At 59.1% G+C, this 53,399-nt stretch carries 69 protein-coding genes (2 of these 69 running past the window's edge); 23 read left to right on the top strand and 46 right to left on the bottom strand.

The annotated features are described in order from the left end of the window. The 7 genes in view from ACR0BT_RS20080 to ACR0BT_RS20050 are tightly spaced (at most 34 nt apart) and all read right to left on the bottom strand, a layout consistent with a single transcriptional unit that may run on beyond the window. Positions 1 to 854 carry the 5' portion of a lysophospholipid acyltransferase family protein gene (locus tag ACR0BT_RS20080; protein WP_170392592.1) on the bottom strand. It extends 46 nt beyond the left edge of the window, so only the first 854 of its 900 coding nucleotides appear in the window; its start codon is at positions 852 to 854; its stop codon lies off the left edge, out of view. A gap of 34 nt (positions 855 to 888) precedes the next feature. Continuing rightward, a complete protein-coding gene (locus ACR0BT_RS20075) occupies positions 889 to 1,158 on the bottom strand; it encodes an HPr family phosphocarrier protein (RefSeq protein ID WP_170392593.1) in 270 nt (89 codons plus the stop codon). A 16-nt stretch (positions 1,159 to 1,174) separates the two neighbouring features. Continuing rightward, entirely contained in the window at positions 1,175 to 1,567 is a 393-nt protein-coding gene (locus ACR0BT_RS20070; protein WP_170392594.1) for a PTS sugar transporter subunit IIA, read from the bottom strand. After that, positions 1,564 to 2,445: an RNase adapter RapZ gene (rapZ, locus tag ACR0BT_RS20065; protein WP_480763912.1), complete on the bottom strand. Its 882-nt coding sequence runs from the start codon at positions 2,443 to 2,445 to the stop codon at positions 1,564 to 1,566. Before rapZ ends, ACR0BT_RS20070 begins: the two co-directional genes overlap by 4 nt. After that, positions 2,442 to 2,912, bottom strand: coding sequence for an HPr kinase/phosphorylase (locus ACR0BT_RS20060; protein WP_223116927.1), 471 nt, complete (start codon positions 2,910 to 2,912; stop codon positions 2,442 to 2,444). The genes rapZ and ACR0BT_RS20060 overlap by 4 nt, the downstream gene beginning before the upstream one ends. Positions 2,913 to 2,915: 3 nt before the next feature. Further along, positions 2,916 to 4,625 (bottom strand): sensor histidine kinase, encoded by a 1,710-nt coding sequence (locus tag ACR0BT_RS20055; protein WP_170392597.1) that lies wholly within the window; start codon positions 4,623 to 4,625, stop codon positions 2,916 to 2,918. A 32-nt stretch (positions 4,626 to 4,657) separates the two neighbouring features. Beyond that, positions 4,658 to 5,362 (bottom strand): response regulator transcription factor, encoded by a 705-nt coding sequence (locus ACR0BT_RS20050; protein WP_170392598.1) that lies wholly within the window; start codon positions 5,360 to 5,362, stop codon positions 4,658 to 4,660. 344 nt (positions 5,363 to 5,706) lie between these two features. Here ACR0BT_RS20050 and ACR0BT_RS20045 point away from each other — a divergent pair, with 344 nt between their 5' ends. The 3 genes from ACR0BT_RS20045 to ACR0BT_RS20035 all read left to right on the top strand — a co-directional run bounded on the left by ACR0BT_RS20045 (position 5,707) and on the right by ACR0BT_RS20035 (position 8,493). Then, entirely contained in the window at positions 5,707 to 7,305 is a 1,599-nt protein-coding gene (locus ACR0BT_RS20045; RefSeq protein ID WP_170513460.1) for a phosphoenolpyruvate carboxykinase, read from the top strand. 322 nt (positions 7,306 to 7,627) lie between these two features. Then, positions 7,628 to 7,918, top strand: coding sequence for a hypothetical protein (locus tag ACR0BT_RS20040; RefSeq protein WP_170392600.1), 291 nt, complete (start codon positions 7,628 to 7,630; stop codon positions 7,916 to 7,918). 32 nt (positions 7,919 to 7,950) lie between these two features. Further along, entirely contained in the window at positions 7,951 to 8,493 is a 543-nt protein-coding gene (locus ACR0BT_RS20035; RefSeq protein WP_255611805.1) for a hypothetical protein, read from the top strand. Here ACR0BT_RS20035 and ACR0BT_RS20030 read toward each other — a convergent pair. After that, positions 8,490 to 9,254 carry a sulfite exporter TauE/SafE family protein gene (locus ACR0BT_RS20030; RefSeq protein WP_170662871.1) on the bottom strand — a complete coding sequence of 255 codons (765 nt, stop codon included), beginning with the start codon at positions 9,252 to 9,254 and terminating at the stop codon, positions 8,490 to 8,492. The genes ACR0BT_RS20035 and ACR0BT_RS20030 overlap by 4 nt on opposite strands. Before the next feature lie 144 nt (positions 9,255 to 9,398). Between ACR0BT_RS20030 and ACR0BT_RS20025 the strand changes: the two genes are divergently transcribed. The 3 genes from ACR0BT_RS20025 (at position 9,399) to ACR0BT_RS20015 (ending at position 12,255) form a co-directional block, all read left to right on the top strand. Next, on the top strand, positions 9,399 to 11,090 hold the full coding sequence (locus ACR0BT_RS20025) for an acyl-CoA dehydrogenase family protein (RefSeq protein ID WP_170733743.1): 1,692 nt from the start codon (positions 9,399 to 9,401) through the stop codon (positions 11,088 to 11,090). Between the two features lie 217 nt (positions 11,091 to 11,307). Continuing rightward, positions 11,308 to 11,850 (top strand): hypothetical protein, encoded by a 543-nt coding sequence (locus ACR0BT_RS20020; protein WP_170402284.1) that lies wholly within the window; start codon positions 11,308 to 11,310, stop codon positions 11,848 to 11,850. Positions 11,851 to 11,862: 12 nt separating this feature from the next. Beyond that, entirely contained in the window at positions 11,863 to 12,255 is a 393-nt protein-coding gene (locus ACR0BT_RS20015; RefSeq protein ID WP_480752271.1) for an META domain-containing protein, read from the top strand. Here the strand turns inward: ACR0BT_RS20015 and recO are convergent. Next, positions 12,239 to 12,964, bottom strand: coding sequence for a DNA repair protein RecO (recO, locus tag ACR0BT_RS20010; RefSeq protein WP_170662876.1), 726 nt, complete (start codon positions 12,962 to 12,964; stop codon positions 12,239 to 12,241). The two genes, ACR0BT_RS20015 and recO, sit on opposite strands and share 17 nt — an antisense overlap. A gap of 168 nt (positions 12,965 to 13,132) precedes the next feature. On the opposite strand from recO, the gene ACR0BT_RS20005 reads away from it, so the two are divergent. Beyond that, on the top strand, positions 13,133 to 13,522 hold the full coding sequence (locus tag ACR0BT_RS20005) for a VOC family protein (RefSeq protein WP_170402289.1): 390 nt from the start codon (positions 13,133 to 13,135) through the stop codon (positions 13,520 to 13,522). Positions 13,523 to 13,531: 9 nt separating this feature from the next. Here ACR0BT_RS20005 and ACR0BT_RS20000 read toward each other — a convergent pair whose 3' ends face one another. The 15 genes from ACR0BT_RS20000 to folK form a co-directional block, all read right to left on the bottom strand. Continuing rightward, positions 13,532 to 13,855 carry a SemiSWEET transporter gene (locus ACR0BT_RS20000; protein ID WP_170392607.1) on the bottom strand — a complete coding sequence of 108 codons (324 nt, stop codon included), beginning with the start codon at positions 13,853 to 13,855 and terminating at the stop codon, positions 13,532 to 13,534. 110 nt (positions 13,856 to 13,965) lie between these two features. Further along, positions 13,966 to 14,295: a DUF1491 family protein gene (locus ACR0BT_RS19995; RefSeq protein WP_170402292.1), complete on the bottom strand. Its 330-nt coding sequence runs from the start codon at positions 14,293 to 14,295 to the stop codon at positions 13,966 to 13,968. A gap of 55 nt (positions 14,296 to 14,350) precedes the next feature. Next, positions 14,351 to 15,259 carry a GTPase Era gene (era, locus tag ACR0BT_RS19990; RefSeq protein ID WP_170392609.1) on the bottom strand — a complete coding sequence of 303 codons (909 nt, stop codon included), beginning with the start codon at positions 15,257 to 15,259 and terminating at the stop codon, positions 14,351 to 14,353. A gap of 168 nt (positions 15,260 to 15,427) precedes the next feature. Further along, positions 15,428 to 15,940: an N-acetyltransferase family protein gene (locus ACR0BT_RS19985; protein WP_480763911.1), complete on the bottom strand. Its 513-nt coding sequence runs from the start codon at positions 15,938 to 15,940 to the stop codon at positions 15,428 to 15,430. Between the two features lie 19 nt (positions 15,941 to 15,959). Then, positions 15,960 to 16,637: a ribonuclease III gene (gene rnc, locus ACR0BT_RS19980; protein ID WP_170392611.1), complete on the bottom strand. Its 678-nt coding sequence runs from the start codon at positions 16,635 to 16,637 to the stop codon at positions 15,960 to 15,962. After that, a complete protein-coding gene (gene lepB / locus ACR0BT_RS19975; RefSeq protein ID WP_170802262.1) occupies positions 16,634 to 17,473 on the bottom strand; it encodes a signal peptidase I in 840 nt (279 codons plus the stop codon). Before lepB ends, rnc begins: the two co-directional genes overlap by 4 nt. Positions 17,474 to 17,532: 59 nt before the next feature. After that, positions 17,533 to 17,952, bottom strand: coding sequence for a holo-ACP synthase (gene acpS, locus ACR0BT_RS19970; protein ID WP_170392613.1), 420 nt, complete (start codon positions 17,950 to 17,952; stop codon positions 17,533 to 17,535). 1 nt (position 17,953) lies between these two features. Further along, positions 17,954 to 18,931, bottom strand: a complete 978-nt coding sequence (locus ACR0BT_RS19965) for an NADPH:quinone reductase (RefSeq protein ID WP_170402304.1) — start codon at positions 18,929 to 18,931, stop codon at positions 17,954 to 17,956. Positions 18,932 to 18,958: 27 nt separating this feature from the next. Further along, positions 18,959 to 19,285 carry a Dabb family protein gene (locus ACR0BT_RS19960; protein ID WP_480763910.1) on the bottom strand — a complete coding sequence of 109 codons (327 nt, stop codon included), beginning with the start codon at positions 19,283 to 19,285 and terminating at the stop codon, positions 18,959 to 18,961. Between the two features lie 16 nt (positions 19,286 to 19,301). Beyond that, positions 19,302 to 19,925 carry a LysE family translocator gene (locus ACR0BT_RS19955; protein ID WP_170425202.1) on the bottom strand — a complete coding sequence of 208 codons (624 nt, stop codon included), beginning with the start codon at positions 19,923 to 19,925 and terminating at the stop codon, positions 19,302 to 19,304. Further along, positions 19,922 to 20,668, bottom strand: coding sequence for a pyridoxine 5'-phosphate synthase (locus ACR0BT_RS19950; protein ID WP_170392617.1), 747 nt, complete (start codon positions 20,666 to 20,668; stop codon positions 19,922 to 19,924). Before ACR0BT_RS19950 ends, ACR0BT_RS19955 begins: the two co-directional genes overlap by 4 nt. Then, positions 20,661 to 21,359: a DUF2062 domain-containing protein gene (locus ACR0BT_RS19945; protein ID WP_170392618.1), complete on the bottom strand. Its 699-nt coding sequence runs from the start codon at positions 21,357 to 21,359 to the stop codon at positions 20,661 to 20,663. The genes ACR0BT_RS19950 and ACR0BT_RS19945 overlap by 8 nt, the downstream gene beginning before the upstream one ends. Before the next feature lie 16 nt (positions 21,360 to 21,375). Next, a complete protein-coding gene (locus tag ACR0BT_RS19940) occupies positions 21,376 to 23,508 on the bottom strand; it encodes a RelA/SpoT family protein (protein WP_170392619.1) in 2,133 nt (710 codons plus the stop codon). A gap of 25 nt (positions 23,509 to 23,533) precedes the next feature. Further along, on the bottom strand, positions 23,534 to 23,887 hold the full coding sequence (gene rpoZ / locus ACR0BT_RS19935) for a DNA-directed RNA polymerase subunit omega (RefSeq protein WP_010437681.1): 354 nt from the start codon (positions 23,885 to 23,887) through the stop codon (positions 23,534 to 23,536). Between the two features lie 94 nt (positions 23,888 to 23,981). Continuing rightward, positions 23,982 to 24,563 carry a 2-amino-4-hydroxy-6-hydroxymethyldihydropteridine diphosphokinase gene (folK, locus tag ACR0BT_RS19930; protein WP_170818862.1) on the bottom strand — a complete coding sequence of 194 codons (582 nt, stop codon included), beginning with the start codon at positions 24,561 to 24,563 and terminating at the stop codon, positions 23,982 to 23,984. 126 nt (positions 24,564 to 24,689) lie between these two features. On the opposite strand from folK, the gene ACR0BT_RS19925 reads away from it, so the two are divergent. The 7 genes from ACR0BT_RS19925 (at position 24,690) to ACR0BT_RS19895 (ending at position 29,155) form a co-directional block, all read left to right on the top strand. After that, positions 24,690 to 25,265 carry a LabA-like NYN domain-containing protein gene (locus ACR0BT_RS19925; protein WP_039541714.1) on the top strand — a complete coding sequence of 192 codons (576 nt, stop codon included), beginning with the start codon at positions 24,690 to 24,692 and terminating at the stop codon, positions 25,263 to 25,265. A gap of 202 nt (positions 25,266 to 25,467) precedes the next feature. Beyond that, a complete protein-coding gene (gene ispH, locus ACR0BT_RS19920; RefSeq protein ID WP_170392621.1) occupies positions 25,468 to 26,418 on the top strand; it encodes a 4-hydroxy-3-methylbut-2-enyl diphosphate reductase in 951 nt (316 codons plus the stop codon). Continuing rightward, entirely contained in the window at positions 26,415 to 26,867 is a 453-nt protein-coding gene (locus tag ACR0BT_RS19915; protein ID WP_170392622.1) for a DUF3429 domain-containing protein, read from the top strand. The genes ispH and ACR0BT_RS19915 overlap by 4 nt, the downstream gene beginning before the upstream one ends. Next, a complete protein-coding gene (locus tag ACR0BT_RS19910; RefSeq protein ID WP_480763908.1) occupies positions 26,864 to 27,451 on the top strand; it encodes a class I SAM-dependent methyltransferase in 588 nt (195 codons plus the stop codon). Before ACR0BT_RS19915 ends, ACR0BT_RS19910 begins: the two co-directional genes overlap by 4 nt. Then, entirely contained in the window at positions 27,444 to 27,911 is a 468-nt protein-coding gene (rnhA, locus tag ACR0BT_RS19905) for a ribonuclease HI (RefSeq protein WP_170733738.1), read from the top strand. The genes ACR0BT_RS19910 and rnhA overlap by 8 nt, the downstream gene beginning before the upstream one ends. Further along, positions 27,908 to 28,531 carry a trimeric intracellular cation channel family protein gene (locus ACR0BT_RS19900; RefSeq protein WP_170392625.1) on the top strand — a complete coding sequence of 208 codons (624 nt, stop codon included), beginning with the start codon at positions 27,908 to 27,910 and terminating at the stop codon, positions 28,529 to 28,531. The genes rnhA and ACR0BT_RS19900 overlap by 4 nt, the downstream gene beginning before the upstream one ends. A 24-nt stretch (positions 28,532 to 28,555) precedes the next feature. Then, the gene (locus ACR0BT_RS19895; protein ID WP_170392626.1) at positions 28,556 to 29,155 is read left to right on the top strand and encodes a COG3904 family protein; all 600 of its coding nucleotides are present in this window, start codon (positions 28,556 to 28,558) and stop codon (positions 29,153 to 29,155) included. On the opposite strand, the gene speB is transcribed toward ACR0BT_RS19895, so the two are convergent. From speB to def (ACR0BT_RS19865), 6 genes are all read right to left on the bottom strand, one after another. Continuing rightward, on the bottom strand, positions 29,152 to 29,973 hold the full coding sequence (speB, locus tag ACR0BT_RS19890; protein ID WP_480763907.1) for an agmatinase: 822 nt from the start codon (positions 29,971 to 29,973) through the stop codon (positions 29,152 to 29,154). The two genes, ACR0BT_RS19895 and speB, sit on opposite strands and share 4 nt — an antisense overlap. Before the next feature lie 62 nt (positions 29,974 to 30,035). Continuing rightward, positions 30,036 to 30,272: a GlsB/YeaQ/YmgE family stress response membrane protein gene (locus ACR0BT_RS19885; RefSeq protein WP_170392628.1), complete on the bottom strand. Its 237-nt coding sequence runs from the start codon at positions 30,270 to 30,272 to the stop codon at positions 30,036 to 30,038. A 1-nt stretch (position 30,273) separates the two neighbouring features. Beyond that, positions 30,274 to 30,510: a hypothetical protein gene (locus ACR0BT_RS19880; RefSeq protein WP_170392629.1), complete on the bottom strand. Its 237-nt coding sequence runs from the start codon at positions 30,508 to 30,510 to the stop codon at positions 30,274 to 30,276. 6 nt (positions 30,511 to 30,516) lie between these two features. After that, entirely contained in the window at positions 30,517 to 31,431 is a 915-nt protein-coding gene (fmt, locus tag ACR0BT_RS19875) for a methionyl-tRNA formyltransferase (RefSeq protein WP_480763906.1), read from the bottom strand. Positions 31,432 to 31,454: 23 nt separating this feature from the next. Next, positions 31,455 to 31,949 (bottom strand): peptide deformylase, encoded by a 495-nt coding sequence (gene def / locus ACR0BT_RS19870; RefSeq protein WP_170513416.1) that lies wholly within the window; start codon positions 31,947 to 31,949, stop codon positions 31,455 to 31,457. Then, the gene (def, locus tag ACR0BT_RS19865) at positions 31,946 to 32,464 is read right to left on the bottom strand and encodes a peptide deformylase (protein ID WP_170392632.1); all 519 of its coding nucleotides are present in this window, start codon (positions 32,462 to 32,464) and stop codon (positions 31,946 to 31,948) included. Before def (ACR0BT_RS19865) ends, def (ACR0BT_RS19870) begins: the two co-directional genes overlap by 4 nt. A 94-nt stretch (positions 32,465 to 32,558) precedes the next feature. On the opposite strand from def (ACR0BT_RS19865), the gene ACR0BT_RS19860 reads away from it, so the two are divergent. Continuing rightward, complete coding sequence (locus tag ACR0BT_RS19860; RefSeq protein WP_170392633.1) at positions 32,559 to 33,731, top strand: MalY/PatB family protein; 1,173 nt, start codon at positions 32,559 to 32,561, stop codon at positions 33,729 to 33,731. A gap of 30 nt (positions 33,732 to 33,761) precedes the next feature. Beyond that, complete coding sequence (locus ACR0BT_RS19855) at positions 33,762 to 34,460, top strand: fumarylacetoacetate hydrolase family protein (RefSeq protein ID WP_170392634.1); 699 nt, start codon at positions 33,762 to 33,764, stop codon at positions 34,458 to 34,460. Positions 34,461 to 34,551: 91 nt separating this feature from the next. Here ACR0BT_RS19855 and ACR0BT_RS19850 read toward each other — a convergent pair whose 3' ends face one another. Further along, the gene (locus ACR0BT_RS19850) at positions 34,552 to 34,905 is read right to left on the bottom strand and encodes a hypothetical protein (protein WP_170392635.1); all 354 of its coding nucleotides are present in this window, start codon (positions 34,903 to 34,905) and stop codon (positions 34,552 to 34,554) included. A gap of 212 nt (positions 34,906 to 35,117) precedes the next feature. Here ACR0BT_RS19850 and ACR0BT_RS19845 point away from each other — a divergent pair, with 212 nt between their 5' ends. Next, on the top strand, positions 35,118 to 36,107 hold the full coding sequence (locus tag ACR0BT_RS19845; RefSeq protein WP_170597432.1) for a glutathione S-transferase family protein: 990 nt from the start codon (positions 35,118 to 35,120) through the stop codon (positions 36,105 to 36,107). On the opposite strand, the gene ACR0BT_RS19840 is transcribed toward ACR0BT_RS19845, so the two are convergent. After that, a complete protein-coding gene (locus ACR0BT_RS19840; protein WP_008756687.1) occupies positions 36,089 to 36,451 on the bottom strand; it encodes a response regulator transcription factor in 363 nt (120 codons plus the stop codon). The genes ACR0BT_RS19845 and ACR0BT_RS19840 overlap by 19 nt on opposite strands. Before the next feature lie 181 nt (positions 36,452 to 36,632). On the opposite strand from ACR0BT_RS19840, the gene cobD reads away from it, so the two are divergent. From cobD to ACR0BT_RS19825, 3 genes are read left to right on the top strand one after another with little or no spacing between them, the layout of a single operon-like run. Continuing rightward, the gene (gene cobD, locus ACR0BT_RS19835; RefSeq protein ID WP_480763914.1) at positions 36,633 to 37,598 is read left to right on the top strand and encodes a threonine-phosphate decarboxylase CobD; all 966 of its coding nucleotides are present in this window, start codon (positions 36,633 to 36,635) and stop codon (positions 37,596 to 37,598) included. Beyond that, positions 37,595 to 38,515, top strand: coding sequence for an adenosylcobinamide-phosphate synthase CbiB (gene cbiB, locus ACR0BT_RS19830; protein ID WP_480763905.1), 921 nt, complete (start codon positions 37,595 to 37,597; stop codon positions 38,513 to 38,515). Before cobD ends, cbiB begins: the two co-directional genes overlap by 4 nt. Positions 38,516 to 38,527: 12 nt before the next feature. Next, positions 38,528 to 39,691, top strand: a complete 1,164-nt coding sequence (locus tag ACR0BT_RS19825; protein WP_480763904.1) for a lytic murein transglycosylase — start codon at positions 38,528 to 38,530, stop codon at positions 39,689 to 39,691. Between the two features lie 10 nt (positions 39,692 to 39,701). Here ACR0BT_RS19825 and ACR0BT_RS19820 read toward each other — a convergent pair whose 3' ends face one another. The 5 genes from ACR0BT_RS19820 to ACR0BT_RS19800 form a co-directional block, all read right to left on the bottom strand. Then, positions 39,702 to 40,499 carry a class II glutamine amidotransferase gene (locus ACR0BT_RS19820; protein ID WP_170425170.1) on the bottom strand — a complete coding sequence of 266 codons (798 nt, stop codon included), beginning with the start codon at positions 40,497 to 40,499 and terminating at the stop codon, positions 39,702 to 39,704. A 125-nt stretch (positions 40,500 to 40,624) separates the two neighbouring features. Beyond that, positions 40,625 to 40,978 (bottom strand): hypothetical protein, encoded by a 354-nt coding sequence (locus ACR0BT_RS19815; protein WP_170625094.1) that lies wholly within the window; start codon positions 40,976 to 40,978, stop codon positions 40,625 to 40,627. Between the two features lie 53 nt (positions 40,979 to 41,031). Then, the gene (locus ACR0BT_RS19810) at positions 41,032 to 44,487 is read right to left on the bottom strand and encodes a chromosome segregation SMC family protein (RefSeq protein ID WP_480763902.1); all 3,456 of its coding nucleotides are present in this window, start codon (positions 44,485 to 44,487) and stop codon (positions 41,032 to 41,034) included. 141 nt (positions 44,488 to 44,628) lie between these two features. Further along, positions 44,629 to 45,024 (bottom strand): hypothetical protein, encoded by a 396-nt coding sequence (locus ACR0BT_RS19805; protein WP_170625093.1) that lies wholly within the window; start codon positions 45,022 to 45,024, stop codon positions 44,629 to 44,631. A gap of 45 nt (positions 45,025 to 45,069) precedes the next feature. Then, a complete protein-coding gene (locus ACR0BT_RS19800; RefSeq protein ID WP_170625092.1) occupies positions 45,070 to 46,263 on the bottom strand; it encodes an aminotransferase-like domain-containing protein in 1,194 nt (397 codons plus the stop codon). Positions 46,264 to 46,414: 151 nt separating this feature from the next. Between ACR0BT_RS19800 and ACR0BT_RS19795 the strand changes: the two genes are divergently transcribed. Then, positions 46,415 to 47,185, top strand: coding sequence for an FCD domain-containing protein (locus ACR0BT_RS19795; protein ID WP_170565106.1), 771 nt, complete (start codon positions 46,415 to 46,417; stop codon positions 47,183 to 47,185). Between the two features lie 81 nt (positions 47,186 to 47,266). Here the strand turns inward: ACR0BT_RS19795 and ACR0BT_RS19790 are convergent, their stop codons facing one another. From ACR0BT_RS19790 to ACR0BT_RS19770, 5 genes are all read right to left on the bottom strand, one after another. Next, a complete protein-coding gene (locus ACR0BT_RS19790; RefSeq protein ID WP_170392645.1) occupies positions 47,267 to 47,827 on the bottom strand; it encodes a F0F1 ATP synthase subunit B in 561 nt (186 codons plus the stop codon). 5 nt (positions 47,828 to 47,832) lie between these two features. Further along, positions 47,833 to 48,384: a F0F1 ATP synthase subunit B' gene (locus tag ACR0BT_RS19785; RefSeq protein ID WP_170392646.1), complete on the bottom strand. Its 552-nt coding sequence runs from the start codon at positions 48,382 to 48,384 to the stop codon at positions 47,833 to 47,835. A gap of 86 nt (positions 48,385 to 48,470) precedes the next feature. After that, entirely contained in the window at positions 48,471 to 48,695 is a 225-nt protein-coding gene (locus tag ACR0BT_RS19780) for a F0F1 ATP synthase subunit C (protein ID WP_005981269.1), read from the bottom strand. A 48-nt stretch (positions 48,696 to 48,743) separates the two neighbouring features. Then, positions 48,744 to 49,502: a F0F1 ATP synthase subunit A gene (locus tag ACR0BT_RS19775; RefSeq protein WP_170392647.1), complete on the bottom strand. Its 759-nt coding sequence runs from the start codon at positions 49,500 to 49,502 to the stop codon at positions 48,744 to 48,746. A 2-nt stretch (positions 49,503 to 49,504) separates the two neighbouring features. Then, positions 49,505 to 49,837 (bottom strand): AtpZ/AtpI family protein, encoded by a 333-nt coding sequence (locus tag ACR0BT_RS19770; RefSeq protein WP_170392648.1) that lies wholly within the window; start codon positions 49,835 to 49,837, stop codon positions 49,505 to 49,507. A gap of 231 nt (positions 49,838 to 50,068) precedes the next feature. On the opposite strand from ACR0BT_RS19770, the gene ACR0BT_RS19765 reads away from it, so the two are divergent. Then, entirely contained in the window at positions 50,069 to 50,401 is a 333-nt protein-coding gene (locus tag ACR0BT_RS19765; protein WP_170392649.1) for an ArsR/SmtB family transcription factor, read from the top strand. Here ACR0BT_RS19765 and ACR0BT_RS19760 read toward each other — a convergent pair. The 4 genes from ACR0BT_RS19760 to ACR0BT_RS19745 form a co-directional block, all read right to left on the bottom strand. Next, a complete protein-coding gene (locus ACR0BT_RS19760) occupies positions 50,398 to 50,811 on the bottom strand; it encodes a universal stress protein (protein ID WP_170597447.1) in 414 nt (137 codons plus the stop codon). The two genes, ACR0BT_RS19765 and ACR0BT_RS19760, sit on opposite strands and share 4 nt — an antisense overlap. A gap of 81 nt (positions 50,812 to 50,892) precedes the next feature. Beyond that, positions 50,893 to 51,171, bottom strand: coding sequence for a hypothetical protein (locus tag ACR0BT_RS19755; RefSeq protein ID WP_170392651.1), 279 nt, complete (start codon positions 51,169 to 51,171; stop codon positions 50,893 to 50,895). A 57-nt stretch (positions 51,172 to 51,228) separates the two neighbouring features. Then, positions 51,229 to 52,140, bottom strand: a complete 912-nt coding sequence (locus ACR0BT_RS19750) for a DMT family transporter (protein ID WP_170392652.1) — start codon at positions 52,138 to 52,140, stop codon at positions 51,229 to 51,231. Next, positions 52,137 to 53,015, bottom strand: coding sequence for a LysR family transcriptional regulator (locus tag ACR0BT_RS19745; protein WP_170392653.1), 879 nt, complete (start codon positions 53,013 to 53,015; stop codon positions 52,137 to 52,139). The genes ACR0BT_RS19750 and ACR0BT_RS19745 overlap by 4 nt, the downstream gene beginning before the upstream one ends. 120 nt (positions 53,016 to 53,135) lie before the next feature. Between ACR0BT_RS19745 and ACR0BT_RS19740 the strand changes: the two genes are divergently transcribed. Next, positions 53,136 to 53,399, top strand: partial view of an FMN-dependent NADH-azoreductase gene (locus ACR0BT_RS19740; protein ID WP_170392654.1) — the 5' portion only. It continues 318 nt past the right edge of the window; 264 of the gene's 582 nt are visible here — the first part of the coding sequence; it begins with the start codon at positions 53,136 to 53,138; its stop codon lies off the right edge, out of view.

Here is a 53,399-nt window from a genome sequence, read left to right as displayed (position 1 = left end):
CATGCCATGAAACCGCGGGGGTCGCGTTCCAGCAGGTCCATGTCTTTATCCGAAATCGGGTCACCGATCACCGGCGACTGGGGCCTGTTGCAGGATCGGACGATTTCGTGCAGCAGTAGGCCCTGGCGCAGGATAGGCGATATCCGGTTGGCAATTTGATACCAGCGCGAGTTGCTGCCGGGGAAAAAGATCGGCACGACCTTGGCACCCGACCTACGGATCATCTTCGCGGTGAAGACATTCCACTCCCGCTCGATGGCTGGTCCGAACCAATCATCCGAAGACATCACAACACCTGACGGGAATAACGCGACAACGCCCCCATCTGCCAGATGTTTCATCGTCTTGCTGCGCATCTCGAGCATCTTGGCCTGCGCTTCAGGATCATGCGGGAACGGCACCGGGATCATGAATGAGGTCGCAGCTTCATCCAACCCGGTCAGGACTGAGCGGGTCAGGATGCGATAGTCACTGCGGACCCGACCGATGAGTTCAGCGAAGATCATGCCATCAACCATGCCGTGCGGATGGTTCGCGACGACCACTACGGGGCCTTCTTTTGGGATGCGGGCGATCTGTTCGGCTGGGGTTGTCAGCTCGATACCCATGGTCTTGAGCGCACCGCCCCAGAACTTCTGACCTCGATAGCGTTCGTTCTGCTTCTCGAACTTGTTGACCATGCGCAAGATGGTCAGCTTGCCTGTGCACCATTCGATGGCGCGAATGGCCGTAGACGTCCAGGCATCGTCAAACGAGTTGGCGTAGGTCAGGGTTCTGCGGTCGTAGATTTCACCCTGATCGGTGTCGTGATCCACTACAGGACCTGTCTTGGTATCGTGCGTGGTTTCCGCCAATTGCCTTGTCTTTCCGTCCTTGGTGTCGTGGCTGTCAGAACCCTTCGCCGAACTTATCGTTCACCAATGTTTCCAAAGCCTCTGCCAACGCCTCAGCATCCGGGCCGGACGTCTCGACGTCAATAGTGCTTCCGCGCGACGCTGCCAACATCAAAAGACCCATGATACTATCGCCCGAGGCAGAAAGCCCGTCTCGTGACACCTCGGCGCGCGCATCAAAGCCCTCGACCACCTCGACCAGCTTGGCAGAAGCGCGGGCGTGAAGGCCCTTTTCATTGATAATTTTCAAACTCTTGGTCGTCATATGAGTCTATCCGGTGTCAATCCAATGTCACATTTTGCGCATTGATGTACTTTCGTCCAGCTTCCAAAGCCAAACGCACGGCCTCGGCCAGTGGCAAGTGGCGACTTTTGGCCAGTTTGATCAGCATGGGAAGGTTGGCCCCGTAAAGGATTCGCCGGTCTTGTGGCGCACATGCGCGCAGGCTCAGATTCGAGGGGCTGCCGCCAAACAGATCGGTCACCACAACGACGCCATCGCCCATATCGACCTCGTCCGCCGCGCGGCAGATTTCAACTTGTTTCGCTTCGCGATCATGGTCGGCTTCTATCGGGATGGCCACCAGTCCGGGTTGCTTTCCAACCACATGCTGCGTGGCCGCAAGATACTCCTGAGCCAACCCACCATGTGCAACAATAACGATCCCGATCACTCCGGCCTCACATTCATCGCGCGTCGTTCCATTTCGCGATGCCTAATTGCCACCTGCTGCCCCCCTTCTGCAAGGGCCTTTGCAACTGCTTCAGCCACCGCGACCGAGCGGTGCTGCCCTCCGGTGCACCCAAATGCAACTGAAAGGTGCGCTTTGCCTTCCTCACGGAAGGCCGGAAGCAGTTCGATCAGCAGGTCGACCACCCGGTCAAAGAAGACGCCATAGTTTGCATCTGATTGAACATAGGCCGCCACATCCGAGTTTCGACCATCCGCATCCCGCAGTTCAGGCCGCCAGTATGGATTGGCCAGAAACCGGCAATCGAACACCATGTCCAAACCGCGCGGCAAGCCCCGCTTGTACGAGAAGGATTCGATCGACACCGCCAGATGCCGCCCGCCCTTTGGGGCGAACCAGCGTTCGACCTCTTCCCGCAGCTGATGCACATTCAACGCGCTGGTGTCGATCAGCGTGTCGGCAAACTCGCGAATTGGGGCCAATAGTTCCTTCTCCTGACAAATGCCGGTTTCCGGGCTGGCATCAGTCGCAACCGGGTGACGGCGGCGGGTTTCCGAGAAGCGACGCAGCAGCACCTCGTCACTGCAATCCAGATAGAGGATCGTCAGGTCGACATTCTCCATCCGGCCCAGTTTGGCGGCAAGTTCGATAAACCCGGTGGTTGAAAAATCGCGGTTGCGCGCGTCGATACCCAAAGCCATTGGGCGCGCAGGCTCCGAATTGTCGACGAGGCGAGCCAGCAACCCCATCGGCAGGTTGTCAATCGCCTCGAACCCCAGATCTTCAAGCACATGAATTGCGGTCGATCGCCCTGCACCGGAAGGACCTGTTATCAGAACGACGCGCTGTTGTGCTGTCATGTATTCGGCCATTCCGGGGCTACGCGCCCCATTTTCACAAGTTGAATAAGTCCTGCAGCCAAATTGGGCACGCCAGCCCCCCGAAGCAAGGGAACAGTTTGCTTCAACACAAGAATTTCAGCGGGTTCAGGTAATCGCGCGGGCTCGGGTTGGTCCATATCCACAACAAATGCCAATCGGACCGGCCTCGCGGCTTCAGCTCGCAGTAACCCGATGCCGCGCGCTTCAATCAGGCCGCGGATCTGCGGAAGTCCAGCTGCCATCACGTGATCGGCCTGTCCAGTCAATTCGACCCGGTCATCCGCGACAAGCTGCGCCCCAAGCGCCATCATCTGTAGCGCCAAAGAAGATTTGCCCGTACCCGAGGCGCCAATGATCAATAAGCCTTTTTCCTGAACCACAACACAGGTCCCATGAATGCAGGCCGACCCTTGACCTGCTATCTCAGAAAGTGGGGTGGTGCTCATAACCTAGACGGGAAGCCCGACAACAAACCGCGCACCTAGCGGGTCCGAGGTGATATCGGCTTCGGTCGGACGGATGTTTTCTGCCCAGATCACACCACCATGCGCCTCGACGATTTGTTTCGAAATCGCCAATCCAAGGCCCGAATTGTTGCCGAAATGCTCTTCGGGGCGTTCGGAGTAGAAACGCTTGAAGATCTTGGTCAGCGCCTGATCAGGAATGCCGGGACCGGTGTCTTCAACCACTACGAGCACGCGGTTGTCACGACGGCGGACCCAGACCCGGATGGCGTCTTTGTCCTCACAGAACGAAATCGCATTGGTGATCAGGTTGACAAAGACCTGCGCCAGACGCGCCTCGAGCCCATTGACCACGATGGGGTCCGAGGGAAGGTCTGTGATATATTCGATGCCTTTCGAACGGGCATCTTCACCCAGAAACTGGCTTATGTTCCCAAGCAGATTGAGCAGGTCAAAGGGCTGCTCTTCTTCTTTCACCAGTTCCGCGTCCAGCCGCGATGCGTTCGAGATATCGCTGACCAGTCGATCCAATCGCCGCACATCATGCTCAATCACGCCCAATAGCTTTTCGCGCTGATCATCGCGTTTGACCATGCGCATGGTGCCCACGGCGGATTGCAGGCTGGCCAACGGGTTCTTGATCTCATGCGCGACATCGGCCGCAAATTGTTCGTTCGCGTCAATGCGGTTATAAAGCGCCGTGACCATCCCGCGCAAAGCCTGGCTCAGGCGGCCGATTTCATCCGGACGCGCACTGAGATCCGGGATGCGGATACGTCCGGGGTTCACTCCGGCTCCGCGGTCCTTGCCCATCTCGGCAGCGGCGGCCAGATCAGCAAGAGGATTGGCAATCGTTGAGGCCAAAACGAGGCTCAGACCTATCGAGACCAGCAGTGCCACCACAAACATCTGAAGGATCCGCTCTTGCTCCTTGCGGGCCAGCGCATCGATCTCGCCTGCCGGGCCCGCCATAGCAACGGCACCCACAGGCGTATCGTCCAAGAGGATCGGGGCCACCGCGACAATCACCGTCTTGCCTTTATCGTCGTGTACGGCCTGTACTTGCAATCCGCCGTTCAGCGCCTGCGGGATCATTTCCTGCACCCGTTGCGCCAGCGTCGGAGCTTCGCTTTCGGAAGAACCGCTAAAGACCGCAGACACACCGTTCCAGACCGCATTCAATGCGTCGCTGATCAAAGTGCTTCCAGTGGCGCTGTCGGCGTCCTGATGCAAAAGGCTGGGCAATTTGTCGGCCATGGACGCCCCGCGTGTCCAACCGATCAGAGTGCCCGTGCCGTCATAGACAAAAACCTCGCCGCCTTCGGGCAAGCTGAGACCCGCTAGCGTATCACGGACATCCAATGTGCCTGCACCATTGGCAGAGGGTTGACGCAGCTGGGTTTCAAAAACGTTGCTGACAAGTTGCGCATCACCGACCAGGTTCTGCGCGGTCTGTTGAACCCGTTCTTTTCGCGTGTCGTCCAGATACAGCAGCCCTGCAACCAAAATGACAAGGGCAATGAGGTTGAAGGTGATAATCCTGCGCGCCAAGGGCGAATAGCGCATCGAAAACAGGTTTCGTCGCGAACGCTTGGCCTGTAGCTCGGCAGCATCAGGGTCTTGAGGGATGACCCAGTCATCCCCAAGAACGACGTCTGCGTCGTGCACTTGGTTGGCTTGTTCAGTATCGCGCACGAGACCCCTTCGGCTTGATAAAACGGCCGCGCCTATTCTTCGTTATAACGATACCCGATACCGTACAGCGTTTCTATCGCCGAAAACTCGGGATCGGCTGCGCGCATCTTCTTACGCAGTCGCTTGATATGACTGTCAATGGTGCGGTCATCCACGTAGACCTGATCATCATAAGCGACATCCATCAGCTGATCGCGGCTTTTGACAAAGCCCGGACGTTGCGCCAAGGCCTGCAGCAGCAGAAACTCGGTAACTGTCAGCGAGACATCATTGCCTTTCCAGCTGACTGCGTGGCGCAGCGGGTCCATCCGCAGCTCGCCCCGCTCCATCACTTTTGTATCGCCCGAGGCCGCGTTGGTCACATCACCATCGACCGCTTCCTGACGGCGCAACAAGGCGCGAATCCGTTCGACCAGTAGCCGCTGAGAGAACGGTTTTTTGACGTAGTCATCTGCACCCATGCGCAGACCCAGAACCTCGTCAATCTCGTCATCTTTGGAGGTCAGAAAAATCACGGGCATCTGGGTTTTCTGCCGCAGCCTTTGCAGAAGATCCATGCCGTCCATCCGCGGCATCTTGATATCCAGTACGGCCATGTCTGGCAGCTTTTTGTTGAAAGCGTCCAGCGCAGCCTGACCATCGTTGTATGTTTCGACCTCAAACCCTTCGGCTTCGAGTGTCATGGACACGGACGTCAGGATATTTCTGTCGTCGTCCACCAGTGCAATCTTTGACATCGGGTTCACCCCTATTCCTGCTCACTCGCGCAATAATACGCTTTTTTGTAAGGCATTGTTGGCGGTTTTGAGCCACCGAATCAACTCGTAACCTCGAATCGTGCCATTCTTGCGGCAGGTATGCGGCAAATTTGCCTTGCTGCGCCCAAATAGCTGCCTTGATTTACGGCAGACAAATCGTGATGGCGCTAAACCTCAACTTGGTTGCGCTAACTACCCCCAACCCTCCTGTTCATGTCCCAAAATACCGTGATAAGAGGCGCTTGACCGCCGGCTCTTTCCGGTATCCGCCCCAATGGTGCACCCGGCCCAAGGCCCTCGCGCCGCCACAGGAGAAGACACACATGACATCTGGACGGGTTAACCCGCAATTCCGCCTCGAAGATCAGGGCATCGAGGGTCTGGGCAATGTCTATTACAACTTCATGGAACCGGCGCTGATCGAAGAAGCGCTGAAGCGCGGCGAAGGCACCCTTGGCAATGGCGGCGCCTTTCTGGTCACCACCGGCAAATTCACTGGCCGCTCGCCCAAGGACAAGCATGTCGTCAAGACAGACAGTGTTGCCGACAGCATCTGGTGGGAAAACAACGCCGCCATGAGCCCTGAAGGTTTTGACGCGCTCTATGAAGATATGCTGACCCATATGAAAGGCCGCGACTACTTCGTGCAGGACCTCGTGGGCGGGGCTGATCCCAGCTACTCGATCAATGTGCGCATGGTAACCGAGCTGGCGTGGCACAACCTGTTCATCCGCCACCTGCTGCGCCGCCCGGATCGTGAGGATCTGGATGATTTCACGGCTGACTTTACTATCATCAACTGTCCCAGCTTCCAGGCGGACCCCAAAAAGCATGGCTGCCGCAGCGAAACGGTGATTGCACTGAACTTTGATCGCAAGCTGATCCTGATCGGCGGCACCGAATACGCCGGCGAGAACAAGAAGTCCGTCTTCACCCTGCTGAACTACATGCTGCCCGAAAAAGGCGTGATGCCGATGCACTGCTCGGCTAACCACGCGGTAGGCAACCCGGTCGACACTGCCGTATTCTTCGGCCTTTCCGGCACCGGCAAGACCACCCTGTCCGCCGACCCGTCGCGCACCCTGATCGGTGATGACGAACACGGTTGGTCGGATCGAGGCACCTTCAACTTTGAAGGTGGTTGCTATGCCAAGACCATCAACCTGAACGCCGAGGCCGAACCAGAAATCTACGCCACCACCTCGAAATTTGGCACCGTGATCGAGAACATGGTTTTTGATCCCGAGACCAAAGAGCTGGATTTCAACGACGACTCTCTGACTGCGAATATGCGCTGCGCCTACCCGTTGGAATACATCTCCAACGCGTCGAAAACTGCATTGGGCGGGCATCCTAAGAACATCATCATGTTGACCTGCGATGCGTTCGGCGTTTTGCCTCCGATCGCTCGGTTGACGCCTGCGCAGGCGATGTATCACTTCCTTTCCGGCTTTACCTCGAAGGTCGCCGGGACCGAACGTGGCGTGACCGAACCGCAGCCCACCTTCTCGACCTGCTTTGGCGCGCCCTTTATGCCACGCCGCCCCGAGGCTTATGGCAACCTTCTACGCGATAAGATTGCTCAGCATGGTGCGACCTGCTGGTTGGTCAACACCGGCTGGACTGGAGGTGCCTACGGCGTGGGCAGCCGCATGCCAATCAAGGCCACCCGCGCGCTGCTGACGGCTGCGCTGGAAGGATCACTGACTGATGCGGAATTCCGCAAGGACGCCAATTTCGGCTTCGATGTGCCGGTCTCTGTCCCTGGTGTGCCCGAGGTCTTGCTGGATCCGCGCCGCACCTGGGACGATCAGGAAGCGTTCGACAAACAGGCGGAAAAGCTGGTGCACATGTTCGCGGAAAACTTCGAGCAGTACCTGCCCTTCATCGACGAAGACATCAAAGCTGTCGCGATCGGTTGATCGAATTCAGGGGCCATCATGGCCCCTGACCCACCAGAGCTTACGCTTCGGCACCTTGTGTGCACACAGACAAGTTCATTGCGATAACGTGCAACATGCGCTATCGCAATTTACCCAAGACGCTTCGAAGCCCGGCGTCCTTTGGCAGCGGCTTCTGTTAAATTTGAACATCGGGCGATCCGGGCTAACTTACTCACATCATGTCTCGGGCCGTTCAACAAGGTAATGATTATTTCTACACGGGGATGGGTGTCGGCGTGATGTGTTCAAAAGGTCAGCCTTTCGAACTGCCTCGGTCCGTCACGGAAACTATAGGCAAGTAATGACTGAAATCTCAAAACTCACCGAACTGCGCAAATTGATGCAAAGCATGGAGCGCACTCTTGGGCTGGAAGAACTCTCACCGGTCGAGCGCGACATCTACTATGCCGCCGAAGAACTGTCGAAAGATGATCGCGAAGTACGCACCTTTGGTCTGATCGAACACACGCTGGTCAAAAGCGTATCTCGCCCGACATTTTTCCGCGCGCTGAAGTCTCTGGTTCAAAAGGGTTATCTGTCGCAAAGCGGCAGCGCCAATCGCGGACGGTATCTGGTTCATGCGCCCAGGTGATCGCCACCCCAGATCTGTAATCGGCTGACCCCGTGCGCAGATGGGCCTCTGAAACATTCTATGCCTCTTTGGCCTATGTCGCTGCATCGTTCCTAACATTCCAGGTGCTGATGCCGCTTCAGAACGTGTTTTTTCCCGCATACCCCAGCTATGCCAGCTTATTGTTCCTGCCGCACGGCGTGCGGGTTCTGTCGGCTTGGTTGTTGGGATGGAGGGCGATATTCGCACTGTTGCCCGGCGTTGCCATCGTCTTTGCCCTTGTGGGCGGTTGGGATGTTCTTCTGCCCAGCAGATTGCTGGCGATCACTATCGCGGTCACCACAGTTCCAGCGGTTTTTTATGTCTGCAAGGCGTTGGGCTGGGATTTGTTTCCGCGCGTCGATCGGAAGCCATGCTGGCTGTGCGTGATGGGCGTTGGAATCATCACATCGGTATTGGTGTCCGTTCTCACCAACATGGCCTTCGGCAGCGCAACGGCCGAGTATATCGCCTATCTGATCGGTGATATCTCAGGTCTTTTCTTCCTAATGTTGGGCCTCTATTTCGCCTTTCGGTTTGCTGAAAGACGCAATTAACCCAAAAGACCCCTGCGCAGCAGGTTCAGCCCTGCAATCAGCAGTACAAGCAGAGTGAGTTTGCGGAACTGTGCCTGATCGATACGATCCTGCAGAAACTGACCGCCGCGCATTCCCAGCAAGGCAGGGATAATCAGCAGCGCTGAGAACACCGCTGTGTCAGTCCTTAGAATACCCGAACCCAGATGCGCCACAATAAGCGCCACAGCGCCCAGACCGTATATCACGCCCTGCACCCGCATCTGATCCTTCTTCGGTGTATTCAAGGCTGTCAGATAGGCCACGGTTGGTGGTCCCCACACGCCCGAGATGCCGCCGACAGCACCGGCCACCGCACCCACCATAGCCTCAACCCGCATTGAGGGCGCTTGCAGCGTCAGTTTCAGCCCCAGTAGTTGCATCAGAGCAAAGAACGAAACTGGTGCGCCTAAGATCAACAGAAATGCCTTGGGCGACAAGATGTTGATCAGTTGCGCGCTGGCCAATAGACAGACCAGTCCAACGCTCAGAAATACCTTGAACTTTCGAACTGACGCCACCGCCGCGGGTAAACCTTCCCGCAAGGCCTGCACCCCATTGGTCACCAGCGTGGGCAAGATTAGACCTGCCAGCGCCAGCTCAGGCGGCAGCATCATGCTAAGACCAGAAACAAGCACCATTGGCATGGCAAAACCGACCATGCCCTTGACCCAGCCCGCGACGAAGGCAACGACCAAAGCCAGACAGAAATCCTGCGGCGACATAAGTGAAAACAGTCCCATCGACCCTTCATACCAGTCCAAAAAATTTCTGCACTGCAAAAGTCACTAAGCAATTTTTGAACTTTTTATGGATGTTTTGCGTATTTTTGTTGCGCTGCATGTGCAGCATGATATGACCAGACAACCCAGCAGAGGACGTGATTCATGGCCCATGACGGACAGGATGTGACGAACATGACGCAGCCAGCGGTTTTGCCCGATCTTCTATCACTCAGCGCAGCAGCCCTGCCCGGCGTTCAAGCGGTATTCGATAAGGCGGTCGAATCGGTTCGCGCGCAGGTGACAAGCGAAGGTCGCATATCGGGCGCACTGATCGAGGCCAATCAGACAGCCGCACATGGGCTGGCTTGGCTGGCCACATACCACCAGTCGCTGCAGCAGATGCAGCGCTGGGCCGAGGCACTTCAGGCCGAGGGAAAATTCGGCGAGATGGAGCAGCTGTTGCATCAGATCGCCTTTGGGGAATACTTGCATCAGATCGCCGGTGGTATTCCGATGAACCAGGGCGAGGTTGTACGTTTGCAGGATCTTGGCCTTGGCTGGGATGCTCTGTCGGGATTCCAATGCAGCGAAGTGCAGACACTAATGGCGCAAGCCAACTCTCAGGCCGCGCGCACGCGTCTGGTTGAGTTGATGCAGGACCAGTCCGGTGCCACCATGTTTGGTGCGTCTGGTCTGGACGAAGAACTGGAGATGATCCGAGACCAGTTTCGCCGCTATGCCGTTGAAAAGGTTGAGCCTAATGCCCATGAATGGCACCTGAAGGACGAACTGATCCCAATCGAGATTATCGAGGAACTGGCCGAGATGGGCGTGTTCGGTCTGACCATCCCCGAAGAATTCGGCGGGTTCGGCCTATCCAAAGCCTCAATGTGTGTGGTCTCGGAAGAGCTTTCGCGCGGGTACATCGGCGTGGGTTCTCTGGGCACACGGTCCGAAATCGCCGCAGAACTGATCATCGCGGGCGGTACGGATGAACAAAAGGCCAACTGGCTGCCAAAACTGGCCAGCGCCGAGATCCTGCCAACCGCTGTTTTCACTGAACCCAATACCGGATCGGATTTGGGCAGCCTGCGTACGCGGGCCGTCAAGAGTGAAGATGGTAACTACAAAATAACAGGAAATAAAACATGGATCACACACGCGGCGCGCACCCATGTGATGACCTTGTTGGCGCGGACTAATCCCGACAGTACCGATCACCGTGGGCTGTCCATGTTCCTGGCTGAGAAGACACCTGGAACCGACGAGAACCCCTTCCCCACGCCCGGCATGACTGGTGGTGAGATTGAGGTGTTGGGTTATCGTGGCATGAAGGAATACGAGCTGGGATTTGACGGCTTCGAAGTGAAGGGCGAAAACCTGCTGGGCGGCGAAGAAGGCAAAGGTTTCAAGCAGTTAATGGAAACCTTCGAGTCTGCCCGCATCCAAACGGCTGCCCGCGCCATCGGCGTAGCGCAGAGTGCTTTGGACATTGCCATGCAATATGCACAAGACCGCAAGCAGTTCGGCAAATCTCTGATCAATTTCCCTCGCGTCTCGGGCAAGCTGGCGATGATGGCGGTCGAGATCATGATCGCGCGACAGCTAACTTATTATTCTGCTTGGGAAAAAGATCACGGTCAACGTTGCGACCTTGAGGCCGGAATGGCCAAGCTGCTGGGCGCTCGAGTTGCTTGGGCTGCGGCGGATAACGGGCTGCAGATTCATGGCGGCAACGGTTTCGCTCTGGAATACAAAATTAGCCGCGTGCTTTGTGACGCGCGCATCCTAAATATCTTTGAAGGCGCCGCAGAAATACAGGCGCAAGTCATCGCGCGTCGATTGCTGGGCTGACGCCCGAAGCGACGCGGTTTCCCCAACTGAACCCGGCCTTGCGCCGGGTTTTCTTTTTTCTTCCGTGTTGTACGGATCTTAAGGCCTATTTCTTCCGAGTTGTACAACTCGGTTTCAGGGCTTAATGGGCGAAACTTCCCCCTCGGATCGAGCGCAGAAATCGGGTAAAGGGCGTCAACCAAACCCAGCGCCCAAGCTGGCCAGAGGAGAATCGAGCGTGAAGATCATCATCGCAGTTTTGGCCACCTGCATGGCCCTTGCCGGATGCGCCATGGCACCAAACACCGGGCCCGATGATGTGGACCAGTTGGCACAAGCGATCCAGCAGCTTGACCCCAAGGTTGACCCTGCCGAGGCGCGGCGTGCAGCCGAGATATCTTATGCCTATTCCAATCAACTGAAACAGGACTGGAACGTGACCGATCCAGCCATCATCCACAACGCAAAGGTCATCAACGGATTTCGCGAAAAAGGTCTGTGCAATGATTGGGCGCAGGCCATGACCACGCGTTTGAAGCAAGAGAACTTTCGCACGCTGGACCTGCACTGGGCCACGTCGCCTCCAACTGCGTTCCGGATCATCCACCATTCGGCTCTGATCAGCGCTAAGGGAGATTCAATGTATGAAGGCATCATCCTTGACCCGTGGCGCAACAGCGGGGTGCTTTACTGGGATCAGGTGCGCGAGGACACCAAATACAACTGGCGCCCCCGCCTTGAAGTGCGCGAAGAGTTAATCAGCGGTGTGAACCCCTACTGACAGGATATTGCGATGTTACGTCTGGCCTTGTTCCTGCCCCTTTTGACCCTGTTCCAATGCGACAAGGATGAGACTGTCGCCGCCTATGGCGCAGCGGATCAGACATGGGCTTTGCAAGAGATCGACGGGCAGCCTTTTGAGGCCAGCGCCCTTTTGCGATTCCCCGAAGAGGGTCGGATTGAGGGCAATGCCCCGTGCAACACCTATTCAGGTACACTGAATGCACCCTACCCGTGGTTTGAGATCACCGATCTTGCCGCCACCCGCGCGGCTTGCGCCGGGCTTGAAGCCGAGGGGTTTTATTTCGCCGCACTGATGGCGATGACCCAGTCCGAGGTGTCCGGCGATGTGCTGATCCTGCGCAATGAAGACGGGCACGAGATGGTGTTCAAAGCCGCCGAGTAAACTGCGCCACAAATCGCGCGCGTGCGTCCGGCAAAGGCGTATGACCCAGCGACGGAGCCAGATGGTTTTCCAGAAAATACCCGGTCGTGCGCAAGGCTTCAGCAATCTCGGTATCCGGAGCCGCGCCTTCGCCGCGCAGGCAGGGGGGCAAAGGCAGCAGCTTATCGGCCCAGTCCCCTGCCCCCGCCGCACTGACCGCGCGGCCGGTTTTCGGAGAGACATAGACCAACCCCTCGGTCGCCCCTGTCACTGCGCAGGCCGAAAGATCCAAGCCAAAGCCCAGCTCTTCCAGCAGCGCCAGTTCCCAGCGCAGATAGGCCAGTGGCCAGACCTCATCCTGACCCAGCAGGTCCATCAACTGTTCTGTTTGCTGATAGATCTCCGGATGAGGCTCGCGTTCGGGCAGGCAAAAGGACAGCAGCGCCACCACCGCATTTAATCCGGCGAGCGCCAGCCGCCCAGAAAACGCCGCTGCAGCGCGCGAACGCAGGGGTTCGACCTGAAAGGTGCCAAGATGTTCTTCGAGCCGCGCGCGCCAAAGCACGTCCAGTTGCGCGCCGGGTTGCAGGATCGGGGCGATCTTGCGGCTGGTGCCACCGCGCACAATTCCGGCGTGACGACCATGGGCTTCGGTAAAGACCTCGATGATCGCCGCTGTCTCACCATGACGGCGAGAAGTCAGAAGAATGCCGTGATCACGCCAGTCCAAGTTTGGCCTCGTCAGGTCACCAGATATATACGCAGGAAATCTTATGGCCGTTGCAGGTTCAAGATGGAAACGCGTTAGGTTGACCCTGTGGAACACCAAAAACACGTTGCGTGACATCTGTTCACGCAATAGTGTTCACTTTATGTTCTGCACGGAGGAATTTAAGAAATGTCACTTAACTATGTCATGATCGGTTCAAATGATGTCGTCAAAGCGCGAAGCTTTTACGATGCGGTTGTGCCCAAAATCGGCGGCAAGGTTATTGCTGAATATATGCCCCACGCTGTTTGTTACGAGCTGCGGGGCGGTGGGTCCATGTGGGTCGCGACGCCCTTTGACAAAGAGGCCGCGACGGTTGGAAACGGCAACATGGTTGGCTTGCTTTGCGAAAGTGAAGCGGAAGTTCGCGAGGTGCATGCCGAGGCTCTTGCCAATGGCGGAACAAATGAAGGTGACCCCGGAGATCGACCTCAATATGGCCCGAACTTCTACGGCGCTTATGCGCGCGATCCTGATGGCAACAAGATGAGCTTTGTCTATTTTAGCGATGCAGGCTGATCGCGCGCCCTAGAACGTCATACCTGCGTGAATCAGAATGCCGATAACCATCAGCAGGTTCAGCACCATTGAGATACCGTTGCCCACATAGATGGGCAACTTGCCCACCACCAGCCCATAGGCGAACCACAAAAACGACAGCCCAGCATACAGAGACCAGGACAGCAGCGACTGTCCGGTCGCGTGTTCGGAGTGGGTGAAATAAAGCTTAATCAGTTGTGGAAGCGTGGCGAAGGGGCCAACGACGCCGATGAAGACCATGAACCCCTCGAACCGCTGCATCCAGTGACCGAGATTTGAGTTTTCCAGTTTCTGGGCAAGCGTTTCAGCCACTCAACCCCCTCCTGTTCCTGCGGCCCCCGGAAGATTGGGCCGTTTCGTTCAGCCGGTTGCAAAGCAAAATAGTCGCTTTGCGCCGTACGTCCAAGATCATTTGGCGCGGGTTAGTCCAGACCTTCTTCACCCAGCAGGTGCCTGCCTTGGCGGTCTTCCACCTCGATCACCCAAAGGTCGGGGTCAAAACTGCGTTGGCGGGTGATGGCGGCATCTACGTCTGCCTCTTCGCCGGATGAGAGCTCCACCCATTTGCGCTCGCCGCTCATCAGATCAAAACTGCGCTGAAAGGCTGCGGCCCGCCCGTTGAGTGTGTTGAGTTTGATAAGCACCGCCCCAGCGGTGTCATCCCCATGCGCCACAACAAAAGCCGGTATTTCCTGAAACCGCAGCCGCGCCAGATAGGCATGCACCCAGAATTCAGCTGTCAGCCGGGTCATGGTTCTGACCTTTCCGTAGGGGTTGAGAATTTTCGACGAAAATTCTTGGCCCGGGTCATGCGTTGCCGTCTTTGAAATCCAGACCCATTTCCGAGTAGCGCTCGGACTCCTCCAGCCAGTTTGGCCGGACTTTCACCTGCAAGAACAGGTGAATCTTGCGGTCCAAAAACTCTTCCAGCTCGGCACGCGCCGCCTGACTGACGGCCTTTATGGTCTCACCACGTTTGCCCAGCACGATCCCTTTGTGGCCATCACGCATGACATAGATGACCTGATCGATCTTGGCCGAGCCGTCCTTGCGCTCTTCCCAGTTCTCGGTTTCGACGGTCAGCTGGTAAGGCAATTCCTGATGCAGGCGCAGGGTCAGTTTCTCGCGCGTCATCTCAGCCGCGATCATGCGCAGAGGCAGATCCGCAATCTGGTCTTCTGGATAGAGCCACGGGCCTTCGGGCAGTTCCGAGGCCAGCCATTTGCGCAAATCGTCGACACCGTGGCCTTTTTCGGCCGAGATCATGAAGGTCTCGGCAAAGGGATAACGCGCATTCAGGTCACTGGTCAGCGCCAGCAGCTTTTCCGAGGGCACCTTGTCGATCTTGTTGATCGCAAGTGCGATGGTGCGGCCCTGCCCGATCTCTTCCAGGCCTTCGAGGATGCGCTCGACACCTTCGGTGATACCGCGATGCGCCTCGATCATCAGCACGACCACATCCGCATCCGCAGCCCCGCCCCAAGCGGCGGCGACCATGGCACGGTCCAGACGGCGGCGTGGTTTGAAGAGGCCCGGCGTGTCGACAAAGACCAGTTGCGCATCGCCCTCCATCGCCACGCCACGGATGCGAGCACGGGTGGTTTGCACCTTATGCGTCACGATCGAGACCTTGGCCCCGACCATGCGGTTCAGAAGGGTGGATTTGCCTGCGTTGGGCTCTCCGATCAGGGCGATAAATCCGGCGCGTGTGCTCATGTGTCCTGCGATCCTGTTTGCAAGTGCGCACCCCTATAGCAGAATGCGCGGACGGGCCAGAGGGATTTGTCGCATTGCGGATATCAGTGAGCGAAGGCCAGTCTGCGGCCCATAGGGCGACGCTGCCCGGTCGGCCGGTGCCGGCATTGGCCGGGCTTGATCGCGCGATCAGGTTGTAGTGTTCAACGCCAGAACTTGGTTCGGATAGGCTTGGTCCCCGATCCGAAAATCTGTGACTCCGACCTGCCGGAACCCTTTGGCTAGATAGAAGTCGATTGCGGGCGTGTTCTCGGAATTGGTTGTCAGCCAAATCGACGGGCGCCCTTTTTCACGCATGTAGTCAATCGCGATGTCGAGCAGCGCTGAGCCGATGCCTTTACCTTGATGGCGGTGCTGGACATAGAACGTCACGATTTCTAGGTCAGAAAGCCCGTCCACGGGTGCGATGCGATTTTCTGCAAGCCGAATATAGCCGTCGATCCCCTCTTCGTTTTCAGAGACCATCAAAAGGTCTTGGCCGTCCTCCAATATGGCTTCGAACCGGGCGGTCGTGAACTCGGACAGAGCGAACTCGGCAAAGAAGGCGTTCACACCACGCTTTAGATATGTTCCGATCCAGACCTCAATCGACAGGGCCGCGAGGCTGGCGGCGTCGGTTTTTTGGGCGGGTCTGATTTTCATGATCTGGCTGCGCAGAGGATCAAGACAACTGTTCCAACAACGCCTTTGCCGCTGCCTGTTCGGCCTGTCGCTTGGAGCCTGCGGTGGCCTGAGCTTCGGTACCATTCTGCAGACGAGCGGCGATCGTGAAGATCGGGGCATGGTCAGGGCCGGTGCGTTTGACCTCGACATAGCTGGGCGGTTTCTGGCCGCGGGCCTGTGCCCATTCCTGCAGGGCGGTTTTTGCATCGCGGGCGTCGGCCTCGACCTTGTGGATGCGATCGCCCCAGAGGGCGAGGATCACGTCTCGGGCAGCCTCGAACCCTGCGTCGCGGTAGATGGCCGCGATGACCGCCTCCATCGCGTCGCCCAGCAAGGCCTGCTTGCGACGACCTCCGGACAGCATCTCGGACCGGCCCAGTTTCAGCACCGCACCCAGATCAATCTGGCGGGCCACATCGGCGCAGGCTTCCTTGCGCACCAGCGCGTTGAAACGGGGGGCCAGTTGGCCTTCGGAAGCTTTCTTGTCGGCCTCAAGCAAAGCAGTGGCCATGACGAGGCCCAGGACGCGGTCGCCCAGAAATTCAAGACGCTGATTGTCGGGGCGCGTGGCAGAAGACACCGAGCCGTGGGTCAGCGCGCGCACCAGCAGTTCAGGGTCGGAAAACTCATACCCCAAGCGCTGCTGGAACGCCTTTATCTCAGCCGATAGCTTCAATTGACCGCCTTGAAGAAACGATCACCGCGCCATGTCCAGAAGAACAGCATGGACCGGCCAGCGGAGGAGAACATAATCCGGTCGGCGCGACCGATCAGGTTTTCGTACGGCACAAAGCCAACGCCTCCGGCGGATTGCGGCAGACGGCTGTCGGCCGAGTTGTCGCGGTTGTCGCCCATGAAGAAATAGTGGCCCTCGGGTACAGTATAGACCCCGGTATTGTCCGATCCCTGATTGCCGATGTTCAGCACGTCGTAGGACACGCCATTTGGCAGGGTCTCGATCAGGCGGTTCTTTTCGCAAACACCGCCGATCCCGACGGGACCGTTGGAACAACGCGGGCGCAGGCCTTGTGGACCCTGCGGTTCAGCAACTTCGGTGAACACACCGTCGGGTTGCTGCGGCACAGGAGTGTCGTTGAGGATGATTTGACCTTCACGAATCTGGATACGATCACCCGGCAGACCGATCAGTCGCTTGATATAGTCGCGCCCTGTCACCGGATGGCGGAAGACGATGACATCGCCGCGCTCGGGATCGCCACCCAGCAGACGGGAGTTGTCATCACCCTGCATCCAACCGCACACATCCTCGGCATCGATGTTCAGGCCGACGCTGGGGATGATCAGGCTAGGGCAGGACGCGTAGGAATAGCCATAGGCCATCTTATTGACGAAGAGGAAATCACCGATCAGCAGCGTCTGCTTCATGGAGCCTGAGGGAATCCAGAACGGCTGAAAGAAAAGCGTGCGGAAAACGCCCGCGATCAGCAGGGCGTAGACGATAGTTTTGATCGTCTCCCAGACGGCGTTTCCGGATTTGGCTTCCTCGGCCATACTGCTCTCTCCAGTCTATGCGTGGTTGGGGTGCTACATGCGTGTCGGGTGGAGGCAAGTCAAGGCTGCGCGGGCGCTTCTTGAAGCGGGCGGGCCTCGATCACCACAAAGGCCTGCGCCCAGGGATGATCATCGGTCAGGGTGACGTGGATGATCGCCTCGTGGCCTTCGGGAGTCATTTCTTTCAGACGCTCTGCGGCCCAGCCGGTGACATGCATAACGGGCTGACCCGTGCGCAGGTTGGTCACCGCCATATCTTTCCAAGCGATCCCCATCCGCAGGCCGGTGCCTAACGCCTTCGAGCACGCCTCTTTCGCGGCCCAGCGTTTGGCGTAGGTGCCCGCAGTATCGGCGCGACGCTCAGCCTTGCGTTGTTCGGTTTCAGTGAAGACACGGTTACGGAAGCGGTCGCCGAACCGGTCGAGCGTGCCCTGAATGCGGTCAATATTAGCGAGGTCGGTGCCGATGCCGAGGATCATGTCAGACCTCCAACACAACGGTCCCGAGCTTTTGCCCCGCCTCGACCATTGCGTGTGCATTTGCCGCATCCATCAGCCCTCCGCCGGGGACGACGGCGTGCGACAGTGCGCCTTGTTCCAGCCACTGGCCCAACTGCGCCTCGCCACGACGGCGGGCCGCGGCGTCGAGTTGGTAGACGATCAGCATATGCAGGCGGATGTTCTTGAACATGAAGCCATAGAAATCCAGTTCGGGCTTCATTTGCGAAGCCGAGGCATAGCTGGCGATGGTGCCACCGGGGCGGATCATAGAAAGGGAAGCGGGTTGGTTGGCGGCGAAATCAACCTCGACAATGCGGTCTATGCCTGCGCCGTTGGTCATGTCCATCGCCGCCTCGGCCACGTCTTGCGTGCGGTAGTTGATCCATTCGGACGCGCCGGAATGGGCGGCTTTTTCATCTGAACTGACCGTTGTGATAACGCGTGCGCCGCCCAGTGCGGCCATCTGGCAGGCGTAGCGTCCGACCGTGCCTGCGCCGCCGGTCACAAGCACGGTCTGGTCAGTGATCGGTCCGTCACAATAGAGCGCGTACCATGCAGTCAAGGCGGGGATACCAAAACACGCGCCCTCGGCGAAGCCGGTCGTATCTGGAAGGAATACGGCCTGTTCGGAGGGGAGCGCGATGTATTCGGCCCCAGTGCCAAAAGCGCGTTGCCATTGGCCGTTCCAGATCCAGACACGTTCGCCGACGCGCGCGGGATCGACCCCTTCGCCTACGGCCTCAATCACTCCGGCCCCGTCCGAGTGGGGAACAACCATCGGGTATTGCATCACAGCGCCAGGGCGCGCGCCGCCGCGCAGCTTGACGTCTGAGGGGTTGATGCCGCTGGCATGGACCCGGACAAGAACGTCGCCTGGGCCGGGGTTGGGCGTGGGCAGGTCGACCAACTCAAGGACATCCGCCGCCGCACCAAATCCGCGATAGGTGATTGCTTTCATGACAGTCCCTCGTCTCCTATTGGTCAGCTATTGGTCAGCCGCGTCGGGCGTTTCCAGATCGAACACCAAGACGCCCTCGGCCCCATCCACGCACAGCGCGACAAGCCGTGCGCCAAGTTGCTGGTGGGTTTCGTCACTGGCATAGCGCTGTAGGTCGGCCTGAGCCGCGAAATCCAGTGTGAAGCCGTAGGGATAGCTTGGGGATTTTGCCTCAAAGTCGCGGTTGGGGCCGTGGATGAAGCCACCGCAGCCCGACAAACGGTCTGCGACCGCGCCCAGCCCATCCATCACAGCTGCAAGCTTTGCGGTGTCGTGATCGGGCTCGAGTCGCAGCATCACGCAATGTCGGATCATCCTTGCACCTCAGAGGTCATGACAGGCGCACCGTGAGGATCTTGTAGCTGGCCACGCCAAAGAAACCCGCGAAGGCAAAATCAAACCAGCGGCGGGCGCGGCGATAGGCGTTGACCATGCGCGCAGACGAAAACAGGAAGGCGTAGCCGATGAAGATCAGCAGTGAACCCGCATAGAGCATGGCGAAATAACCCAGCAGCATAGCAAGGCTGGCGTCATTTGGCGCAACGATGGCGTAGATCGAGCCCCAGCTGAGGATCGCCTTGGGGTTGGTCAGGTGGATCGCTGCACCCTTGGCAAATATCGTGCCCAATGAGCCGGTGACCGGATTGCCCAGCGCGACCTCATCCGAAGTCAGCGCGCGACGTAGCGCCTTGAGCGCCAGCCAGCCCAGATAAGCGACGCCGATATAGCGGATCACCTCGAACACCCAGACATTGGCCAGCATGATCGCCGACAGCCCCAGTGCGGCGGCGATGCCCCACGCGGCGGACCCGGCGCAGATGCCCAGCGCAAAGGCCAGACCGGCGGTGCGGCCTTCGTTCATCGCGGTTCCGGCGATGCCCATGGTGGCAGGGCCCGGAGAGCCCCCGGCCATGAGCCATGCAAACCAGATCGCCACAAAGCCGGGTGTGATCATGCTCGCGCCTCGTCCATCAGGCGGCGCATTTCGTGAACCGCAGGGGTGAGGCCGCGAAAGATGGCCTCGCCGATCAGGAAGTGGCCGATATTCAGCTCTCGCACTTCAGGGAAGGCCGCCACCGGTTGCACGGTGTCGTAAGTCAGCCCGTGACCCGCATGAACTTCAAGACCCAGCGAATGGGCATAGGCGGACATCTCGCGCAGGGCTTCCAGTTCGCGCGCGGCGTCGTCCAGTTTGCCTTCGGCGTGGAAATCGCAATAGGCACCGGTGTGCAGTTCGATCACCTCGGCCCCGATGCGGTGGGCGGCGTCGATCTGGCGCTGGTCGGCGGCGATAAAGATGGACACGCGGCAGCCCACATCGCGCAAGGGCGCAATGAAATGGGCCAGCTTATTTTCCTCGCGCGCGACTTCTAACCCGCCCTCGGTTGTGCGTTCCTCGCGCTTTTCGGGAACGATGCAGACAGCGTGCGGCTTGTGGCGCAGGGCGATTTTCTGCATCTCGTCCGTTGCGGCCATCTCGAAGTTCAGCGGCACCGACAGGATCTCCATCAACCCGTCGATATCGGCGTCCGAGATGTGGCGGCGATCTTCGCGCAGATGTGCTGTGATGCCGTCGGCCCCGGCCTCTTCCGCGATCCGGGCGGCGCGCAGTGGGTCGGGATAGGCCCCGCCGCGCGCATTCCGCACGGTAGCTACGTGGTCGATATTCACGCCCAGACGCAAACGGTTGTCAGACATCTTTCGAATCCTTCATTGTCCCTGAGGTCGAGCCTAGTGGTTTTGTCGGGGGAACGTCAGCCTCTGCCTGAGCAAGGCGTTTGATTTGTTCAAACTTCGCTTTGATTCTGGCGCGGCGGCGTTGCTGATAAGTACGGATAAGCGGCAGGCTAAGATAGGCGCAGATCACTCCGGCCACGATGCCTGGAATGACCCCGCCGATCATATAAGGAAAGAACACATCGTCATAGAACCGGCTAAGCCCGTGCCAGTCCGCCTCGCGATGGGTGAACATGGCGATGCAATTGTCCTTGAGATCGCCCATCGCATCCGCAAATTTCCCCATCAACCCATCGGTATCGTCTTTGCGGAACTTGGTCCCCAGCAGGAAATGCCCGGTTTGCAGGCTGATGACCGCGATCGGCACGTAGGTCAGGGGATTGCCAAAGAACGTGCCGCTGAGCGCGGCAAGAATGTTGCCGTTCAGCAGGCGCGCCAGCACAGCGGCGACCAGGAAATGCAAGCCATAAAAAGGCGTGAACGAGGCAAACACCCCTGCCCCGATGCCACGCGCGATGCGTTCCGGGCTGTCAGGCAGGCGCCGAACCCGATGTTTGACATAGTGAAAGGCACGGGTCCATCCGCCGCGCGGATAGACGAACTCTGACGCGACTTGGACAGGCGAGCGGCGATCTCGGCGCTTGAAAACCACTCGTGATCACCCCTTCTCAGCCAGCCGCAACGGCGGGTTTCGCACTTTCCCGGTACCGTTCGACCGCAGCAACGTCGCTTTCAGCCTCGAGCATCAGCATCAGCGAATGCAGCTGTTCAAGATCGCGAAGTTCGACATTGATCATCAGCCGATAAAAATCCGGTTTGCGGTCGACAAATTCGAGGTTCGAGATATTGGCCTTTTTCTCGCCGATCAATGTGCAAATACGCCCCAGCACCCCGGCATCATTGCCGATGGTCAAATCCAGCGTCGCGCCATAGACGGCGGGGTGGGTGCCCGAATGCCAGTGCAGATCAACCCAGCGCTCGGGTTCATTTTCAAACTCGGTCAGGCGATCGCAGTCGATGGCGTGCACGACAACACCCTTGCCGCGATATGTAATTCCGACGATGCGCTCGCCTGGCAGTGGCTGGCAACAGGGGGCACGATCGAATTTCTGGCCCGGTTCAAGCCCGATCACAGCACGACGGGGCGAGATCGCGTCGCCATCATCCTTGGTGAGTTCGGGATATACCGCTTCGACCACCTCATGGGCGGTCAACTCGGCACTGCCCAGACGGGCCAGCAACTCGTCCCGATCTTTTAAACGCAGGTGTTTTGCAGCGGTTTCCAGCGCCTTGTCGGTGGCTTTGCGGCCCAGGTTTTCGAACCCGGCGCGGGCCAGTTCCTTACCCAGCTTGATGAAGCGTTCCCGGTCGACCTCGCGCAAGGCGCGGCGGATCGAGGTGCGGGCTTTGCCGGTGACTGCGATCTCAAGCCAAGTGACCTGCGGGCTCTGGCCATCGGCGGTGATGATGTCCACCGACTGCCCGTTCTTGAGCCGGGTCCAAAGCGGCACACGAATGCCATCAACCTTGGCCCCCACGCAGGCATGACCAATGCGGGTATGGATTGCGTAAGCAAAATCAATCGGCGTCGCCCCACGCGGCAGTTTCACCACATCGCCCTTGGGGGTGAAGCAGAACACCTGGTCCGAATACATCTCGAGCTTCACAGCTTCGAGGAAATCCTCATGATCATCCTCACTGTCGAATTGCTCGGTCAGGTTTGCGATCCACTTTGCCGGGTCGACCGCAAAGGGGTTTTCGGACCGCACACCGTCGCGATAGGACCAGTGCGCTGCAACACCGGTTTCGGCCACGTCATGCATCTGGCGGGTGCGGATCTGAACCTCGACCCGTTTGCCGTCACGCCCCGAAACCGTTGTGTGGATCGAGCGATAACCGTTCGATTTCGGCTGGCTGATATAGTCCTTGAATCTCCCTGGCACCGCGCGCCAGCGCTGGTGGATGGCACCGAGTGTGCGATAGCAGTCTTCTTCGGTCTGGGTGATGATGCGGAACCCGTAGATGTCGGACAGACGTGAGAAACCCTGATCCTTTTCCTGCATCTTGCGCCAGATCGAATAGGGTTTCTTGGCGCGACCAAAGACTTCGGCTTCAATGCCCGCCTTTTCCAATTCGTGCCGCATGTCGCCGGTAATGCGATGGATCACGTCGCCGGTTTCGCGTTGCAGAGTGATAAAGCGGCGGATGATCGACTGGCGGCCTTCGGGGTTCAGGACGCGGAAGGCAAGGTCTTCAAGTTCCTCGCGCATCCATTGCATCCCCATCCGGCCCGCAAGCGGCGCGTAAATATCCATTGTCTCACGCGCTTTTTGCACCTGCTTTTCAGGGCGCATCGCCTTGATCGTGCGCATGTTGTGCAGGCGGTCGGCGAGTTTGACCAGAATAACCCGAAGGTCCTTGGACATGGCCATGAACAGCTTGCGGAAATTCTCGGCCTGTTTGGTCTCACGGCTGGACAGCTGCAGGTTGGTCAGCTTGGTGACGCCATCGACCAGCTTGGCGACCTCATCCCCGAACAGTTCGGTAACCTTGCCATAACTGGCTTTGGTGTCTTCGATCGTGTCGTGCAACAGGGCCGTTATAATGGTCGCATCATCCAGACGCTGTTCGGTCAGGATGGCGGCAACGGCAACGGGGTGCGAGAAATAGGGCTCGCCGGAATGGCGGAACTGGCCTTCATGCATCTGTTGGCCAAATTCATAGGCCCTTTCGATGCGGTCGGCATTTGTCTTGGGATTGTAATTGCGGACCAGCGCAATCAGGTCTTCTTCTGAAATCATCCGGTCCGCACCTTTGTCGCTTGGGTTACCCCTGGCCCTGGGCCTCCATCAGAGCGCGCAGGAGCTTTTCTTCCGACATGTCGTCATCCGCAGGCTTGTCAGATTCCGCACCCATCAGCAGGGCCATCTGATCTTCTTCGGGCTCATCAACCTCGATCTGGGTCTGGTTGGCTTCGATCAGACGCTCGCGCAGCTCATCAGCGCTTTGGGTTTCGTCGGCGATTTCGCGTAGCGAGACGACAGGGTTCTTGTCGTTATCGCGGTCAACGGTGATCGGGCCACCAGCAGAAATCTCGCGCGCCCGGTGGGCTGCAAGCATCACCAGTTCGAACCGGTTCGGGACCTTGTCTACACAATCTTCGACCGTAACGCGGGCCATGGGGCGCTCTCCGTAAATGAATCCGTGGCAGGAAGGGGTTTATCTAAGCGCGAATCCCCGCCTTGACAAGCAAGAAATGCCGCAAATGCGAGGATCACAGAGGCTTGACCTCTGCCACCTCATCGGGTGGCAAGGCTGCAACCATCTGCGTCACTGTCCGGTCCAGAACGGGATGGCGCCAATCGGGGGCGACATCCATCATGGGAACAAGCACAAAAGCGCGGTCCTGCAAGCGCGGATGGGGCAGGATTAGGTGTTCCGGCGCAGATTTGGTCTGATCTTCGGGGGGAAGGGTCAGCCAGCGCTGGTATTCGGCGTCATCCGGCAGCACAAGTTCATCCCAACAGACCAGATCGAGGTCCAGAGTGCGCATGCCCCAACGCTGTTCACGGGCGCGCTCAAAATCATGTTCGATGCGGTGCAGCAGGTCCAGAACACCCTGTGGCGTGAGGTCCGATTCGATCAAAACCGCTGCGTTGACATAGTCCGGCCCTGCCCCTGCCGGAAAGCATGGGGTGGCAAAAAACCGGCTTGTCTTGCGAATCACCAAGCCCGCCTCGGCCATCGCGATCAGCGACCGCTCAAGTGTCACCTTGGGCCCACAACCTCTCAGACTGAGATTTGCCCCTAGGGCAATGACCGCTTTTGACAAGGTTTTGTCCACTTCAGACCCCATATTCGGACCAGAGAATACTTGCGATAAAGCCTAAAACACCTATTTTAAGGACACCATTGCACTGACCTATTACTTTATCACTCACGGAGCTCACGGTGCGGTGGCTTATACCGGAAGGACCATTTTATGTTTTACAAGGACGAACGGCTAGCGCTGTTCATCGACGGCTCGAATCTTTATGCAGCCGCCAAAGCACTGGGGTTTGACATCGACTACAAGTTGCTGCGTCAGGAATTTATGCGCAGAGGCAAACTGCTTAGAGCTTTCTACTACACAGCGCTACTGGAAAATGACGAGTATTCCCCGATCCGGCCTCTGGTGGACTGGCTGCACTATAATGGCTTCACCATGGTCACCAAACCGGCCAAGGAATACACCGACAGCATGGGGCGTCGGAAGGTCAAGGGAAACATGGATATCGAGCTTACCGTCGATGCCATGGAACTGGCACCACGCGTTGATCATATCGTACTGTTTTCGGGCGATGGGGATTTCCGCCCGCTGATCGCAAGCCTGCAACGGCAGGGCGTACGTGTTTCCGTTGTTTCGACCATCCGTAGTCAGCCGCCGATGATTTCGGACGAACTGCGCCGCCAGGCCGATAACTTCATTGAGCTGGAAGACCTGCGCGACGTGATCGGCCGCCCTCCGCGCGAGATGCCGACTGAACCCCGCAGCGTCGCAGCTGCAGGCGGGCACTGACCCCACCAAACCCCACCACTCACCAATGGGGGTTGGCAAGAATATGCGCGGCCAGGGCCAGAAGCCCTGGCCGCGCGACTTTAAAGGTATAGGTGCTGAAAACACCCTTGTGCTAACAGCGATTCATGTCAGTGAAATGACGCAGTGCTGTCTGGACCATGGCAATGAAAAGACCTAGGTGTTCGGTCCAGGAGATCGCCGAATGACAAAGCCGCCGCTGACATTATATCTGGCCGCCCCGCGCGGGTTCTGCGCCGGAGTGGACCGTGCCATCAAGATTGTGGAAATGGCCCTTCAAAAATGGGGGGCGCCTGTCTATGTGCGCCATGAGATCGTTCACAACAAATTCGTCGTCGACGGTCTGCGCGCCAAGGGTGCCGTGTTTGTCGAGGAGCTGGACGAATGCCCTGATGATCGCCCCGTGATCTTCTCGGCCCACGGTGTGCCAAAATCGGTGCCCGCCACAGCAGCCCAGCGCGAGATGATATATGTCGACGCCACCTGCCCGCTTGTATCCAAGGTACATGTCGAGGCGCAGCGCCATGCGGATGCCGGGCTGCAGATGATCATGATCGGCCACAAGGGCCACCCCGAAACCATCGGCACCATGGGACAGCTGCCCGATGGCGAGGTGCTGCTGGTTGAAACGGTAGAAGATGTGGCGCAGGTCGCTGTGCGTAACCCCGAAAAGCTGGCCTTTGTCACCCAGACAACCCTATCGGTGGATGACACCAAGGACATTATTGCCGCGCTTGAGGCCCGCTTCCCCGCCATCGTCGGGCCGCACAAGGAAGACATTTGTTATGCCACCACCAACCGGCAGGAAGCGGTGAAAGCCGTCGCTCCGAAAGCCGATGCCTTGCTGGTGGTGGGTGCGCCGAACTCATCGAATTCACGTCGTCTGGTCGAGGTCGCCTCGCGCGCCGGATGCAGTTATGCGCAGCTGGTGCAGCGCGCGACCGAGATCGACTGGCGTGCGCTGGAAGGAATTTCCAGCATTGCGGTTAGCGCCGGGGCATCCGCGCCCGAGGTGCTGGTGAACGAGGTGATCGATGCATTCCGCGACCACTACGATGTCACCGTCGAGCTGGTCGAAACCGCTGTCGAGAATGTCGAGTTCAAAGTTCCCCGCGTATTGCGGGAACCAGCATGAGCGGCATCCCCCGCGCGCCGTTATTCCTTGGTTTGGCTGGGCTGATCCCGTTTGTCTGGGGCGCGCTGACTTATCTGAACGGTGATTTGAACGATTGGGGTCGGCAGACGCTGGGGTCGCGCTTCGTGGGGCCGTATATTCAGCTATTCTATGGCTCGGTGATCCTGAGTTTCATGTCGGGCGTGTTGTGGGGCTTCGCCACCAAAACCTCAGGCAGCAAAGCTGCGGCCTGTTACACCTTGTCGGTGTTGCCTGCACTTTGGGCATTTTTCACGACCGGCGGCGGTCCGGTGAATGCGGGCACCAACCTGATGTATGGGTTTGCGGGCTTGCTTTTGCTGGACGCCATGTTCTCATATTGGCGGTTGACCCCGGTCTGGTGGATGCGGCTGCGCGTCCTGCTAACCGCTGTCGTGCTGACCTGTCTTGCTGTGGGAGTTTACCTGTGAGTGATGAACGGACCATCAAGGCCTACACGGATCGCGTTGCGGATTACCTAAGGATCCCCCTGCCCGCCGAGCAGCTAGAGGCGCGTCAGGCTTTTGTAGATGCGGTCCGCGAGGGTGGATATGTGCTGGATCTGGGCTCGGGTCCCGGATCAGACAGCGCGTTTCTGATGCGGCAAGGGCTGAAGGTACGGGCGCTGGATGCAACCCCTGCCTTTGTTGAACATGCGCGGAGCAACGGTGTTGACGCCCACCTTGGCACCTTCGATGACGTCACAGAGGTAGCAGAGTATGACGGCGTCTATGCCAGTTTCTGCCTGCTGCACGCCCCGCGCGCCGATTTCCTGCGTCATCTGAACGCGATCCACACCGCACTGAAGCCGGGCGGGCAGCTGTTCCTGGGAATGAAGCTGGGCACGGGCGAGCATCGCGATGATTTGGACCGTTACTATACCTATTATTCAGAGGCCCAGATCAAGGACGCCCTGACCTCGGCAGGTTTCACCATTGATCGTTCCGTGCAGGGAATGGGGAAAGGTTTGGCCGGGTCTTACGACGGGTTCATTCTGGTATTCGCTCATGCCTGATCTCTTTGCCTATACCGATGGTGCCTGTTCCGGAAATCCCGGCCCCGGCGGCTGGGGCGTACTGCTGCGCGCGATGGATGGCGAGACCATCCTGAAAGAACGCGAGCTGAGCGGAGGCGAAGCCGAGACAACCAACAACCGGATGGAACTGCTGGCTGCAATCAGTGCTTTGGAGACGCTGGAGCGGCCCTCGAAACTGACTATCGTCACCGACAGCGCTTATGTGAAGAACGGCGTTACGGGATGGATTTTCGGGTGGAAGCGGAACGGCTGGAAGACGTCGAACAAGAAGCCGGTCAAAAATGTCGATCTGTGGCAGCGGCTGGATGAGGCGCAAGAGCGGCATCAGGTGACATGGGAATGGGTCAAGGGCCATGCGGGCCACCCGGAGAATGAAAAGGCCGACGAACTGGCGCGCGCCGGCATGGCCCCATTCAAACCTAAGAAGGCGCAGGCGTGAGCGGGCTTGCCCTGCTGGATTACGCCTCGGTTTTGGTCTTTGCGCTGACCGGTGCGCTGGTGGCCAGCCGAGCGCAGCTTGATCTGGTCGGGTTTGCCTTCATCGCCTGTCTGACGGCAGTGGGCGGTGGTACCGTACGCGACTTGCTGCTGGACCGACATCCGATCTTCTGGGTCGGTCAGCCCGCTTATATCCTGATCGCTTGCGGCGCTGCGGTGCTGGTATTTTTTACCGCTCATCTGGTCGAAAGCCGGTATAATTGGCTGGTCTGGTTGGACAGTTTCGCCCTGTCCATCGCGGTCGCTGCTGGCACGGGTGCGGCGTTGTCACTGGATCAATCCGGTATAATCGTAGTGCTGATGGGGGTGACCACGGGCTGTTTGGGCGGCTTGATGCGTGACGTGGTGTGCAACGAGGTGCCGCTGGTACTGAAACAGGGTGAGCTTTACGTATCCTGCGCCTTTATCGGAGCTTTGACCGCTGTGTTTGCCACTCGCCTCGGGCTGGAGGGCCTGCTGGCATTGGGCTTATGTGCATTGATTTGCTGGGCGTTGCGCGCCGGATCTCTGTTGTTCGGTTGGCAGTTGCCGGTTTACAAGGCCCGACCGCCTCGGCAATAGGATATAAACGGACAAGAGATCGCGATGACCTACAGACTTTCGTTTCTGGCCACGGCACTGCTGCTAACGGCATGTGCAGAGCAATACGCCCCGGTCAGTTTCACGGCAGTGGGCAATCAGATCGTCGCATCTGGAACGATCGACCACACAACGCTCAGCGCGTTTGAAGAAGTGATGGACGAAAACCCCGAGATCAAGACACTGGTGCTGCAAAATATCGAAGGTTCGGTCGATGATGACTCGAATGTTGTCTTCAGTCGCGTAGTGCGTGAGGAAGGTTTCGACACAGTGGTTCCGTCAAACGGGCTGGTGGCCTCGGGCGGCACCGATTTGTTTCTAGCGGGTAACCGACGCGTGCTGGAACCCGGCGCCTGCGTGGGGGTCCACAGCTGGGGCGGCGGCGGCTATGTCGCTGCGGAGCTACCCGAAGATCACCCCGAGCATGACCGGTATTTGAACTATTTCGAAGATATCGGCGTCGATCCCGACTTCTACTGGTTCACGCTGGATGCAGCATCCGAGGAAGAGATGCACTGGATGACGGCGTCCGAGGCGAACCGGTTCGACATGACTACACGGTCCGCCCCTCGCCTTGGCACTGCCGCAATCTGCGACGAACGTTAGCGACTGAGCAGCCGCGCGCCGATTTCCTTGACGAATTTCGCCGCCACCATGGCAGTCATGCCATAGGGATCGCGGTGCGGGTTCAACTCGACAATATCCGCGCCGACCAGCTGCCCTTTGAAGCGATGGATCAGGTCGATCACCTCGCGCGTGCTGAGACCGCCGGGTTCGTGATGTGAAACGCCGGGAGCAAAGGCTGGATCCAGCGCATCGAGGTCCAGCGACAGATAGACCGGGCCGTCAAAGCTGATCTCCAGATCGGGGCGCCAGTTGCGCATGTCGATCACCTCGACCCCGAACTTGTCGGCCTGTTCCTGTTGGTGCTTGTTCATGGTGCGGATCCCGACCTGCACCAGACGGTTGATCTTGCCTGTCTCCATCACGCGGGCAAACGGGCAGCCATGGCCCAGCGGGCCGATCTGCTGACTGTCATAGAGGTCGGGGTGGCTGTCGATATGCAAGACATTCAGCCCCTCATACCGGTCCGCGTAGGCCTTGATCAGCGGATAGGCGACCGAGTGATCGCCCCCCAACGACAATAATCGTGCACCGGCTTCGATCCGGGCGGCGGCCTCTGCCTCGATCCGGTCGATGGGTTCCTGCCCCATCATCTCGAACACATCCAGATCGCCGGTGTCTTTGAAGCGGTCGGTTGCGCCCAGATCAGTGCCATCCTCGGCGGTCAGGTTGGCCGCGCCGGAATGCAACGCCTCGCGGATGCGACCCGGCGCAAAGGCGGGGCCTTGCAGGAACGAGGAATGCAGGTCCAACGGCACACCCATCAGGGCGACGTCTCCGGCGGTCAGATCATGCGACATGAGAGGCCTTTCAACAAAGAATTGACGGGACATTGGTCGCAGATCACGGTCGGGTCAAGCGATCAGCGGCGGATATATGTCTGCCAGATCCAGATCACCAAGAGCGCCCCCAGAACGGCGCCGATAAACCCTGAGAGCCAGCCCATCACAGTGATGAGCGTGCGCAGTACCAAACCGCCCACCAAAGCGCCGACAATGCCGATCAGCATGGTGGTTGGAATATCGGCCTCGATCCGCATTAGGCGGGTGGCGAGGAAACCTGCAGCGGCTCCGACGATGATCAGGGCGATGATCGGCATATCATTTCCTCCAATGCGTGGGCACGATGATCAGCGCACCGATCGAGGACAGCACCGCGTCCAACCCCGGCGGGCCAAAGCTGATGCCGAACATGATGCGCACGAAATAGAACAGGAAAGCACCACCCACGCAGATGATGATCGACTGCAGATAGCCGTTATGGGTAAAGCCAGTCTGTTCAGACAGATAGCCTACGATCCCGGCAATCACGACCGTGCCCATCATGATCATGATCATGTACGCCTACTCCGATGACAGGCGGGTCCCGGCCGGCATGGGCCATCCCCGCATAAAAGTTTCCCTATCCTGCGCGCCCTTGCCTGCCCGTTGCAAGCGCAGCAACTCAACTGCGCCTTCGCCGCAAGCCACGCGCAGGTGGTCGTCCAGCACCTCGCCCGGAGTGCCCCGTCCTTCGGCCAGCCGCGAAGCCAGCAGTTTGATCCGGTGACCCTCGACCTCGGTCCATGCGCCGGGGAACGGGGAGAGACCGCGGATTTTTCTATCGACTTCGGACGCGGGGGCCGACCAATCGATCCGCGCCTCGGCTTTGTCGATCTTGGCGGCGTAGGTCACGCCCTCATCGGGCTGCGGGTCAGGTGTAAGGCTGTGCAGTTTGGCCAGAGCCTCAACGATCAGAGCCGCGCCCATATCCGACAGGCGGTCATGGAGTTGCGCCGTGGTTTCCTCAATCCCGATCTCGGTGGCTTCGCGCAGCAGAACGGGACCGGTATCCAGCCCGGCCTCCATTTGCATGATACAAATACCGGTTTGCGCATCGCCTGCCATGATCGCGCGGTGTATAGGCGCGGCCCCACGCCAGCGTGGCAGCAGGCTGGCGTGAATGTTCAGGCAGCCATGGGTTGGCGCGTCCAGAATAGGTTGTGGCAGGATCAGGCCATAGGCGACGACCACCGCGATATCGGCATTCAGCGCTGCAAAGCTGGCCTGTTCTTCGGGTGATTTCAGCGAGGTCGGATGGCGAACGTCTAAGCCCAGCGCCAAGGCACGCGCGTGCACCGAGGTTGGACGGTCTTTTTTACCGCGACCGGCGGGGCGTGGCGGTTGGCAATAGACGGCGGCGATTTCGTGCCCGTCACGGACCAGCGCATCCAGCACCGGCACCGAGAAATCTGGCGTTCCCATGAAGATGATACGCATCCGTCCCTCCGTAGGATGGGGTTTCACCCCATCTTCTGTGCTTTGCGCAGCAGCATGTCGCGTTTGACCTTGCTGAGGCGGTCAAAATACATCCGCCCGTTCAGGTGGTCGATCTGATGCTGCACGCTGGTGGCCTCGATGCCGACAAAATCACGGCGGTCGATCTGGCCCTGTTCGTTGAGAAATTTCACGGTCACTGCGCGCGGTCGCTTCACCTTGGCAGACACGCCGGGCAAGTTCGGGCTGGCCTCGTCATGTTCACGCAGCTCAACCGAGCTGTGCAGAATCTCGGGGTTAGCCAGTCGCACAGCTTTGCCCCGCTGGGTCGAGCCATCCACGACGGCCAGCCGCAGCATCACTCCGATCTGCGGCGCAGCGAGGCCAACGCCCGGCATCGCCTCCATCGTATCGATCATGTCATCCCAGATGGTGCGGATGTCGTCGGTGATCTCGGGGACGTCCTCGGCCTTGGTGCGCAGGCGCTTGTCGGGCCACGGCAGGCAGGTCCGCACCGTCATGTACGGGCCTTTTCGCGCTTGAGCTTCTGCATTTTGCGCGTGATCATCTGACGCTTGAGCGGTTTGAGATAGTCGATGAAGAGCTTACCGTTCAGATGGTCGATCTCATGCTGCACACAAGTCGCCCAGAGATCATCAAAGGTTTCCTGCTGCAGATTACCGTCACGGTCCAGCCAGGTGACATCAACCGTCTTCGGGCGCGTAACTTCGGCATATTGCTCAGGGATCGACAGGCAGCCTTCTTCGTAAACGTTGGTCTCGTCCGAGGAGGCGATGACCTCGGGGTTGAACATCACCAGTGGGCGTGGGGCCTCACCTTCTTCTTTGACGCAGTCCACCACGATCAGCCGGTCGAGCACACCGATCTGCGGCGCAGCAAGGCCAATGCCGGGCGCGTCATACATCGTCTCCAGCATGTCATCGGCCAGTTTGCGCAGATCGTCGGTGATGTCGGCCACCGGCGCGCAGACCTTTTTCAGGCGGGGATCGGGATGGATCAGGATATTGCGTTTCATGGGGCTGATTTAGGCCATCGCGCCCGCCTCCGCAACGGCCCCCTTGCACCTTATGGATTTGTGGTTAGCTTTCGCCTCGACAGATGGAGATGACATGACTTTCAACGACCTGATCGACCGCCGGGGCACCAACTCTTCAAAATGGGATAAGATGGAGCAGCTTTACGGTGTCGCCCCCGAGGATGGGCTGGCCATGTGGACGGCTGATTCCGACTATGCCACGGCCCCTTGCGTGATCGAGGCGGTGCGGGAAGCGGCCGATCATGGCGCGTTTGGATATTCATGGATGCACCCGGATTATCTGAATGCAATCCAGTGGTGGATGAAGACACGCCACAACTGGGAGATCGATACCGATTGGATTCTGACCTCGCAAGGGTTGGGCAATGCGATTGCCCTGTGTCTGGATGTTTGGAGTGAACCGGGAGATGGCGTCGTGATCTTCACGCCCGTCTACCATGAGTTTGCCCATAAGGTGAACAAATCCGGCCGTCGCGTGGTGGAATGCCCGCTGATACGCGATGGCGACAGCTATGGGCTTGATCTGGACGATGCGCAGTCGCGGTTGGACGGATCAGAAAAGCTGCTGCTGTGGTGCTCGCCGCAGAACCCGTCAGGTCGGGTCTGGACGCCGGATGAACTGCGCGCTGTAGCGGCGTTTGCGGAGCGCAACGGGCTGATCCTTGTGTCGGACGAGATTCACCATGATCTGGTTTATTCGGGCAATACCTTCGTACCGATGGATACGGCCGCCCCCGACGCGCGCCCGTGGACGGTGACACTGACCGCGGCGTCGAAAACATTCAACATCGCCGGTCAGCGTACCGGCAACATGATCATTCCCGACGCCAAGCTGCGGGCCGAGATGCGGCACCGGATCACCACGCTGGACTATGACCCCAGTGCGTTGGGTGTGGCGATGATCACTGCCGCCTATTCGCCGGAAGGTGCAAAATGGGTCGATGAACAAATTGCCCACCTGGACGCGAACCGGAAGCTGTTTGATGCTGCCATCGCCGAGATACCGGGCCTGTGGTCGATGCCTCTGCAGGCGACCTATCTGGCATGGGTCGATTTTTCGGGCACGGGTATGAGCCACGATGAGTTTGTCCGCCGCCTACGCGAAGATGCGCGGATCGCGACATCCTCAGGCCCCGGTTTTGGCACCGGTGGAGAAACCTTCGAGCGCTTCAATCTGGCCACCCAACGCGAGCGGGTCGAAGAGGCCTGTGCGCGATTGAAGGCAGCCTTTGGCGATTTACAATGAACCCCGTTCAAAAAAAAACGGAGGCACGTCATGCCCAACCACCTTTTTACGCTTCCGGACATCCCAAGCATCCCGGTGCAGGGGGAACAGGCGACCTATCCGATCGGGCGGATTTTTTGCGTGGGCCGCAACTATGCCGCCCACGCTGCCGAGATGGGGCATGAGGTGGATCGTCAGGCGCCGTTTTACTTCACCAAATCCGCGCCCAACGCGGTTTTGACCGGAGCGCATGTGCCGTATCCGGCAGGCACCGAGGATTATCATCACGAAATGGAACTGGCCGTTGCAATCGGCAAACCGGTTTTTCGGGCCACAGCCACTGAGGCCCGCAACGCGATTTTTGGCTATGGCTGTGCGCTGGACATGACGCGCCGCGACCTGCAGATCCGCGAGCGCAACAAGCAGCGCCCCTGGGATCTGGGCAAGGATGTGGAAAACGGCGCGGTCTTCGCTCCGCTGACCCGCGCCGATGACTGGAGCCCATCTGATGACAAGCGCATCTATCTGAGCATCAATGAGCGGGTCGTACAAGACGCCACATTGTCTGAGCTGGTCTGGAAGATCGATGAACTGATCTCCCATCTATCGGGTTTCTACCATTTGCGCCCCGGCGATCTGATCCTGACCGGCACACCCGCCGGGGTCGGGCCTGTGGTCGCCGGAGACCGAATTGAAGGCGGCATCGATGGTTTGGCTCCTGTGCACCTGACCCTGGCGGCCTCCGACTAAACCGTCCGGCCTGATCCCTGAGAATCTTGAGGCCCCATTACCGCCCGAGCGCCGGTGGTGCGTCGGTGCCAAAGATCAAACGGTGCGCGCGTCAGTCGCGGTTTTCAAGCAATGCGATCGGTGCATCCGGGGCGCGGTAGAAATCCAGTGGAGCCTTGTCCGTCGCCACAGTGTTACGCTTGAACTCATAGCGCATTTCACCCACCGCTTCTTCGTCTGCGATTATCAGGCACTGATACATGTGGTTGGCACCGTCATAGATATCGACGAGCCCACGCAGGCGCGGCGTGGTTTCGGCCTCGACGGTGAAACCATCCTTCCACAATGTCAAAATTTTGAAGCTATTGTCGCCAACCTCCACCCGCAAACGGCTGGATTTCTTGAGGGTAGCGATTCGGGCCGCATCCAATTCGGCGCGAATTTCCTTGGAAACATAGGTACTCATAATAAACTTCCCCCCTTAACACTCATTAGTCTGACGCGATTCCTGTAAAAATCCAGTGAACGGCGTCACATAAGTTTTGGCATTGCGGTTCTGGTGCCCAGACACCGCATCCCACCTGTGCGCGCATGCAGGCCTGATGCGCGCCCGGTGAAATAGGATCGGGGCGCAAGACGGCCTATGTTTGACCCAATCGCAATGCGAAAGGAATAACGATGGGCCTGCTTGTCGACGGCGAATGGCATGACACCTGGTATGACACCAAATCCACAGGCGGGGCGTTCAAACGCTCGGCCGCACAGTTTCGCAACTGGATCACCGCCGATGGCGCGCCCGGCCCCTCGGGGCGCGGCGGGTTCGAGGCGGAATCGGGGCGCTATCACCTTTATGTCTCGCACGCCTGCCCTTGGGCGCACCGCACACTGATCTTTCGTGAGTTGAAAGGGCTGAGCGACCACATCTCGGTCTCGGTCGTGCATCCAGATATGCTGGATAAAGGTTGGACCTTTGAGACCGACGACCATGGCGCGACCGGCGACAAACTGTTCGGATCAGAATTTGCCCATCAAATCTACACCCGTGCCGACCCTCACTATTCGGGCCGCGTTACGGTTCCGATCCTGTGGGACAAAGTTGAGAAAACGATCGTGTCGAACGAAAGCTCGGAAATCATCCGCATGTTCAACTCGGCTTTCAACGGGATCACCGGCAACACAGACGACTACTGGCCCGAGGCAATGCGGGACGAGATCGAAGAGGTCAACGCGCGCATCTATTCCGATGTCAATAACGGGGTCTACAAATCCGGCTTTGCCACCTCGCAAGAAGCTTATGACGCCGCGGTTGGCCCTCTGTTCGACACGCTGGACTGGCTTGAGGATCGTCTGGCCCGGAACCGCTATCTTATGGGTGACCGCGTGACTGAGGCCGACTGGCGCCTGTTCACCACATTGATCCGGTTCGACCCGGTTTATCATTTACATTTCAAGTGCAACAAGCGTCGGTTGGTGGACTACCCGAACCTCTGGGCCTTTACGCGGGAGCTATATCAATGGCCCGGCGTGGCGCAGACAGTGAACATGAACCACATCGTGCGCCACTATCACTTCAGCCATGACAGCATCAATCCGCACCGAATTATTCCAGTGAATCCAACGTTGGACTATTCAGAACCTCATGGACGAGATCAGCGCCCGGCGGCGTAGTGTTCGACCATGGCCGCCAGATCCTCGGGCGGGGTCGAGCTTTGGACATAGGCGCAGGCATTGGCGCTATGGGCAAAGATTGATCCGTCCGAGAAGAATGTGGTGTTGGTGACGAAGATCACTCGCGCCTCGGGCCTGCGATAGCTTGCGAAATCGGCAACCGCCAAGGCGCTGCCGGTTTCCAGAACCAGATCCAGCACGATGATATCGAATGCGGTACCATACAGTGCCAGGATCGCGGCCTCTTGCGTTTCGACCAGCGTGACTTCGGCCTCCTGCCTTTGCAGATGCCGCTGCCAGACCCGACCTAGATCGGGGTTACTCTCAACAATCAGTACTTTCATTTGCAACAACCTCGGCACGTGATATGGGTGAGTGGTGCCGACCCCTGTTGTCCGTGATCACGCGATTTCCTTAACAAAGTGTTAACAAGGCCCGCACAGCGCCGTGATCGGGCGGATTCGCTTGTAAGAACGGCAAAAATCCGCTTGAAGCATGAGAAATAGGCGATTCCGGCTGGGGCAGATGGTTGGACAGGATGACAGATTGAACCCTCGGGCTGCGCGCGATCATGGCGGAGGGCTGGATGGCGCGATGACGCGGTTTGGGGGCACGCGCGCAGACTGGATCGATCTGTCCACGGGAATCAATCCGCATGCTTATAAAGTCTCGGGCCTGCAGCCTCCGGACTGGATGGAATTGCCGGATCATGGCGCGTTCGAACGCCTCTCGGACGCGGCGCGGGTGTTTTGGAACGTGCCTGATGGGGCCGAGATTCTGCCATCGCCTGGTGCCTCTGCGGTGATTGCCCGCGTGCCCGCGCTGACCAAAGCCGGCCGCGTGCAGATCACGATGCCCACCTATAACGAACATGCCGCTGCATTCACCGCTCAGGGTTGGAAGGTGCACGAGAGCGGCCCGGCTCAGGCACGTGTCATCGTACACCCCAACAATCCCGATGGGCGCATCTGGCAGGACGCGGATGTCGACGCGTCGCTGACGGTGATCGATGAAAGCTTCTGCGACGTAACGCCCGAAGCCTCGCTGATTCATCTGGCCCAGCGGCCCGGCATCGTGGTGCTGAAGAGCTTTGGCAAATTTTGGGGGTTGGCCGGGTTGCGACTGGGTTTTGCAATCGGCCATCCCGATCTTATTGCGCGGTTGAATGACCTGACGGGACCATGGGCCGTATCCGGCCCGGCGCTGCGGATCGGCGCGCAAGCGTTGCACGATGTAAAATGGGCTGATCAAACACGCATGCGTCTGGCAAATGAAGCAACACGGTTGGATCAGCTTTTAACGTCCAAAGGTGCGCGGCTGATTGGCGGCACCAGCCTGTTCCGCCTCTACGACGTTGATGACGCGACCGCCTGGCAAGACCGATTGGCGCGGGCGCATATCTGGAGCCGTATTTTCCCCTATTCCCGGACCTACCTGCGCCTTGGATTACCGCCAGCAGATGGTTGGGCCCGGTTGGAAGCAGCGCTGTGAGCACCGCGTTCCTATTGGTCTGCGCCATGTGTCTGGACGCAGCATTGGGTGAGCCGGATTGGCTGTGGTCACGTATTCGCCACCCTGCCGTACTGATGGGCAACGCGATTGGCTGGCTGGACAACCGGCTGAACCATGGGGCGTATCGCCGCCTCAAAGGGGTTGCGACGGTACTCATCCTGGTTGCGGTGGCACTCATCCTTGGCCGGTTGCTGGCGCTGCTTGGTCCGATCGTCGAGATCGTGGTCTGCGCCATCCTTCTGGCCCAGAAATCCCTGATCACCCATGTTCGCGCAGTAGGTGAAGGCCTGTTGACCTCGCTTGCCGAAGGGCGCGCGCAAGTCGCCATGATTGTCTCGCGCGATACGCGAGATATGACCGAGGCGCAGGTGGCGCGGTCCGCCATCGAAAGTGCCGCCGAAAACTTGAGCGACGGGGTGATTGCCCCAGCCTTCTGGTTTCTGGTCGCAGGTCTGCCGGGGCTTCTGGTTTACAAGGTCGTCAACACCGCCGACAGTATGATCGGTTATCGCAACGACAAATACCGCGCCTTCGGCTGGGCAGCGGCGCGGCTGGATGATGTGCTGAACCTTGTCCCGGCGCGCCTGACCTTCGTAATGATCGTCGCGCTGTCCAGCCAATGGTCGCGCTGGGGAGAGATGGTTGAGGATGCACGCCGCCATATCTCACCCAACGCAGGCTGGCCCGAGGCCGCGATGGCACGTGCGCTTGATATCGCACTGGCCGGACCGCGCAGCTATGATGGCCAGATGCGGTATCTCGCCTGGGTGAACGGGAATGCCCGGCAAGAAATCGACGCGGCGGAGGTTTTTCGCGCATCAGACATGCTCTGGCAGGTATGGGGGCTTGCGCTTGGGCTCGTGTCGGTGTGGGTTGGGTTCAACTTCATATTCTGACGGATCAGTCTTATGCGTTTCCTTTCCGGCCTTATTGCCGCCGCCCTCTTCGCCTCGCCTGCACTCGCCCAATGCGGCGGTGGGTTCAATGCCTTCGTCAAAGGGCTGAAAGCCGAAGCCATTCAGCAGGGTTACGACAAATCCACCGTCAACAGCTTTTTCAAGGGCGTTCAGCAGGACGGAGCCGTTCTGAAAGCCGACCGCGCGCAGGGCGTATTCCAGAAACCATTCATCGACTTCTCGCGGCGCCTGATTTCACAGAACCGGATCGACCGGGGCAAGGCCATGTCGGGCAAATACGACGCGGTGTTTGACCGGATTGAGCAGGAATACGGCATTTCGCGCGGTGTGCTACTGGCATTTTGGGCGTTCGAGACCGACTACGGGTCCTTTCAGGGCGATTTCAACACCCGCAACGCGCTGGTGACGCTGGCCCACGACTGCCGCCGCCCCGAGTTGTTTCGCCCGCAGATTTTCGCCGCGATCGAGCTGTACAGCCAGGGCAATTTTGACCCCGCCCGCACCACCGGGGCTTGGGCCGGTGAAATCGGCATGGTCCAGATGCTGCCCCGCGACATTCTGGAAAACGGCGTGGATGGGGACGGAGACGGCAAGGTTTCGCTAAAAACCTCGGCGCCGGATGCACTGATGTCCGGGGCCAAGATGCTGTCGCATCTGGGTTGGCAACCAGGTCAGCCATGGCTGCAGGAGGTCACAGTGCCCGCGCAGATGGACTGGTCACTATCAGGCCCCGGCAAGCCCCGCTCGGTGTCCGAATGGCAGGCGATGGGCGTGCAGGCGCGCAGTGGGTCGTTGGCAAATCTGCCTGCCTCGCTGATCCTGCCACAAGGGCATAAAGGCCCCGCCTTTCTGGCTTACCCGAATTTCGACGTATATTTCGAATGGAACCAGAGCTTCGTTTACGTCCTGACCGCCGCTTATTTCGGCACACGGCTGGAAGGCGCGCAGATTTACGATGCAGGTAATCCAGCGCCGGGGCTGACGGGCGCGCAAATGAAACAGTTGCAGAGCAAACTGCAGGCGCGCGGGCACGACGTAGGCAAGATCGACGGCATCCTTGGGGCCGGAACGCGTGCGGCTGTGCAGGCTGAACAACTGCGTATGGGTTTGCCAGCGGATGCGTGGCCAACGACACAGCTGCTGAAGCAGCTATAAGGGTCAGCGCCTAGGCAACCTTTGCAGGTTCACGTTTCACTGACGGATCAAACGCATGGATAGATACCAGCGAGCCTTCTGTGACGATGGCGGTATTGGGCTGTATTTCAACCCAGCCGTCACTGTCTGCATCAAGCGGCTCGGAAGATATCACTATCCCGTCTTCAGAGGCCCGGTAATGCAAACTGGGTGCATAACGATCAGACGCATAGCGCGCCGCAAATACACGGCTGCCATCTGACCAGCACGCAGCGAACCGCATATAAGGCGACGATCCGCATTGTCGGGACAGCGCTTCCACCCGCCCCACGGCCCGTGCCATTGCGTCGATCGGATTTGAATCCAGACCTTCGCCATGAGCAATCAAAAAGATCGCTTCACTTTCTGTCGCACCCATTCGGTGCCCGTATAAATGTGCCGGGATCATAGCATCGAGCTGCTGCCGGATTTGGTCATGCCCTCCAGCCTGGCCATTGTGCATGAAGCTCCATTTGCCAAATCCAAATGGGTGACAGTTGTTGCGCGAGGTCGCAGTGCCTGTCGACGCTCTTACATGGGCCAAAAACAGTCGTGATCGTGTGTGATGAGCCAGTTGTTTGAGATTTGCATCGGACCATGCGGGATGAGTGTCCTTGTAGAAACAAGGCGTTTCGCGATCAGAATACCAGGCCAGTCCAAACCCATCGGCATTGATTGGTGTCTTCCCGATCAACGCGTTGCGGCTTTGGATGACAAGCGATTGCTCTTGCTCCTGGATCAATTCATCCAGATATCGCTGCTCCCCAACCCAAGCCAAAAAACGGCACATTTGGCATCCCCATCAGTTTTTCGATCCAGGGCATTCTACAACTTGATTTGACGATGATTATCCCGTTTTCTTCCGTTTTTACTCAAAGGTTCTATCAAATTTACCAACTGATCGGGAAAAACAGATCAATTACTCGCTCTGACCGGATAGCGATCGCCTTTCTCGTCGATCAGGATCAACCGCTCACCACTGCGGACATATAGGTCGCATCGGCTGAACCCATTGCGATACGCGATGCAAACACTGCCGTCCCCGGCGATGGAATAGGTGCCAAAGGCGGATTCTCCGCTGGCATAGGTATAAGAATAGGCCCCTCCAGCCGAGTATTTGGACTGGCCGTCATCATAGAATGTCAGAGTCTGGCCTGCCAAAGCCTCAAGCTCCTGCGGAGAAAGCGGCTGGTCTCCGGGTTTGGTGGCCCATTCGGCGGCCGCAAGTGGGGTGGCGCATAGCAGAAAAAAGATCAGTGATCGGGTCATACGCTACCCTAACCCGGCAAGCCGGGAATGGGTCATAACGTTGCGGTGATCGCTCAGGCGACCATCTGCTCGGCCTTTTTCAGATCGACCGAAACCAGTTGGCTGACACCCTGTTCCTGCATCGTCACACCGAACAGCCGATCCATCCGCGCCATGGTCACCGCGTGGTGGGTGATGATCAGGAAACGCGTATCAGTCTGGCGGCACATCTCGTCCAGCAAGTCGCAGAAGCGGGTGACGTTGGCATCGTCCAGCGGGGCGTCGACCTCATCAAGCACACAGATCGGGGCGGGGTTGGCAAGGAACACGCCAAAGATCAACGCCGTCGCGGTCAGGGTCTGTTCGCCGCCCGAAAGCAGGCTGAGAGTCGAGAGCTTTTTGCCCGGCGGCTGGCACATGATCTCAAGGCCCGCATCCAGCGGATCGTCGCTTTCGACCATGACCAGATTGGCCTCGCCGCCACCAAACAGATGCTTGAACAGCATGGCGAAGTTGGAATTCACCTGCTCGAACGCGGTCAGCAGGCGTTCGCGACCCTCGCGGTTGAGGCTGGCGATGCCGCTGCGCAGGGCCTTGATCGCCTCTTCCAGATCGGCCTTTTCGCCGTTCAGCGTGTCGAATTCTTCCTGAACTTCTTTGCTGTCCTCTTCAGCCCGTAGGTTCACTGCGCCCATGGCGTCGCGCTGACGCTTGTGGCGGTTCACTTCGGCTTCAAGTGCGTCGGCGGCGGGCATCTGATCAGGGTTCACGTCCAGTTGGTTCAGCAGCTGGTTCGGCGTCAGTTGCTGATCCTCGGCAATGCGTTCTGCTGCGGCGACTACGCTTTCCTTGGCGGCGTCGCAACGCGCTTCAGCCGCCGCGCGGCTTTCGCGCGCCTCCGAGGCCAGACGTTCGGCTTCGCGCTCGGCAAGAACCACCTCGCGCTGCTGGGTCTCGGCCTCGGCCAACTTGTCGGCGGCTTCGGCGCGCCGAGCCTCAGCGGTTTCGATCAGCTCGTTCAGTTCTTCCCGTGCCTCGGCGATTTCGCTGGGGGCCGCCATCGCCTCCGTCAGTTCTTCTTCCGAGCTTTCCTTGCGTTCGGCCAGTTCCGATATCCGCTTTTCCGCCGTTTCCAGACGATGCCGCCAACCGCTGAGGTCCTTAGTCACCTCCTGCGTGCGCCGGGTGCGCGCCTCGCCCTCGCGGCGCAATTCATCATGCGTCGAGCGGTGGGTCAGCATGGTGATCCGCGACGCCTCGACCGTCTGCTTGATGTCCTCGACCTGCGCGCGGGCGCTGTCGAGATCGCCCAGGCCAGTCAACGCGCCTTCAGCCTCACGCAGTTGTGCGCGGGCGGACATGGCGTCTTCCTTGTGACGGTCGACCGCGAGGGTCAGTGTTTCCAGCTTGCCCTGCGCCAGATTTCGATCCGCCTCAGCCCGGCTGAGCATCCGCGCGGTTTCCGCCATGCGCTGATCTGCGGCACGGCGGGCCTCGCGGGCGCGGCGGTCAGCCTCGGTTACATTGGCCAGTTGCTGTGACAGCGCTTCATGCGCGGCGCGGGCACCTTCGGCCTGCGCCTCGGTGCGGGTCAGTTCCTGTTTCAGCGCCTCAAGCTTGTTGAGCTGTTCCAAACGCAGGGCGGCAGCGCTTGGTGCATCCTCGGCCCAGGCGCGGAATCCGTCCCAGCGCCACAAATCTCCCGAGCGTGAGACCAAGCGTTGACCCGGTTTCAACGACGCCTGCAGGCGCGCGCCCTGATCCGCATCGACCAGACCGATCTGCGCAATACGGCGACTTAGGCGGTCAGGGCCGGACACATGCAACGCCAGCGGCTCGGCCCCGTCGGGCAAGGGCTGGTCGCTGTCATAGCCCGCTACCTGCACCCAACCTGAAGGTCCGTCGCCCTCGACCAACGGTGCACGCAGGTCATCCGCCAGCGCAGCCCCCAATGCCTTTTCAAAGCCCGTTGCCACCCGCAGCATGTCGAGCACTTGCCCACCCTCAGCCGTGTCGCGTTCGACCAGCTTGGCCAGCGCGGTGGTCTCGGCCCTTATCGCGCCCAGTTCACCCTCGGCCTCGGAGCGTTTGGCGCGGGCCTCGGCCTCACGCGCCTGTGTATCGTTGCGCAGCTCGTCGGCGGCGGCCAGTGCTTCTTCCGCTGCCTCAGCAGCTTCGCGAGCTTCTTCCTCACCCTCTTGCGCGGTCTCGAACGCCTCGCTGGCACGGGAAAGGGCATTGCGCGCCTCGTCCACGGCGGCGCGGGCCTTTTCTTCCTCGCCCTCGGAACGAGCCAGTGTCTTGCGGCTGTCTTCAACCAGTCGTTGCGCCGATTGGTGGCGAGCCACCAGACGGGCCATGTCTTCGGTTTCCTGCGACAGGTGATCTTCGCGATCCTGCAACACCGACGCGGCCTCGCGCGCAACTTCAGCAGCTTCAGCGACCTTTTCGTCATAGCCATCGGCGGCTTTTGCAAGCTCGCGGGCCTCCCATTCGAGCCGTTCGATCATCTCACCCGCGTCCCGGTTCAGACCGGATTCGCGTTCGATGTCGTTGCCCAATTGCTGGATACGGTTGGTCAGAGTCTCGATCGTCTGGCGTGCGCGGGTTTCCTGATCCGACAGCTGATCGCGCTGCACCTGCTGGCGCTGCAGGACGGCTGCGGCGATGGCCTCTTCCTCACGCAAGGGCGGCAGGGTTTCCTCGATCTCAGCGCGTTTGGCGGCGGATTCACGCGCGGATGCCTCGGCGCGAGAGGCTTCGGTGATCCGGTCGCGTAGCTTTTCCTCGGCCGCCTGACGGGCCATGTCGGCCTCTTTCCAGCGGCGATAGAGCAGCATCCCTTCGGCCTGACGCAACAACTCGCCGATCTCGCGATACCGCGCCGCCTGACGGGCCTGACGGGCGAGTTGCGCCAACTGCCCGCCCAACTGCTCCAAAACGTCATCCACACGGGTCAGGTTGGCCTCGGTACCTTTCAGTTTCAGTTCAGCCTCGTGGCGGCGCTGGTAAAGCCCGGAGATGCCGGCGGCCTCTTCCAGAATGCGACGTCGTGCGCGGGGTTTGGCGTTGATCAGTTCGGCAATGCGGTTTTGCCCCACCAGCGCAGGCGAATGCGCACCGGTCGAGGCGTCCGCGAACAGCATTTGAACGTCGCGGGCGCGCACGTCCTTGCCGTTGGTCTTGTAGGCACTGCCCACATCGCGGGTGATGCGGCGGACAATTTCCAACTGGTCGCTGTCGTTGAAGCCGGATGGCGCCAAACGTTCCGAGTTGTCCATGGTCAGGACCACCTCGGCAAAGTTGCGCGCAGGCCGAGTGGCAGCGCCCGCAAAGATCACATCTTCCATCGCGCCACCGCGCATGGATTTGGGACGGTTTTCACCCATCACCCAGCGCAACGCTTCCAGCAGATTGGACTTGCCGCAGCCGTTCGGACCAACCACTCCGGTCAGCCCGTCCGCGATGATCAGATCGGTCGGGTCCACGAAGCTTTTGAAGCCGGTCAGTTTGAGTTTGCTAAAGCGCAATGGCTGCTCTTGGTATGATTCCTATGGGTAAGAAGTCTGCGCAACGGATGGGGGAGGTGTCAACGTGATTGCGCAGGATATGGGAGATTGGACCAAGTTATCCACAACATCTTGGCAAAACTACGCGGAGTCTCGCGTATCTCAGTAAGGCGAGCATTCAAAGACCTGATATCCGTAGTCTTCGTAATATCCGTAATCAACGCATTCATAGGGACGGCGAAGGAGTGCGCCGAAAATCAGTTTTTTCCCCAGTTCCTGGTCGCAGCCCAGCACGCCCACAGTGACGGCCGCATCGCCAAGAACGTCCAGAAGCGGACAGCCCGAGACCTGCGCCATGGCCAGCGCGGCCCGGTCACGGATCGGACCCAGACGCGGCGCGTATTGCGGGTTCACGCGGACGGCCTCGGCCAGTTCATTGCGGACGCGGACGTCGAAGATACTGCCATTCACCGCGACGCGCGTTGCGGGCAAGTCGCGAAAATAGGGTGTACCACCCGAGCAGGCGGCGAGGCACAGGAAAGCGAGCACGCGGATCATGCTGCTTTATTAGCGACAATATGGTTAATGAAACCTTTCCCCGGTTCAGGCGCGCAACACTTCTCCTAACCGGCGTATACCCTCGCGGATCGTGTCCTCATCCGAGTTGGAAAAACTCAGTCGAATGGTATTCGACCCGGTGTCGTCGGGATAGAAAGCCTGACCGGGTACAAAGGCCAACTTGACCGTTTCCAGCGCCCTCGCCAGCAGGTCGGCGCCGTTCATTTCCTTGGGCAGAGTGACCCAAATGAACATGCCACCCTCGGGTCGGGTCCAGTCGACGCCATTGGGCATGTGCTGGTTGAGCGCCTCAAGCATCGCATCGCGGCGCGCGGCATAGGTCTGGCGTAGCATGGGGACATGAGTGTCGAAGCGATCCCGTGCCACCTGATACACCGCCATCTGGTTGATCGTAGAAGAATGCAGATCAGCCGCCTGTTTCAGCAGCACCAGTTGCGAGATCACCGGTTTTGCTGCAACCACCCAACCCAGCCGCAACCCCGGTGAAAGAGTTTTCGAGAAGCTGCCGCAATAGATCGTCCGGCAGTTCTCGATCGATCCCTTGCGCGCCTGTTCTAACGCGAGGATCGGAGGGATCGGATCGCCGTCATAGCGCAGCGCCTGATAGGCTCCGTCCTCGATCACTGCGCAATCCAATTCATCTGCCAGATCTAGCAGCGCCTCCCTGCCCCGCAGATCGACCGTCTCACCAGTCGGATTTGCAAAATCGGCGGAGAGATAAGCGAATTTGATCGGGCTGTTGCCGGCGGCGGCCTGGTATTCGGCAGCCCCACGATTGCCATTGATGCTAAGCTGGTCAAAGCGCGGCTCATAAGCGTCAAACGCATTGAGCGCGCCCAGATATGTGGGCCACCCAACCAACGCAGTATCACCCGGTGACAAGAACAACTTACCCAAGTAATCCAGCGCTTGCTGCGAGCCCGAGGTGATCAGGATGTTGTCGATGCCGCACGTAACGCCGATCCCACGCATATGGTCGGCCAGCCATTCACGCAGCGGGGCATAGCCCTCGCTGACCGAATATTGCAGCGCCTGCGCCTGTTGATCTGGGCCAAGCGCATTTTGAAACGCTTCGGCGAAAGCCTCTGCTGGAAACAAAGCGGGGTCGGGAATACCGCCTGCGAAGGAAATGATACCGGGCTCGCCCAGCAGTTTCAGCAATTCGCGGATTTCGGAAGCCTTCATCCGTGCGGTTCGGGTGGCGTAGAGCTGATCCATCTTAGGGGGCCTCCTCCGCCCTTGGGACGCAGATTAGGCAATGCGCCTCTTATGTCAATAATTCTGACCTAATGTTTCAACCTCTGTGAGCGACTTGAACGCCCCTTACAAACGTGGTCAAGTGACTTGACCAATTCCAAGTGGTAGCCAGATGCCTTTTCAAAAAGTTCAAACCGAAAAACTGTCACTGGCTGTTGTGCGCCAGATCGAACTGCTGATCCTGCGCGGCATTCTGCGCCCCGGAGAACGCCTGCCCTCGGAACGGGAGCTGGCCGAGCGCATGGGCGTGTCGCGCCCGTCGCTGCGCGAGGCAATCTCGGACCTCCAGGAACAGGGATTGCTAACTGCCAAGGCCGGATCGGGCATCTATGTGGCCGAGGTTCTGGGCTCGGCCTTCGCGCCAGCTTTGATCCGGTTGTTCGGCAATCACGACGAGGCAGTGTTCGACTATCTCTCATTCCGGCGTGACATGGAGGGTCTAGCGGCTGAGCGTGCCGCCCGCATGGGCTCGGGCAGCGATCTGAAGGTGGTGCAGACCATACTGGACAAGATGGAAGACGCCCACGCCCGCAATGCAGCCGAAGAAGAGGCGCATCTGGACGCCCAGTTCCATATGGCGATCATCGAGGCCAGTCATAACGTGGTGATGCTGCATATGATGCGGTCGATGTTCGATCTGCTGCGGCAGGGCGTATTCTACAACCGACAGATCATGTTCCAGCAACGCACCACCCGCGACGCAATTCTGGACCAGCACCGAGCCATCAACTCAGCCCTGCAGGACCGCGACCCGAAAGGGGCACGGAAGGCGGTCGAGGATCATCTGAACTTTGTCAAAAGCTGCATGGCCGATCAGCAGAAGGCCCTGCGCAATGAAGAGATCGCGCAACAGCGTTTGAAGCACGAGACTGGAGAGGTCTGATCCTTCAAACTGGAAGCCACGAAAAGAAAAAACCCGAGAGCCTGAAGCCCTCGGGTTTTTAAAATAATATGATCCGGGCGATCAGTGTAGCTTTTCACCCACATCCGCGATGGATGCATCGATCAGCTTGTTCGCCTGCGTTGCGGTCATCTGTTTGGCCAGCACGGCGTTGGCTGCCGAAACCGCTACGGTGATGGCCTGATCGCGGACTTCCTTGACGGCAGATGCCTCAGCCGATGCGATCTGATCCTGCGCTGCCGCGAGACGGCGCGCGATGGATTTTTCCAGATCCACCTTAGCTTGTTCAGCCGCCAGAACCGCGTCTTCCTTGGCCGCGGCAACGATAGCTTCGGCCTGACCCTGAACTTCGCGCTGCTTGCGCTCATACGAGGCCAGCAGACTGCGTGCTTCTTCATGCAGGGCGCGGGCTTCGTCCAGCTCGGCTTGAATACCTTCGGCGCGATTGTCCAGCGCACCACCGATCATACCGGGGACCTTGAAGTAGAACAGGACCGCGATAAAGACGATGAAGCCCAGAGTGACGACAAAGTCAGTGTTGGCAAGCGAGAAGAACGGGCCGCTTGCGGCCAGCGCGGGGCTGGCGGCACCAACGGTCAGGATAAGGGCAAGAGTGTTCCGCATGTCACTTATCCTTTCGTCTGCGCATCTACTGCACTGTTGATGGCTTTGGCATCCGCCTCGCCGCCCAGTGCTGTGACCAGTTCAGCCGCCGTATCCTTGGCAACCACTTGAATGCTTTCCAGCGCACCGGCACGGATTTCGGCAATTGCCTTTTCCGATTCAGCCGCCTTTGCAGCGATTTCCGCATCCGCCTTGGCAATCGCGTCATCCAGACCAGACTGGATTTCGGCGCGGGCTTCCGCTGCGATACGCTGAGCCTCAGAACGGGCATCGGCCAGCGCTTTGTTATAGGCCTCTTCGGCCTCGACCGCTTTGGCCTTCAGATCTTCGGCCGCAGCCAGGTCATTTGTAATGGTCCCCTGGCGTTCAGCCAGGATTGCCGCGATGCGGGGCAGAGCCACGCGGGACAGGACCAGAAAGATGACGACCAGCGTGATGACCAGCCAGAAAATCTGGTTGGGGAACCAATCGAAGCAGAGCTGCGGCATCCCGACGGCGTAGCCGCTGGAATCAACGCATGTGCCTACTACTTCTTCAGCAATGGGTTCAGTCGCCATGATGTCCTCCGTCGGAACGTTGTCTTTACAACAGATGGGCCGCTATGGCTTGGGCCCATCTGCGCGTAAGGATCAGGTTCCGCAGATTATACGGCGAACATCAGCAGCAGCGAGACCAGGAATGCGAAGATGCCCAGCGCTTCTGCGAACGCGATACCGATGAACAGGGTTGCGGTCTGCGAAGCAGCCGCCGAAGGGTTGCGCAGGGCGCCGGCCAGGAAGTTGCCTGCAACGTTGCCCACCCCGATTGCGGCTGCGCCGGAACCGATTGCTGCCAGGCCTGCGCCGATGTGTGCGAGATCGCCTTCCATGAGAATTCTCCTTACGATTTGGAAGTTTCGATGTTGGGGGTTCGGACCTTAGTGCGACGGATGCAGCGCATCTTTCAGATACACACAGGTCAGAATGGTGAAGACGTAGGCCTGAATGAAGGACACGAGGACCTCAAGGCCATACATTGCGGTGATCGCCAGAACCGACACGGGCGAGATCACGGCAATCGCGGCAAAGCCTGCGAACACCTTGATAACCGCGTGGCCTGCCATGACGTTACCGGCAAGACGAATGGAGTGGCTGACCGGGCGAACGAAGTACGAGATCAGCTCGATGATCGCCAGAACAGGGCGCAGCGCCAGCGGCGCGCTGGAGACCCAGAACAAGCCCAGGAACGCAGCGCCGTTCTTGACGAAACCCAAAACGGTCACGGTCAGGAACACGGCCAGCGCCAGCGGGATGGTCACGGCGAAATGCGATGTGGTGGTGAAGGACATGGGCAACATGCCCAGGAAGTTCGCGCAGACGATGAACATGAACAGGGTCATGACATAGGGGAAGTACTTTACGCCTTCCTTGCCGCAGATGTCTTCCAGCATCTTGTAGATGAAACCATAGGCCAGCTCGGCCACCGACTGCATCCGCGTCGGAACAATGGCGCGCTTGGACGTGCTGAGAACCAGCAGGGCAAAGATCGCCGCAATCGCCAGGAACAGCCACAGGGTCACGTTGGTGGGCGTGTACCAGGCAATCGCACCGTCGCCGAACAACGGCTTGACGATAAACTGGTCCATTGGATGGAAAGCCAGGCTGCTGCCTTTTTCTGCGGTGGTCTCGGTTGCCACGTTCAGTCCCTCTCGTCCTTCTCGGTCGCGCTTGCGGCCGCTTGTTTCTCTTGAACCTCTTTCGCGCTGCGGAGCATAACCTTCACGCCCGCGACAAGGCCCAGCAATGTGAATAGCACCAGAAAGATCGGGATCGTCCCAAGCAGGCTGTCCAGCCCGTATCCGATGCCAAATCCGATCCCCAGACCGGAAACCATTTCGATGACCATCCTCCAGGCAAGCTCGCCTCCGGATACGTCAGCATCCGCACGAGGTTTCGGCGCTTTGGCCTTTTTCGCCGCTTCGATCTTGGCCTCCAGCTGCGCCATACGCTGCTTTTGGTCATCTTCGGTCACGGGCGTTTCCCTCGCACAGTCTTGGGTAGGGTGCTAAGGGGCTGAGGGCGCAGAGTCAACGGCAATGAAGCCGCAGCATGAACGGCAATAAGTATATGATTTTTATATTAAAATCACAGACCGCGTGAAACCTGCCGATGGCGTATAATTCGCTGACCGGGCGGATAAGCCTGAATCCGCATATTCAACCAAATGGTTGACCAAACTCACAGGCTATGGTTCAGCGGAACCATGTCCAACGACCTCGACACTGTCTTCGCAGCCCTCGCCGATCCCACCCGCCGCGCCATCTTAGCGATGCTGCTGGAAGATGACATGGCCGTCACCGACGTGGCCGAACCGTTCGAAATGTCGCTGGCCGCGATTTCAAAGCATCTGGTGATCCTGACCAAAGCAGGTCTGATTTCTCAGGAAAAACGCGGACGGGTGAAGTGGTGCAAACTTGAACCCGACGCGCTTCGTGCGGCCTCGGTTTGGATGCAGGGGTTCGGACAGTTCGAACCGGTCAATCTGGATGCGTTCGAGCGGTTTCTAGAAGTTGAACTGCCCCCGGATGAGGCCTAACGCACAACTAAGACCGACATGCTGGCGTGTTTGGCCAGATATCCCGCGTGGCTGGACAGGATATAGTCTGTGATCCGGGGTGCGTGGGTTCCCACAACAATCAGATCGGCCCCCATTTCCTCTGCTGCGTGGGTCAGGTCCTTGTCGATCTCGACCGCGACATCAACCGAGTGAATGTTGCGTGTGTCCACACTTGTGCCGCTTTGCATCGCAATTTCACTGGCGCAGGTCAGCAATTCTTGTTTGATCGCGTCTGTTGTCAGGTGGCTATCCCCAGGCTGCGGGCCGGTGACGCTGACGATGGTCACTTTGGCGCCCTGCCATTTGGCCAATTGCGCGGCAACCTCGGTGGCTTTCTTGACCTCGGGCGGCAAGTGCAGGTCGACCGGGACCATGATGTGTTTGAACATATTCGCGTCCTCCTGATCCTGAGATATGTCGACCCGGGCGGTTCGCCAGTCTGACCCGTCGGGACGATCCAAACGGCAGGCTCAGCCCTCGCGGCTATATTCCACCCCGGTCACAACCCCCGTTGGGTCGGCACGACAGAGCCACGGAGCCTCGGCCCCTGCCACGAATACGCTGGTGACCGAGCCTGTCGGGCTGGACTGGGTAGACATCGCTTTGACACCATCAGGCCCTGTGCCGGTTTCGGCGCCCACCAGAGCTTCGCAGCTGGCTTGCAGGTCCGCCTCTGCAGCGTCTTTCGCGCTACCGGGGGCACAGGCGGACAGCGCCAGCAATGCGGGAATAAGTGACATTGTTTTCATGGCCCAGCTCCTTGGTGGTGACAGGCAGGCTGCCACATCAGGTAGAAATCACAAGCTTCAATTCGAGCGCACCGGAGTATTTGCAGGCGCGTCTTCTCCTTTCAGCAGCAACAACAGCGCAACAGCGGTGAGCCCGGCACCAACCAACACCAATGCCGTCGGCGCAGGACGTCCCAGGGCGATTTCCCACAGGATCACCCAGCTGGGCGTCAGGTAAGTGTAGGCCATGACCTTTGCCGCGGGCAAACGCAGGGCTGCAAACTGAACCAGTACAAAACTGGCGGCGGTCGCAAACAACGAGATATAAAGCAGCGTCACCCAGACAATCCCGGGAAGGTTGCCCCAATCTACTGCACGGATATCGGACCAGCCCCAGACCGTCAGGATCAAACACCCCGCAACCAACGTACCGAAGGTGAACACCACCGCAGGCTCGCCCCGGTTCAATCGCCGTATCATCGGCGTATAGACGGCGTGCGCGGCGCAACCCCAGAAATAGATGATCTCGCCGCCTCCGATCTCGAAGACCTGAAAGGCTTGCCAATCCGCTCTGAAGATCACCCACAGCGCACCGACCGCACCGACCGTCAGGGCCAGCGCCATGCGTGGGGTGGTGATCTGGCGCAGCAGCACCCACCCGGCCAGCGCCGACATGACCGGGGTCAGCGTAAAGACCGCTGCCGCGCTGACCGGGGGAGCGGTTTTCAATCCGTAGAACATCAGGACAAAGTAGGCTCCGAACAATCCGCCAAGAACCAGATAGCGCCATGGTGCCCGAGCCGCGCTGCGCGGAATGCCCGTTGTGGCAATCGCAGCGATGCCGATCACGACCGCCGCAATCGCAAAGCGCGCTGCCGTGATCGCCGACGGTGCGATCTCATTTGCCGCCATTGAGCCAAGCGAGAAACTGCCCGCCACCAAAGCCGAGAATGTCAGCATGGCCAGATGGCCGCGCGCCTGCGGTGTCACGGCAGCCAGCCCCTGGATTGATCTTTCAGGAAGGATAGGAAAGCCTGCACCTTGGTGGTCCGGTGCAGATCCACATGAGTCACCAGCCACAGCTTGCCAGACCACTCGGGCAACGGTGCCATCACCTCGACCAGATCGGGATCGCGCGCGGCCTCCCAACGGGCCATAAAGCCGATGCCTGCACCGGCCAGAACAGCCTCTCGCATACAGAAATTATTGGTGCAGCGGAAAGTGATCGCCTGCTCCGGCGCGTTGGCACGCAGCCAGCGGGAAAACGGCGCGCGGCTGTTTTCGTCATCATTGCCGACGAAGTGGTGATTGGCGAAATCTGCAACGTCCGCGGGTTTGCCGTGGCGCGCGAGATAGGCCTTGCTGGCGAATAGTCCGACCTCTTGTGGAATGAACGGCTGCACCACATTGTCCGGTTGATCCGGCGCGGCCCCGGCGCGGATCGCCACATGCGCCTCGCCATATTCCAACCGGAACAGGCGGTCGCCGGTCAGATAGCGCACGATCAATCCCGGGTGGGTCTGCTGGAACTCGGTCAGCGTCGGTACGATGAGCGGGGCCAGTGAGGCCAGTGAGGTGACCACGATCTCGCCCGAGACATCGTCTCCGCGCCCCTTCATGCGACCGACCAGCTGGTTGAACTGATCTTCGGTTGCCTGCGCGACCCGCAACAGGTCCTCTCCCGCTTCGGTTGGTGTGTACCCACGCGCGTGACGCTGGAATAGTTTGACGCCCAGCCGTGCCTCGATCGCATCGATATGGCGGATCACGGTGGCGTGGTGCACACCCAGCACATCCGCCGCGCCGCTGACCGTTCCCATGCGCGCCACCTGATAGGCGGTTCTCACTTCATCCCAATTGTCCATTGCATCTGATCCAATGTGCAAATTCTAACAATGCTTGTTGATATATCCGAGTTTTGTTCATGCGCGCAACAGCCATATTGGGGCAACAGAAGGTAATTCCGCAACAAAGGACGCCCCGAAATGACCAAAACCATCCTGCATATCGACGCCTCGGCCCGCCGCACTGGATCTGCCACCCGCGATCTGTCCGACCGCGTGGTTCGCCACCTGAACGCCGGGCGTATCATCCGCCGCGATCTGGCCACTCCCCTGCCCCTGCTGACCGAAGACTGGATCGGCGCCAATTTCACCCCCGCCGACCAGCGTGACGCGGTACAGAAAGACCTGCTGGCCCTGTCGGACGAATTGGTGTCCGAGTTGCAAAAGGCCGACACGATCGTCATC

Source organism: Ruegeria sp. CJ6, from assembly GCF_056536665.1.
Note: the sequence above shows the minus strand (reverse complement) of the source record. Positions and strands in the feature narration are given on the sequence as shown.

Bases quoted from the DNA above. Each gene is read 5' to 3' on its own strand.
- ACR0BT_RS20075 (WP_170392593.1), bottom strand. From the start codon at position 1,158: ATGACGACCAAGAGTTTGAAAATTATCAATGAAAAGGGCCTTCACGCC.
- rapZ (WP_480763912.1), bottom strand. From the start codon at position 2,445: ATGACAGCACAACAGCGCGTCGTTCTGATAACAGGTCCTTCCGGTGCA.
- ACR0BT_RS20060 (WP_223116927.1), bottom strand. From the start codon at position 2,912: ATGAGCACCACCCCACTTTCTGAGATAGCAGGTCAAGGGTCGGCCTGC.
- ACR0BT_RS20050 (WP_170392598.1), bottom strand. From the start codon at position 5,362: ATGTCAAAGATTGCACTGGTGGACGACGACAGAAATATCCTGACGTCC.
- ACR0BT_RS20045 (WP_170513460.1), top strand. From the start codon at position 5,707: ATGACATCTGGACGGGTTAACCCGCAATTCCGCCTCGAAGATCAGGGC.
- ACR0BT_RS20040 (WP_170392600.1), top strand. From the start codon at position 7,628: ATGACTGAAATCTCAAAACTCACCGAACTGCGCAAATTGATGCAAAGC.
- ACR0BT_RS20030 (WP_170662871.1), bottom strand. From the start codon at position 9,254: ATGGGACTGTTTTCACTTATGTCGCCGCAGGATTTCTGTCTGGCTTTG.
- ACR0BT_RS20025 (WP_170733743.1), top strand. From the start codon at position 9,399: ATGGCCCATGACGGACAGGATGTGACGAACATGACGCAGCCAGCGGTT.
- ACR0BT_RS20015 (WP_480752271.1), top strand. From the start codon at position 11,863: ATGTTACGTCTGGCCTTGTTCCTGCCCCTTTTGACCCTGTTCCAATGC.
- ACR0BT_RS20005 (WP_170402289.1), top strand. From the start codon at position 13,133: ATGTCACTTAACTATGTCATGATCGGTTCAAATGATGTCGTCAAAGCG.
- ACR0BT_RS19995 (WP_170402292.1), bottom strand. From the start codon at position 14,295: ATGACCCGGCTGACAGCTGAATTCTGGGTGCATGCCTATCTGGCGCGG.
- era (WP_170392609.1), bottom strand. From the start codon at position 15,259: ATGAGCACACGCGCCGGATTTATCGCCCTGATCGGAGAGCCCAACGCA.
- ACR0BT_RS19985 (WP_480763911.1), bottom strand. From the start codon at position 15,940: ATGAAAATCAGACCCGCCCAAAAAACCGACGCCGCCAGCCTCGCGGCC.
- lepB (WP_170802262.1), bottom strand. From the start codon at position 17,473: ATGGCCGAGGAAGCCAAATCCGGAAACGCCGTCTGGGAGACGATCAAA.
- acpS (WP_170392613.1), bottom strand. From the start codon at position 17,952: ATGATCCTCGGCATCGGCACCGACCTCGCTAATATTGACCGCATTCAG.
- ACR0BT_RS19965 (WP_170402304.1), bottom strand. From the start codon at position 18,931: ATGAAAGCAATCACCTATCGCGGATTTGGTGCGGCGGCGGATGTCCTT.
- ACR0BT_RS19960 (WP_480763910.1), bottom strand. From the start codon at position 19,285: ATGATCCGACATTGCGTGATGCTGCGACTCGAGCCCGATCACGACACC.
- ACR0BT_RS19955 (WP_170425202.1), bottom strand. From the start codon at position 19,925: ATGATCACACCCGGCTTTGTGGCGATCTGGTTTGCATGGCTCATGGCC.
- ACR0BT_RS19950 (WP_170392617.1), bottom strand. From the start codon at position 20,668: ATGTCTGACAACCGTTTGCGTCTGGGCGTGAATATCGACCACGTAGCT.
- ACR0BT_RS19940 (WP_170392619.1), bottom strand. From the start codon at position 23,508: ATGATTTCAGAAGAAGACCTGATTGCGCTGGTCCGCAATTACAATCCC.
- rpoZ (WP_010437681.1), bottom strand. From the start codon at position 23,887: ATGGCCCGCGTTACGGTCGAAGATTGTGTAGACAAGGTCCCGAACCGG.
- folK (WP_170818862.1), bottom strand. From the start codon at position 24,563: ATGGGGTCTGAAGTGGACAAAACCTTGTCAAAAGCGGTCATTGCCCTA.
- ACR0BT_RS19925 (WP_039541714.1), top strand. From the start codon at position 24,690: ATGTTTTACAAGGACGAACGGCTAGCGCTGTTCATCGACGGCTCGAAT.
- ispH (WP_170392621.1), top strand. From the start codon at position 25,468: ATGACAAAGCCGCCGCTGACATTATATCTGGCCGCCCCGCGCGGGTTC.
- ACR0BT_RS19915 (WP_170392622.1), top strand. From the start codon at position 26,415: ATGAGCGGCATCCCCCGCGCGCCGTTATTCCTTGGTTTGGCTGGGCTG.
- rnhA (WP_170733738.1), top strand. From the start codon at position 27,444: ATGCCTGATCTCTTTGCCTATACCGATGGTGCCTGTTCCGGAAATCCC.
- ACR0BT_RS19895 (WP_170392626.1), top strand. From the start codon at position 28,556: ATGACCTACAGACTTTCGTTTCTGGCCACGGCACTGCTGCTAACGGCA.
- speB (WP_480763907.1), bottom strand. From the start codon at position 29,973: ATGTCGCATGATCTGACCGCCGGAGACGTCGCCCTGATGGGTGTGCCG.
- ACR0BT_RS19885 (WP_170392628.1), bottom strand. From the start codon at position 30,272: ATGCCGATCATCGCCCTGATCATCGTCGGAGCCGCTGCAGGTTTCCTC.
- ACR0BT_RS19880 (WP_170392629.1), bottom strand. From the start codon at position 30,510: ATGATCATGATCATGATGGGCACGGTCGTGATTGCCGGGATCGTAGGC.
- fmt (WP_480763906.1), bottom strand. From the start codon at position 31,431: ATGCGTATCATCTTCATGGGAACGCCAGATTTCTCGGTGCCGGTGCTG.
- def (WP_170513416.1), bottom strand. From the start codon at position 31,949: ATGACGGTGCGGACCTGCCTGCCGTGGCCCGACAAGCGCCTGCGCACC.
- def (WP_170392632.1), bottom strand. From the start codon at position 32,464: ATGAAACGCAATATCCTGATCCATCCCGATCCCCGCCTGAAAAAGGTC.
- ACR0BT_RS19860 (WP_170392633.1), top strand. From the start codon at position 32,559: ATGACTTTCAACGACCTGATCGACCGCCGGGGCACCAACTCTTCAAAA.
- ACR0BT_RS19855 (WP_170392634.1), top strand. From the start codon at position 33,762: ATGCCCAACCACCTTTTTACGCTTCCGGACATCCCAAGCATCCCGGTG.
- ACR0BT_RS19850 (WP_170392635.1), bottom strand. From the start codon at position 34,905: ATGAGTACCTATGTTTCCAAGGAAATTCGCGCCGAATTGGATGCGGCC.
- ACR0BT_RS19845 (WP_170597432.1), top strand. From the start codon at position 35,118: ATGGGCCTGCTTGTCGACGGCGAATGGCATGACACCTGGTATGACACC.
- ACR0BT_RS19840 (WP_008756687.1), bottom strand. From the start codon at position 36,451: ATGAAAGTACTGATTGTTGAGAGTAACCCCGATCTAGGTCGGGTCTGG.
- cobD (WP_480763914.1), top strand. From the start codon at position 36,633: ATGGTTGGACAGGATGACAGATTGAACCCTCGGGCTGCGCGCGATCAT.
- ACR0BT_RS19825 (WP_480763904.1), top strand. From the start codon at position 38,528: ATGCGTTTCCTTTCCGGCCTTATTGCCGCCGCCCTCTTCGCCTCGCCT.
- ACR0BT_RS19820 (WP_170425170.1), bottom strand. From the start codon at position 40,499: ATGTGCCGTTTTTTGGCTTGGGTTGGGGAGCAGCGATATCTGGATGAA.
- ACR0BT_RS19815 (WP_170625094.1), bottom strand. From the start codon at position 40,978: ATGACCCGATCACTGATCTTTTTTCTGCTATGCGCCACCCCACTTGCG.
- ACR0BT_RS19805 (WP_170625093.1), bottom strand. From the start codon at position 45,024: ATGATCCGCGTGCTCGCTTTCCTGTGCCTCGCCGCCTGCTCGGGTGGT.
- ACR0BT_RS19800 (WP_170625092.1), bottom strand. From the start codon at position 46,263: ATGGATCAGCTCTACGCCACCCGAACCGCACGGATGAAGGCTTCCGAA.
- ACR0BT_RS19795 (WP_170565106.1), top strand. From the start codon at position 46,415: ATGCCTTTTCAAAAAGTTCAAACCGAAAAACTGTCACTGGCTGTTGTG.
- ACR0BT_RS19790 (WP_170392645.1), bottom strand. From the start codon at position 47,827: ATGCGGAACACTCTTGCCCTTATCCTGACCGTTGGTGCCGCCAGCCCC.
- ACR0BT_RS19785 (WP_170392646.1), bottom strand. From the start codon at position 48,384: ATGGCGACTGAACCCATTGCTGAAGAAGTAGTAGGCACATGCGTTGAT.
- ACR0BT_RS19780 (WP_005981269.1), bottom strand. From the start codon at position 48,695: ATGGAAGGCGATCTCGCACACATCGGCGCAGGCCTGGCAGCAATCGGT.
- ACR0BT_RS19765 (WP_170392649.1), top strand. From the start codon at position 50,069: ATGTCCAACGACCTCGACACTGTCTTCGCAGCCCTCGCCGATCCCACC.
- ACR0BT_RS19760 (WP_170597447.1), bottom strand. From the start codon at position 50,811: ATGTTCAAACACATCATGGTCCCGGTCGACCTGCACTTGCCGCCCGAG.
- ACR0BT_RS19755 (WP_170392651.1), bottom strand. From the start codon at position 51,171: ATGAAAACAATGTCACTTATTCCCGCATTGCTGGCGCTGTCCGCCTGT.
- ACR0BT_RS19745 (WP_170392653.1), bottom strand. From the start codon at position 53,015: ATGGACAATTGGGATGAAGTGAGAACCGCCTATCAGGTGGCGCGCATG.